We start from the raw sequence: 57,671 nt of genomic DNA, 5'->3' as shown, positions 1-57,671 counted from the left end.
GTGGTGGTATTGGTAGGGGAGGAGGTGGTGGCGCAACAACTGGGATTGGGTTAAGTGCTTGAAGGACTTGAGTTGCACTTTGGAAACGGAGTCCTGGTGTTGGTGACAGCATTTTATCCAAAATCATCCCAAAAGAAGGGGTGATGTTCGCGAACAACCGCCACTGCCAAGTTAGACTTTGTGTATCAATTAATTCTTGTGGTTGTTTGCCTGTTAGTAAAACGAGAATTGTTGCTGCTAAAGCGTACAAATCGCTGTGAGGTTCAACTAAACCTGTCTGCATCTGTTCTGGAGGCGAATACCCAGCTTTACCCAGAAGCGTGGGAGGGACAGGGGATACTACAGCACCTGATTGATAATACTGTGATTCAACAGTTGCAGCCACTTGTTTGACACCACCAAAGTCAATTAAAACTGGCAATTGGTCAATCTGGCGCAGCATTAAATTATCAGGAGAAATATCGCGGTGAATAACTCCTATAGAATGAATGTATTGTAGAACTGGCAAAATTTGCTCTAACAGCAAACGCGTTTCTGCTTCTGAAAATCCCACCCCTTGTTGTTTTTTAGCTTCTAATAGAGAGCTATAAGTTAGCCCTTCTACGTAATCTTGTACGAGAAATAAATATTCTTTACCGTGTATTTTATTGCGGAATAATTCTCGAAACCGGGGTATCTGCGGATGTTGTAACTTATAGAGAACAGTAGCTTCCCGTTGAAAGAGTTCTTCCGCTTTTTGTAAAACATATGGTGTTTGAACTTGAGGCGAAAATTCTTTTAAAACACAAAGCTCATTAAAACGATTACTGTCCTCAGCTAAATACGTGCGCCCAAATCCTCCTTTACCAATTTGACGCACGATAAGATATCGATCGCCCAAAGTCTGTCCCGGTTGAATACCAGCAAAATTTCCCTGGCTATCCAATTTTTCGCCGCAATGAAGACAAAAGCGGCTAGCTATGGGATTTTCATGTCCTTTGGAGCAATAAACCATAATAACGTTGGTGGTTAGTTGTTAGCGATTAGTTGTCAGTGGTTAGTAGAGGGAAACCACTAACGAGTAACAACTAACCACTAACCTCTCTTAGTTTGCAGATTCTAGTTTACTCACTCTATCCGCAGCTATGGCATACCAAATTTGACCGTATGTTTGAGTTTCAAGTTTCTCCTGACCCCGGCGCAACCCTGGAAATAATCTATCAAACTTTTTATTTGTGTCTGTGGTTAGTTGTTCGATACTGTAGTCTCCTAATTGTCCTGATTCTGCTTGTCTCCTCCAATTTTGATAATCTGTACCGGTGTACTTTCCTAGTTTGTTTCTAGCGCTGGTGCTTAGTTCTGCCCTTTCTAACTTATCTAGCAAGTCTTCGGCAATACGATACCAGTTATTTCTTAAAGCAGCGTCTTCTGGCTGGTTTGTCAGAGCACGTCCTCGTGCTTCAGGGTGTTTGGTATAAAAAATTTTATCTATTGTTGGTGTAAAATAGGCGTCTGAAATTCCAAGCTGTTGGCGACGACTCACGATCGCGTTTATCCGATTTCCTTCGTTGTTACTTGAGGGATTGCTAGCTGGTTTGGAACCATCTGGTAATTTTGGTAAAGAAATGCTTGGTATAGTAATAGATGATACCGCAGCAATCACCGCATTGACGAGCGCCCAAGTTCCCGCAAATGTTAAAAGAACAACACTTGTCCCTACAAGGCTGATAGCAAAGGGGCGAAGCCAAGCAGGTAAAGGAAGTGTTTGGGCAATTGCTTGAGTTCTGTTATGAAAGTTAGTAACAAGAGTCCTGATGGGTTTTCGTCCCGGCGCAACAACCATTGTTTTGATTTTGGTCGTTTGATGGGTGCTTGTTGGTTTGGCTGGAGCGTAGAGTTGTAGGTTCTTCAGAACTTCATCCGCTTTTTGGTAGCGATCGCTCGGTTTGTAGGCTAGCATTATTTTTAACACTGCTTCTAGTTTGGGACTGACTTGAATGTCTGTTCCCCAACGCCAATTCCCTTCATAAGTATCGTAAAGTTGCTGCGGTTCTTTTCCTGTTAATAATACGAGAGCAGTCACCGCTAATGAGTATAAGTCACTACAAGGAAATGCTTTACCTTGACGTAACTGTTCTTCTGGCGCATATCCTTTTTTCCCTAAAATAGTGTGATTACCACTGAGTTGAGTAAACCAAAAACCTTTAGACGCTGGTAATTGTTTGACACCACCAAAATCAATCAGCACTGGCATGCGATCGGTACGCCGTAAAATCAAATTATCAGGAGAGATATCTCGGTGAATCACATTGCGAGAATGAATGTAAGATAGTACAGGTAGCAGTTGTTGCAGCAGTTTGACGACTTCTTCTTCACTAAAGCTTTGCCCCTGTTCGTTACGCTCTTGTAAGAGATCCCAATAATTGTCACCTTCTACATAATCTTGCACTAGCAAGAAAAAATCTTTGTTACCCAACTTTACTTGTAGCGATTCGTGAAAACGTGGAATCTGGGGATGCTGTAGTTGTTTCAAAACACTCGCTTCTCTTTCAAAAAGCTCTTTTGCTTTCTGTAAATCTTGCTTTTCTTCAACTTGAGGAGCAAATTCCTTCAGCACGCACTGTTGTGGAGACTGCTTTAAATCCTCAGCTACATAGGTACGCCCAAAACCACCCTGCCCTAAATGACGTATAATTCGATATCGATTGTCCACAACCTGCTCTGGTGCAAGAGGCAATGGTTCTCCGCACTGGGTGCAAAAGCGGTTTCCCTCTTTATTGGCGTGATTTTTGCTGCAATAGACGTGCATGGTGCTGAAGGATGAATCAAAGATTTTTATGAATGGCTACAAGGCGGTTAGCTCCATTTACGCATATTATTCCCTTCTCGCCTCAAGTTTACCTATCTGTAATGAACCGCAAAGACGAGCCAGTGCGTTGCAGGGGTTTCCCCCGTTATTCGCCTACCGCCTCCGCACTTAAGAACTGTAAACCTTGTTGTGCAAATACGCTCGAGAGAGTGGCAATACTCACACAGATAATTTGCTCGTCTTCGCACAAACTCTCTGCTAACATCATCAACGGTCATCCCTGAGCTACCAACATCGCATTTATATGAGTGAAAATCCTGTCCCTCTCTCCAATTTCCTCAAGTTCAATGACTTCTTCAGGAGTCAGTAAATCAGCTTTTTTACGTTCTAAAAGTTTTTCCATCCGTGCTTGCAGTTCATCATTAAATGTAAAGATGTGGAAGTTATCCACCTTTTCCACTTGGATACTGCTAGGTAAGAGTGAGGGTCTGGAGATAACGGTTGTCATACAAAATGCGACTAAATTTGCGAAATGTGCTTCTATTGTAATGGTTGAACCATTCAATCTGTAGCTATACAAAAACCGGGGGAGTGTTGGAAATGAAGGTAGAACAACAGCAACGTGCGATTGCAGCATTTCAAGAGTTTTTAACTACACCATTAGACTCACTCCTACAGCAACATATCAATACGGATGCTTCCGCAGCAGCCATAGCATTATTTCACGATGTGGCTGGTAATGTCCCTGCTTACAAAGATTTCTTGGCACAACACGCAATCAATCCTGATGAGTACCAAACTACAGATGATTTCCAACGGCTTCCAGAACTGACAAAACAAAATTACTTGCAGCATTACTCTTTAGCGAACTTATGCCGTCACGGACAGTTAGAAACATGCGATACGATCGCTGTCTCCTCTGGTTCTACAGGGAAACCTACATTTTGGCCTCGGTTTTTCTCAGATGAAATGCAAATTGCAACGCGTTTTGAGCAGGTATTTCATGATAGTTTTGCCGCCGATACAAAATCCACTCTCGCTGTTATTTGTTTCACTCTAGGAACCTGGGTTGGTGGTATGTTTACAGCTAATTGCTGCCGATATCTTGCAAGCAAAGGTTATCCCATTACTGTGGTAACTCCTGGTAATAATAAAGAAGAAATTTTTCGAGTTGTGCGGGAATTGGGTTCGGCTTTTGAGCAAGTTGTTTTGTTGGGATATCCACCCTTTTTAAAAGATGTTATTGATACTGGTATAGCTCGTGGGATTGAGTGGCAGAGGTATCAGGTAAAGTTGGTGATGGCGGGAGAGGTGTTTAGTGAGGAATGGCGCAGTTTAGTTGGCGATCGCCTCGGTTCCCGGAATTTCTGTTACGATTCGGCGTCTCTCTACGGTACGGCTGATGCAGGGGTGTTGGGGAATGAGACACCTTTAAGTATTTGTATTCGCCGCTTTTTATCAAACAATCCAGAAGCAGCGCGTGCTTTATTTGGTGAATCTCGTTTACCTACACTCGTACAATACGACCCCATCAGTCGCTTTTTTGAAGTGAAAGATGGGGCGTTGTTATTTTCAGGAAACAACGGCATCCCTCTCGTGCGTTATAATATATTGGATAATGGAGGTATAGTTCCTTACAATGCTATGCTTGAGTTTTTAGCAAAATGGGGCTTCGATCCAGTTACAGAATTGCAAACAAATGGTGGAAGAGGAATTCGTTCGCTACCGTTTGTGTATATCTTTGGACGCTCTAACTTTACGGTTTCTTATTTTGGAGCGAATATATATCCAGAAAATGTCACTGTAGGACTCGAGCAACCAGTCATTAGAGAATGGGTGACAGGTAAGTTTGTGTTGCAGGTGAAGGAAGATGCAGATAAAAATCGCTACTTATCTGTAGTGGTGGAATTAGCACCAGGTATAGAAGAAAGTGAGGATAAAACACAAGCGATCGCATCTTCTATTCTCGAACAGCTAAAACGTCTCAATAGTGAATTTGCTAACTATGTACCTTCAGAATACCAGATACCACAAGTCGCTTTAGCACCATTAGGCGACCCTGAGTATTTTCCTATTGGAGTTAAGCATCGATATACGAGAAAATGAGATAAGAAGCAATTGTTTACCTAGCTGCTAAATTGCGATCGCTTGTTTTTCTCTTCACTTTAAACAGAGCGATCGCATTTTCTACTCTCGAACAGTTAAAACGGCTTAATTGTAAACTATCTACAGTTGAGAAAGTTATCAAGTTAAATTCAATTCTTCAGTAATATCCACAAAGAGAATTGTAGAAAAACATATGCTGCGAAGCAGAGTCAGTTAGGTTAGGCTTTTGTCGTAAATATTTTAAACTAAATGTCTGGAAAACTAGTATTTTTCTATACTCAGTAATTAAGCAAGCTCGATCTTTACAAGCTACAGACATTTTTGGATAAAAATTTTTCAGAAGAAAAATATGCCGTCCTCATTGTCTGTTGATAGCACTATTGTGCTTTGGATACCAGACTTTGACTCAATCGTAATTCCAAAACAAAATTCTCATGAAGAAGATTTATATAAAATTGATAGGACAAATAAAGAAGCTTTTAATAAAGCAATATACGTACACGAGCTAATGTGTAAACAAAATGTTGCACATAATTCATTGACTTTAAATCTATTACTAAAATTTACTCCTGATTTTGATACTGCTTGGAAGCTGTATCAAGCACTAGAAAGGGATAAAAGAATAAAAAAAGGTGAAGTTTCATTTTAAATTTTTAATACTTTAATTGGTAAAGCTAATAAAAAGCAAGAGAAAGAAGTTCTAGAAATGGTAGAAGCTAAATATCCAAAACTAGTTAATAAAATGAAAAATAATGATGTAAGAAAAAAGGGTAAAAGTAGCTAAGGCGTATGTTGAAATTTCATATAAAATCTAAGTACAGAAGTGCGATCGCACCAATAATCCCGGTTATAGGAATAACACTTGCATTTTTAATCGCCGGGTGTGAGGAAGCTGTAGAGTATTTACCTCCTCTGCCCAAAATTGAAGTACCATCTGGCAAACCTCAAAAACCTGCTGTTCTTGCCCAAACTTCCGCAACAGCCAATATTGAGGCAGCTGTTAGGCAAGATATTAATCAAGTTCGCCTTAAATATGGCTTAAAACCTTTGCAAAACAATGAAAAGCTAGCAGAAGTAGCCCGAAGGTACAGTCGGCAAATGGCCGAGAAAAACTTTTTTAGCCATACTGGATCTGATGGTAGCACCCTTTCCCAAAGAGCGCGATCGGGAGGAATTATTTACTGGGTGGTTGGTGAAAATTTATTTAAAAGCACAAATATTCCCCGACCCGTACCAGTGGCGGTGGATGGTTGGATGAAAAGCCCCGGACACCGGGAGAATATCCTACGTCCCATTTTTAAAGAGACTGGGGTCGGCGTTTGGAAAATTGGCAGGACTTATTATATTACGCAGTTATTTTTACGAGGTTAACTCACATTTTCTTTCATAACGTGGGACACAGGGAGTTCCCCAACAAACTTGTGCGGGAGGTATGTCGCTAAAAACACTGCTACGAGCACCAATCACAGCATTAGACCCAATTTTAACTCCCGGTCCCACAAAGCAATCTGCAGCTACCCACGCTTCATTGCCAGTAGTCATCCTCGATCAATACACTTCATCATGAGAACCAATGTCAATCAAGAATATTTCCTCTTCTCCAGAGTCTGAATTCTCAACAAAATTAAACACAATACGACAATCATATTCAATAGAACAAGCCCAAGCCCCAAGTAACTTACCTTTAAGCTTATGGGTTTGCAAAATTGGATCGAATGGATTGGTTGCTAAGAGGACTAAGCATTCTTCAATGCGTTCTTGCATTTCCGGTCGTCGTTGTACCAATTTTTTGAAAGCTCGCTTGAACGAAGATGCTAAAACTATCGTTCTCACTTACTGCCTCAACTCAGCAATGATCTGCTCAACTGTTCCTCGAAATACTTTACCTGCTTGATACTCTGCCTGTGCTTGAGCAATATTAGCAGCAATTTCTGAACGTCGCTGTTCAGCCAATCGTCGTTGTACCAAATCGATAAGAGCCTCTTGTTCCTCAATCGATAAAGTCTCAACGCTTTCTAAAACCTGCTCAAACTTTGAAGCTTGTGTCATCAGTAAATTTTCTATTATTGTAAACTTCTTTATTATAAAGAAACAAATTCAGAGGTTGTGAGGACGATAATTGAAGAATTGGCAGGACTTATTATATTACGCAGTTATTTTTACGAGGTTAACTCACATTTTCTTTCATAACGTGGGACACAGGGAGTTCCCCAACAAACTTGTGCGGGAGGTATGTCGCTAAAAACACTGCTACGAGCACCAATCACAGCATTAGACCCAATTTTAACTCCCGGTCCCACAAAGCAATCTGCAGCTATCCACGCTCCATTGCCAACGGTAATACTTGCTGTTTTTAAGCCGAAAGCTGGATCGCGAAGGTCGTGGTTTCCAGTACACAGGTAGCTTTTTTGGGAGATGACGCAGTGTTCTCCTATGTCAATACAATCGAGACTGTAGAAAACTACGTCATCTCCTATCCAACTGTAATCGCCAATAGTGACTTTCCATGGATAGGTGAAACGAGCAGTTGGTCTAATCAGAACCCCTTGACCGATACGAGCACCGAACAAACGCAGCAAAGCACAGCGCAAGCCATTGAAGGGGTGAGGTGTCAGAGGAAAAGCGATCGCTTGTACAAACCACCACAGCAAGATATACCAGCCGGGTCGCCCTCGGTCAAACCAAGATTGGTCGTATTTGCGTAAATCTACAAAAGGTGTGTTATTTGTCATACAAGAAAATTGTTAGTTGTTAGTTGGTTAGTTGTTCGTGGATAAAAATAACTACTAACCACTAACCACTAACCACTAATTTATCTGGGAAAGGCAGAGGGCAGAGGGCAGAGGGCAGAAGGGAGGAATAAGTATTAAAGGTAACAAGTAATCCCTTCTATTCCGTCTGACCTCTGCCAAAGGGGTATAAAACCCCACCGTCTACACGGTGTCTACAATCGGTTGGGGTCAGAATCCCCAACAGAAGTGAGCCTTCTGCCATCTGCCTCCAGCAAGGCTGCCTTCTTCAAATTACTGTGTGCCCAATTTCTTTAGGTAAGGAGGGCGGCTGTACAATGGGTTGAGATGAGGTATTTAAGCGTCCATTATGTTGGCGCAATTCGTAAAGTTTGACACCAATTTGATATTCATATTGACTTAAAAGCCGTCCGTAAATGTACCCCGCTCTGCCATCTAAAAACCCGCGTTGAATAATATAAAATAAAACAAAGCGTAACAATGGTTTAAATGGCAATCGTACCCAAACTTTTTTCAAGAAGCGTTTGCGTTTCACGGCATCTCCAAAGAGACTCGCACCGATAGTACCGTTATCATCTTTGCCTTCGAGCAAATTGTGATAAACACGGGCTTCCCAGTTAGAATAACGGTTGTGCCTCTCTATCCAATGGAAGAGATCGCGGAAATCCTCATGCAACATATCATGTTTGAGGTAGCCTACTTTTCCATCCAAAATAACGTGTTCGTGAACTTCGTTATCGCCTGTATTGGGAATATCTTCAGTATTGAGGTTTTCGTAACGACCTTTTTTGTGTTTGAACAAACGCAAGTTCCAATCAGGATATTTGCCCCCATGACGAATCCATGTTCCTAAGAAATAAACTCGACGGTTGAGGTAATAACCATTGAATTCAGGATTTTCAATAGCTTGGGCAATTTCATCCCACAATTCAGGGGGAATGCGTTCGTCGCAATCAACAATTAGCACCCATTCGTTACGAAAGGGTAGATTTTCTAAAGACCAATTTTTCTTTTTAGGCCAGCGTCCGTTGAAGGAAAATTGTACAACGTTTGCACCATAATTTTGAGAAATTTCAACGCTTTTATCGCTACTTTGAGAATCAACAACAAAAACTTCATCTGCTCTTTGAACGCTTGTCAGACAAGCAGGTAAATTAGCTTGTTCGTTTTTTGCTGGAATAAGTACAGAAACTGGTATTTTGGAAGACATAATCAATAAGCTTTATTTGTTATCTTTTTTGGATGTGAGTAAAAGACCCTTAATAGCAGCGTTTAAATAACCAATTTGACCATAAGCATAAACAAGTTTGTCAAAGCGTTCTGCTGGGTCTGAAAAATGCTGCAACGATTTGTACAGCCCGCGTAAGAATCGCTCGCCGCCACGCAGCAATTGACTTATACCAGCTTTGCCAACCAGTTCTTCTCGGTAACAATCACTGATCCCTTGCCACCAGCCCCGATTGAGGAACCAAGAGCGTTGAAGGCGTTCGGGAGCAACGTTATGAGCTACAAGAGCTTCTGGAAGGTAAGCAACCTGCATCCCCCGATCGAGAGCAAGTTCGGTCATTTGCAGTTCTTCATGAGAGAGTAACTTAGTACCAACTCGACCAAGATTTGTATCAAAACCTCCTATTTCTTTAAGGAAACTATGGCGTATGGAGTAATTCAAGCCCCTAGGGGTCATTCCTGGGTCTTGGATGTAGACTAAGCTGTTACCTAAATCGTATGCTCCTAAGTTAGCTGCTAATCCGGTAGATAGCCAACTTGGGGATTGCATTCCTTGAGGCCACAGTAGGGTAACTTTGCCACCAGCAATTGCTAGCTTGGGGTTGTCCTGATACGCTGAGTACAAAACTTGCAGCCAGCGCGAGCTCGCTTCTGCATCGTCGTCTAGGTAGGCTAAAATTTCCCCACTAGCTACTTGAGCGCCAGTGTTGCGGGCAACGGAAAGTCCCAATACTGGTTCAAAAATATACTTAAGCCGTAGGTCGTGGTTTCTTTGTTCCGTAATTTCACGAGTGCGATCGCTCGACCCATTATCCACAACTATCACTTCAAAGTCTCCAGCAAAATCTTGTGCCAAAAGACTATCGATGGCAGCCCCTAAGTATTTTTCGCGGTTGTGAGTACAAATAATGGCAGAAATTGGTATTTGTGGCATATTTAGTCATCGTTATCAGTTATCAGCTGTGGGTTATCAGTTATCAGTTATGACTAATAACTTTTCACTGATTACTGTTTTAGCCTACTCTGGAGCTAATCTATACCAAAGATTTACATCTCACCAACCGAGTTTTTTCGGAGAAATCGAAAGAATTCTTTATTTTTCTGGTATTTTCTTTTAGACACGGATGGGCAAGAAAACTATTTCTCTCATGCAATAAGTATTCTTGCTTATTTGGTAAACAAAAGGGAGACGTCCGCCCCACACGAGTGAGTCTTACTGGGGCGGTGGAAGTTTGGGAATTATAAGTTACTGTGCTTGAATGTGACCGTGCAAAATCACAAGAGTTTCTGCAAGTTGTGCAAGACGGGTTTCTAAATACTGCTTGCGCCCCAAGAGCTGGCGCAGCTTTTGGTAACGAGCGATCGCTACACTGACACTAGCAACTTGCTCCTGCGGACACGGACGCGACCAGACTCGACCTGAGGCATCCAAACCACACAAACGATACCCAGCACGAGGTGACTGACAGGCAACATTACTGTCAGATGTACAAATTTCTTCTACATAATCCATAAGGCGATCGACTTCTGCGTGTCGCAGTGTTGCGGTTCCTCCTGGCTGTGATTCGCGTTCGCGAGATTCCAACCAACCATTGACAATTGGTCCCTCTAAATAAATATCTTGAATTTGCTTAACAATTGTTTGTAATTCTGTTTGCCAAGAAGCAACTGTTTCTTGGATTTCTAGCAATATATTCATTGCCAATCCTGGATTAGCTGCATTGCGATGGCTGGAAAAGTTAGGAGTTTTCAATTTTGGGAGACTGGGTGTTTTGCAACCGTTTTCTTGCGCGGGAAAAGTCTGCACGGAATTATCGTGAGGGGGTAAATCCTGCTCTAGTTGCGTAGTTAACTCACTTTCAGTTGGTATTTCAGTACTAGAAGATGCCTCTGATGTCCCAAGACTAATCCGAAATGATAAAGCTTTCTTGGTCGAAGTCTCTGGTTCGGTGGAAGCAGTGTTGCGAGTCCCCAAATCGTGTAAAGTTGCTTCTATGCGTTTTACTCCTGTTCTCATATAAATATCTCTAGTAAGGATGAAGGATTGAGGATAAAGTATGAAGGATAACGGATGTAAAATAAATTACACTTATTTACTCTACACTTTATCCTTCAAATCCTGCCAGTCATTATATTTAAAGTTATTAGGCTACAAAATGCCAGCCTCGAGATGAAAAAATTTGGTAAATAGCTTTGAGTAAAATTATCTTGGTGACCGGACCAACACGTTCTGGGAAAAGTGAATGGGCAGAAACCTTGGCAGCACAGTCAAGCAAAGCAGTTGTTTATATAGCAACAGCAACTCTTGATTCAGATGATGAAGAGTGGATGCAACGAGTTCAACAACACCAACAAAGACGTCCCCAAAATTGGATGACGTTGGAGGTGCCGTATGAATTGTCAGCAGCGCTAGCTGAAGCTAAACCAAATACCTGCCTTTTGATAGATGCTTTGGGAACTTGGATTGCCAATCTTTTAGAACAAGATGATTGGAACTGGCAAAATACCGTTCAAGAGTTTTTAGACACCGTGCAACTTGTGGCGGCTGATATGATTTTTGTTGCTGAGGAGACAGGTTGGGGTGTCGTACCTGCTTATTCTACCGGGAGAACGTTTCGCGATCGCTTGGGTTCTTTGGTGCGTCAGTTAGGTGGAATTGCCGATACCGTTTATTTGGTGACTGGAGGTTATGCTCTTAATCTCAGCGTCCTCGGTTCTCCGCTACGCGATCGAGGAATACAAGGGATTCAGGAAAATGATTGACTAATAACCAATGACAGATGATTCATAACTCATGAATCATTTCTAATTAATTAGAAACTATTCTTAATTCTTTATTCAAGATTCGCAACTGAAAAGTCCAGAGACAAACTATAAAATTGTAATATGGCATCAACAAAAGACGTTAAACGGTATCTAGCTTACTGGTTTCAGCTAGGCAAAAGGGTTGTTATCGACAACGGCGCTGCAACCTTGCAGCTAAAGGAAGTTGTTAAGGGCAATCGGTATAGTGACGAATTTGAAGCGTGTTGGGAGCAGATTACTTCTCCTGAGGGGGGTGATTGTTATCTAGAAGGTACTCACGAAACAATAGCGGAGTTGCTGTCGCCTTCTTGGGATGTGACTCCTTGCGCTCGTTGCAATATGCCAATACCTGCAAGAAATATGGGTATGCCTCCTTTGCTGTGCCCTTGCTTTGATGTAGCTGGATGGCCTAATACTGAGTTACCCCCACCTCGATGTCCGGTTGATAGCCAACAAGAATTAAAAGCGATTCGCGATCGGCTTGTAAGCGGTCTATCTTCAATAGGGAAGTAGTAGATTAGATAGTCGTAGTTCTCGATAAAATCAAATAGATTCAATCATAGGGGTGCAAAGTATTGCGCCCCTACATTTTTTATATGTATTTTTAGGAAATAGATAGTTTCGTAATTCGACAAAATTTTCTTCTGAACTAGGTAATAAAGTTAGCAGAAAATGTAAATGATATCTGAAGTATGCCTTGATATCTTATCAATATAAGCAAGAAGTTGAAAGACCAAAAAAGAAATCAACAATTTGCTTATACTAAAACAATTTCAATACAAAATCAGGAGAAAACCTATGCAAGCTCACACCCAGGAAGAACTATTTACTGACATTACATCTGATGAATCTGCTAGTGTTAGTGGAGGTGTATTTATTGGTGGTTTTAGCCTCGATAAATATCTTTTTGGACTAGGTGCCGCAGCAGTATTTGGTAATGGTGTACCCTTTGTACCCACTGTAGCAGAAATTCAATTTGCTTGGGAAAACTCACTTTATGGATCTGACCCAGCATTAGCACCTTTTGGTAAGTACTAAAACATTTCATATCTTTCATCAACTTGCAAAAAGGGATACGCCCTAGTTCATTAATCTCAAAAACCCGGTTCTTCAGTATAGGCGCACCATGGAGCGTCTATACGCTAACAAAAATTAAGCTTTGCAACATAGAGAAACCGGGTTTTTCCATGTTGAGTATTGAAGCGAAGTTCTGAAATTCTTTTTAAGGAGCCGGAGATGGAAATAACTGAAAACCAATCACTTTTTACGGGATTAACAATGGAAGAATCAGCTGCAATTGCAGGTGGACTGATGGTTCTGAGAGCTAAATATGACTCTCAAACTAAAAGCTTCAAGGTAGAAACCAAAAAGATAGAACTTGGTGAAGACTTACTTGAGTTATTTGACACCTACTATATCTTTAACGGCTTATTTGGAGGCTATGGTTTTTACAAGAATTATGGAAGTTTATGGGTTTAACTAGCAAAGCCGAAATTGGCTTAAGGTAATAAACTATAACTTTCATATTCATTTTATTTTGAATGCTCTTCGGTTGTCAGGTAGTTCGCCATTGTATCTATTTATCATCTGCAAGCGATGGAAGATGAAAAAAACCCGCTTTTTACAGAATTAAATTCTGAAGAATCTGCTGCCGTCAGTGGAGGAGCATCTCGGGTTGGTTTTGACATAAATACTTACTTGTTTATTTTGGGGGCTGGTGTATTATTTGGCAACCCTGGGCTAACGTCAGAAGAAATTCAGTTTGCTTGGGAGCAATCGTTTGTTTCTAACAAACCCTCGAAGTCTCGCCGAAGAAAACGTTTTTTCTGGTGGTAAATGCACGAGAAATCAAGACAAGCATACTGGGTTTATTATGAAATATACTCACGTTTTACAACATAGTGAAGAAGATTGTGGTGCAGCTTGTCTTGCTGCGATCGCCAAACATTATGGACGTACTTTTACCCTGAATCATATTCGTGAGGTAGTAGGAACTGGACAACTCGGAACAACTTTACTAGGGCTTAAACGGGGAGCGGAAACACTGGGTTTTAATGCTCGCCCAGTCAAAACTTCACCAGAACTTTTAGATCGACTGCATGAAGCACCTCTACCAGCTATTATTCACTGGAAAGGAAATCACTGGGTTATTTTACATGGCAAGAAAGGTAAACAATGCGTTGTTGCCGATCCTGCTGTAGGTATCCGCTATCTTTCCAAACAAGATTTGGTGGAAGGTTGGGGAGATTGGTTGATGCTCTTATTAGAGCCAGATCCAATACGCTTTTTTGACCAAAAAAATGAGAATATTTCAGGTTTTTGGCGCTTCTTAAAGCGTATTTGGATTTATCGAACTATTTTAGCGCAAGCTCTACCCTTAAACTTCTTTTTAGGAATATTATCTTTATCTTCGCCATTTTTACTACAAATCTTAACTGATGACGTTTTAGTTAGAGGTGATACAAAATTGCTAACAACTGTGGCGATCGCAGTTGTTGTCATGAACTTTATTAGCACCAGTCTTACCTGGGTACAATCCAACCTTATTGCTCATTTCGCCCAACGTCTGCAATTGGGATTAGTCCTAGAATTTGGACGACAAATGCTGCATCTACCTCTTGCTTATTACGAAGCCCGTCGTAGTGGAGAAATTGTCAGCCGACTGCGAGATATCGACCAAATCAATCAGCTAGTTGCTCAAGTCGTAGTGAGTTTACCCAGTCAATTTTTTATTTCCTTAGTTTCTTTAGGCTTCATGATTTTTTATAGTTGGAAACTCACTGCTGTAGCTTTATTCATTGCTATCTTAATGACATTATCTACAGTGATTTTTCAGCCTACTTTACAACAAAAAACTCGTGAGGTTTTAGTCACAGAAGCTGAAAATCAAGGTGTTTTAGTAGAAACCTTTAAAGGTTCACTTACTTTAAAAACAACGACAGCAGCACCTCAGTTTTGGGATGAATTCCAAAGCCGATTTGGCCGTCTTTCTAATGTAACATTGCGGACAATTCAAATTGGCATTATCAATAGTACTTTTTCTAGCTTTGTTTCTGCTACAGGTAGCGTTGTTTTGCTTTGGTTTGGTGGCAATTTGGTAGTTAATCCAATTGAACATTTGAGTATAGGGCAACTACTTGCCTTTAACTCTATGAATCATAACTTTCTAGGATTCATTGGTACTATTATCACCTTTATAGACGAATTTACTCGTGCTAAGACTGCAACGCAACGTTTAACAGAAGTTATCGATGCTACACCAGAAAATGAGGGCGATGGTAGAAAGCCTTTTGCCAAAATTCTTAGCGACGCTGACATTGTTTGTACAAATGTTAATTTTCACTATGCTGGTCGAGTTGAGCTATTAGAAGACTTTTCTTTAACCATTCCTGGCGGTAAAGTGACTGCTCTCATAGGTCAGTCTGGATGTGGGAAAAGCACTTTAGCAAAATTAATTGCAGGGTTGTATCAGATCCAGTCTGGGAATATTCGTATTGGAATTTACAACCTCAATGACCTTGCTCTTGATTGTTTGCGCCAACAGGTAGTTCTCGTACCACAAGATGCTCACTTTTGGAGCCGTTCTATTATTGAAAACTTTCGCATGGGAGCACCTTACGTAAGCTTTGAACAAATAGTAAAAGCTTGTCAAATTGCTGATGCTGATGATTTTATTAGCAAACTCCCTGACAAATATCAAACTATTTTAGGGGAATTTGGTGCAAATATTTCTGGTGGTCAACGCCAAAGACTTGCGCTAGCAAGGGCGATTGTTTCCGAACCAGCAGTTCTGATTTTAGATGAATCAACTTCTGGACTCGATCCAGTCGGTGAATCAAAGGTTTTGAATAAATTGCTACAACATCGTCGTGGAAAAACCACAATTTTAATTACCCATCGCCCTCAAGTTATAAACAGAGCGGATTGGATTGTTTTGTTAGATCGTGGAAAGTTGAAAATACAAGGTTATCTAGAAGAATTGCAAGCTATGCAAGGCGAACATTTAGATTTTCTAATTCCCGATCTGAAGACTCGTCATTAATCAAGGGTTTTATTAAAAAAACAATTTTCTAGCAATCATTAGGTGCTAATTATGCTCTATACCCACACTCAAAAATTTCTTCCCTCTTCTTACTACGATGAGTTTCTACCTCCAGTGAGTCGTTGGACTTCTTTAGCTGGAATATCTTTAATGGGGACTGTGGGTACTGCGATCGCTCTCTCCTCATATATCAAATACAATGTTACTGTAAAAACTGGGGCTACTGTACGTCCTACAGGTGATATTCGTTTAGTACAACCAGAAATAGAAGGTACTATTAAAAGTATTTTTGTTAAAGAAAATCAAACAGTCAAACAAGGTGACATTATTGCTCGACTTGACGATCTAGAAATACATATTAAAAACAATCAATTGCAAGCAAATTTACAAGAGAACAAATTACAATTGATTCAAATTGATGCTCAAGTCAATGCTTTGGATAATCAAATAGAAGCTGAGAAAAAAGTGATAGAATGGACAGTGGCTTCTGCAAAAGCTGAGTTAACACGCAGTCAAAGGGAGTATAACGACCAACAAGTTAAAACCCAAAGTGAATGGCAAGCATCGCAAGCCAACCTCCAAAAATCAGAAGCAAATTTACAAAAAGCTAAAGCCGATTTAGATTTTGCTCAATTGGATCGCGATCGCTATCAGCAACTTGCAGAAATTGGAGCCGTCAGCAAGCGAGAATTCGAGCAAAGAAAATTAGCTGTCGAACAAGCAAAAGCCGTCGTTGATTCCGAACAGAGAGCGATTGATATTGCTAAAGCTAACCTACAATCCGCTCGAGCTGCAATTAATCCTAGTGCAGCGATCGTAGCAATAGCCAAACAGAAAATCGCTCAAGAAACAGTCAGAGGAAAATCAACTATTGCAGCATTTCTTCGCGAAAAAAATGCTTTGATTCAAAAAAGAATTGAGATGAACAATCAAATAAAACAAGCAAAGAAAGAACTCGAAAAAAACCAGCTTCAACTTCAAAATACCTTAATTCGTGCTACCAGTGACGGTACTATCCTTAAGTTAAATCTACGAAATCCCGGTCAAGTTGTACGTCCCTCAGAATCTGTTGCTGAAATCGTACCTCACAATACCCCTCTAGTCATAAAAGCAATAATTCCTGCGTCTGATATCAAAAATGTTGAAGTTGGTCAAAATGTTCAGTTGCGAGTTGATGCTTGTCCCTATCCCGATTACGGGACTCTCCATGGGGTTGTCACGGCTGTTTCACCAGACGCCATAGTTCCTCAAAATAACAATTCCTCCACTTCCTCCCCTGCTGCTACAACTCCTATAACCAGTTATTTTGAAGCAACAATCAAACCAAAAACTATCTCTTTTGGAAATAACAATCATCATTGCTCAATTCAAGCTGGAATGGATGCAAAAGCTGACATTATTTCTAAAGAAGAAACTGCACTAGAATTTATGTTGAGAAAAGCCAGATTAATAACAGATATTTAAAATATATTTTCTATTAGTGAGGCTGAAATTGTGTACGATCGTTATATTTTCAATCATCTACTGCCTTACCCTCATTAGGTTTATTGCATCTTACCAAAAGACCCAAGAAGCATTACACTGGTGGTCTTACAGACAATCCATCAAACTTTTTTTAGAAGCAGAAACTATTCGAGATAATTTTTTACAGGAAACTTTTGCGATCCGTCGCAATTTAGAAATGTTATCAGGAGATGATTGGGAGCTATCAGCGTATAGAACTCAAGAATGTTTAACAAAAGTTGAGAATTTACATCAATCTCTTGCTCAATTAAGCGAACGTTTATTTCCAGCCTATTTTCAAGGTAGCTTACCTTTAGCTATTCAAGGTGTACTAGAATCTTGGACTATGTCTCATCCACTTATATCTTTTAATGTCAGTTTACCAAAAACTTGGCAATATGAAACTATCGAACACAGCTTGATAGTAGTTTGGTCTTTGGAAGAGTTATTAAAAATTGCCGTACCAGACATTTTAACGCCCATTTTAATTTACATAAATTTAGAACAACGAAAAAATAGAGCGAAATTAGTGGTGGAAATAACTTATCCCGATATATCTATATTAACATTGTATTGCAGTCAATTAGAATTTGACTGTTTAAGTGAAAGTTTTAGATTCTTAACCTCAGGAAAATGTTTATATTTCTACAGGAACTTAAATATAAATTGGCATTTCTCTTGGTGATGTTTTTCACTTATAGAGCAATCTTGTTCAGTTGATGAAATACACGTTGGGGAGTCACACTCGTGGGGGAGTTTTCTGCGTTTAGAGGAGTATATCTACCAACATAAGGCTTTTTGAAAGCATTTCCGACCTAACAGTACTTAGAATTTGTAACAAATAGTTTAGGATTACTATAATAGCAATTCAATTTACTTTTTTCAGTGTATCTATGGTAAGCATTGCGTGCTTTCTAGTACTTAACCTTTTTCATACATAGTGTTAAATTGTCTCCATTCAGAAAGTTAAGAATTATATACTAGTATCCTGAATTTGTTTCACCAATACGAATAGTAGATTACTTACATACCTTGCTTGTAGCCTGTTAAACTTTACATAATTTATTAATTTATACCCCGTTCCTTATAGTATTTTAACGGAGGTAAAATATGACACAAGTAACATCAGATAAAGCTTTGATAAATATTTTGGTTATTGATGACCACGAATCAGTTTTAAGCGGAACTATAGATATATTACAAAAACAATATCCAGAGGCTAAATTTAGTACTTCTCTCACGTCTAAAAACGCTCTCGATCGAGTGAGAATATTAAACCCAGATCTTGTGGTTATGGATTTATCTATTCCTGATAGCCCAGGGATGTCACCACGCCCCGAGACGGGTGTTCAACTTCTAAAAACTTTGATGAAAGAATTCCCCAATTTAAATCTTGTTGTCCAAAGCGCTCATGCTAGAACACTCGTAAGAATCAGACCTGACATTGATACTCATAAAGGGGGATTTACTGTGGCTGATAAAAGTCTTTCTAGCAAAGAAATGTTAATTAGAGTTGATTGGGCTTTACAGGGGTTAACTCATACAAAAGATATTAAAGGAATTCATGCTGGGTTGGAGATTAAACCTGAGTGGTTGAAAGTCCTAAGTTTGGCTTTTGAGCAAGGATTACAAGATAAAGCGATCGCCGAACAAATGTGCGTATCAGAACGCATGGTGCGACATTACTGGAATAAGCTACAAGATGCTTTAAATGTTTATCCTGAAGAGGGAAAAAATATTCGGATTCAAACGGAGATGAGAGCTAGAGAAGAAGGATTAATCGATTAGTATAGGGACTCAGTCAGAAAAATTGAAAATTATTGGCTCCCCTTTGTAGCAGTGCTTGGGCACACATATAGTAACTACAAACTTCTAACAGCATCAATTTATGCCGCCAGAATTTTGGAAAAGGATCGAAGAAGAAATTACCATTTGGCGTGTAGGTGCATTACCAGGAATTTTAGTGATTGGACTGGTAATCGCTACCCGTCTCGTCGGTTCCATGCAATCTTTAGAATGGTTGGTTTTTGATAATTTCCTTCGTCTGCGTCCTCAAGAACCTGTTGATGAACGCATTATTATTATAGGTATTAACGAAGAAGATATTCGTAGTCTGGGAACTTATCCCATACCAGATAAAGATATTGCTAGTTTGTTAAGAAAATTGCATTCTTTGAATCCTCGAGCAATTGGTCTCGATCTCTTTAGAGATCTTCCTGTAGAACCCGGTCATGGCAAACTGAGCGTAGCATTTCAAGAGCTTAAAAATGTCATTGCTATAGAGAAAGTTTTACCAGAACGAGTCCCTCCACCAATAGAATTACCTGAAGAACAAGTGGGTTTTGCCGATCAAATTATTGATACTGATGGAAAGTTGAGACGCAGCTTGCTAGCAACACCTACAATTAAAGGCTATAAGTTATCGTTATCTTTAAAATTGGCAACAGCTTATTTAAATCAAGATGGCTTCTATCTAGAAAATGGTATTGATGATGAAAATACCGTAAGATTTGATAAGACCGAAATACCTAGGTTTTTATCTAACTCCGGAGGCTATATTCAAGCTGACGATGGTGGGGTGCAAGTATTACTGAATTTTCGGAGTGGTGAAAAACGATTTAGAACTTTATCACTTCAGGATATTAAAACAGGAAATTTTAAGCCAGAATGGCTACGCGATCGCATTGTTATTATTGGTGTCGTTGCTTCTAGCGTCAAAGATTGGTTAACAACTTCCGCTATTGCATCAACAAAACCTGCACCAGGACGAATCTATGGAGTGGAGCTTCTCGCACACACGACTTCTCAAATTATCAGTTCCGTGCTTGACAGAAGAGCGCTTTTACAAACATGGTCTGAAGGACAAGAATATCTGTGGATTGTGTGTTGGGGTTTGTTGGGAATTCTTTTTGCTAGACTGACAAAATTGCCTTTCATCAATCTTCTAGCTGTTGTCTTTGCAAGTCTTCATCTTGTTTTTGCTAGTTATATACTCCTGATCGTATGGGGTTTTTGGGTTCCGATAGTACCGACAATACTTGTTTTGGTTTTGAATGGTGTGGGTATGACAGCCTTATATCAGTATGACCAAGCTCTACGCACTAGAATAAATGCTCATCTCACTCTGATTGAACGGACGTTTGAAACAATCCATAACGGACCATTACAAACTTTAGCAAAAACTTTAAAGTTGATCGGAGACAGAGACTTACCACCAAACGAATTAGTTTTCCAAATAGAAACCGAACTGGAAAAGTTAAATTACGAGCTAAGAGGCATTTATGAATTTTTACAACAAGAACCTATAACTCAAGATAGTTGTCTTTATTTAAAAAAAGGATTATTGCTGAATTTACAAGAACCAATTCACGAAGTTTTGTATCAAGTTTATAGCTCTACTTTAGAACGAGATTTTCCCTGTTTTAAAACACTTAGAGTGAAAATCAGGAGTTTTGACCCTATCAGCGATCGCTGCTTAAGTATAGAGCAAAAGTTAGGACTTTGCCGCTTCTTAGAAGAAGCATTATGCAACGTTGGCAAACACGCTAGAGGTGTTACCCGTCTTGAGGTTACTTGTACTAGCCACGAAGGTTGGTGTACTTTAAGTATCGTGGATAATGGCTTGGGAATTAACTCATCTAAAGAGGGTCGGGGAACTCAGCAGTTTAGAAACTTGGCTAAACAATTAAAAGGGAAATATCGACGTTGTCCTTGTTTTCCAAAAGGAACTCTTTGCGAGTTATCTTGGCCTGTAACAAAGTTTTGCTGCTGGTAGTCAATTTAGATAAAAATTATAGTTAAGAATATAAGTTAGTTCGCTAATCTCCTACTAAAATGAGTATATATATCAAACAAAATTTTTAAAAGATTACCTTTCCTCAGTGAAATACCGGGGAGGATGTGAATATGGATCGTAGGAAATGGTTTTTTCACAAGCTGTTAAATACTCAATTTTTAACAACTGGTATTTTGACAGCTATGCTTTTGTTAACTCAAGTTGTAGCGGAATACCGACCCCCAGGCAATCAAAAACCACCAAGAACCAATACAGACTCATCAGGTACGAGATTTTTCGAGCAATTTCCAAACGTACTTAGTTATACTCTAAATGCTCCTATCCTCTAATTCCAGCAGAGGTGCCTTCGTTTTCACAAACTTCCCATAGAATTGCCGTCAGTTAAGTGCGACCAGTGTCAATATATAGATATTGGTGCTAAATTCAGCAAGAGGAAGGCAAAATAAGGCTGTGCAGATAACATTTCTAGGGACCAGTTCAGGTGTACCCACACGAGCGCGTAATGTTTCCAGTGTTGCTTTAAGACTACCGCAACGAGCGCAGTTGTGGTTATTCGACTGTGGCGAAGGAACCCAACATCAAATTTTGCGGAGTGACCTAAAAGTCAGCCAACTGTCCCGAATTTTTATCACCCACATGCACGGCGACCATATTTTTGGTTTAATGGGTCTGCTTGCAAGCTGTGGTTTGGCTGGTAGTGTGGAACGCGTTGACATATATGGTCCACCAGGATTAAATGACTATCTACAACTAGCTTCGCGACACTCCCACACCCACTTTTCCTTCCCTATCAAAGTTCATGCTGTCCGTCCCGGAATTGTTTACGAAGATGATGAATTTATCGTGACTTGCAACCCCTTACATCATCGGGTCACCACCTTTGGTTACCGAGTCACGGAAAAAGACCGTCCCGGACGTTTTGATGTTGAAAAAGCCAAAGAGTTGCAAATTCCACCCGGACGCATTTACGGACAACTCAAACGTGGTGAAACAGTCACTCTTGCAGATGGGCGAGTCATCAATGGCAAAGAATTGTGCGGACCTACAGAAATTGGGCGCAAAATTGCCTACTGTACAGACACAATTTACTGTGACAATGCAGTGGAGTTGGCACAGGATGCTGACGTTTTAATTCATGAAGCCACTTTTGCCCATCAAGATTCAGAGTTAGCTTTTCAGCGCTTGCATTCCACAACCACAATGGCAGCGCAAACAGCCTTAGGAGCTAAAGCTCATCGGTTGATTATGACACATTTCAGTCCTCGTTATGCTCCCGGAAATTCCATAGAGTTGAAGGATTTACTTGAAGAAGCTCGTGCTATTTTTCCCAAAACAGATATGGCTTATGATTTTATGACCTATGAAGTACCCAGACGGCGAGAGAAAGGAGAAAAATCATTTTCTAATTCATGATTCGTAAAGACCTACTTTTTCAGAGCGGCTTAGGCGTTCCTTCTAGAGTTGGAGAAAGATGGAGCCTTTGCAAGGGATGAAATCTCCAAACTACCGTTGAGGTTGCGTAAGCCCTGCTTTTGAAGAAGGGGGGATTGAGTCTTATCTGAACCGTATTGGTATATGATGAGGCCAAAAACTGAACATTTCATATAAATAGTGTTTCTAATTACTCTTAAAGGTAGGTTTCCCGCTTTCAAAACTTGACGATCCGCAAATCTTTAAAACTTTTTACAAAAACTTTAATTTCCAAAATTTATCAATTTAATATTTTTGAGATTTTCATTGTATTTCAAGTATGAAAATACACCTTTTACTATGTGTAGCTTACTTGGAAATATATATTTATCTGTATGATTGGCTGTCTAAATAGGTTTTTTAGTAACAACAAAGCAATACAAGAAAGATTATCAACAATATTATAAAGATTAAAAGAAAGAGTTGACGATTGAGATATTTTAACTTAGGTTGAAATGAAAAAGAAAAATGTTAGAGGTTGGATATTGCACGTGTTATTAGCTATATCGACAATAATTCTTTATTGAAGATCCAACTCACTTACGCCTCATTTCTTCAGTAAGGAATTATAGTTCAGTCAAAAAACTGACAGATATTGTTCTCCCTACAGTGTAAAAAATCATTTTGATATTAGAGGAACTTGATAGTGACTGATATTGGTTTGGAACGTGGGAAGATAGTTTTAGTATCCCAAAAAAGTACGGTTGAAGTCAAAAAGCTCTCTAAACTTCTACTGCGTCGGCGCAGACAGATTTTCAGTGTTTATTGCATAGTCATGTCTTTGACAAGCGTTTTGGCTTTTATGACAAAACCAACGTATCAAAGTTCTATGCAAATAATGGTTAGTTCTCGCTCTTCTGAGGGAGGACGGTCCAATTCCCTTCAAGAAGGAGTAGAAAACAAAGCTGTCGATCCTACTTTTGAAGTTATCGATCGCACTTCTCAGTTAAAGCTGATGCTGAGTTCTAGACTGCTACAAAAGGTTGTAGACTCCCTGCGATCGGATTATCCGGATCTTACAGTAGAAGATATCCGAGGAAACGCAGGTAAACAGGGACGTTTAAGTGTGACGAAAGTAGAAGGGAATACAGAAAATAATAAACTATTGACTGAAATCTTTGAGATTTCTTATAAAGATAACGATCCAGTTAAAGCACAAAAAGTTCTTGTAGCTATACAGAAAGTCTATCAAAATTCTAAAATAGAACAGCAAAAAGAACGTATTTCCAGATGGATTGCCTTTTTAAACGAGCGCTTACCCAAAGTTAAAAAGGAAATTGTTCAAGCTGAGACTCAATTAGAAAAATTTCGGAAAAAACATAACTTACTTGACCCGGAAATACAAGGCAAAATCCTTTTAGAATCTCTTGCTGATGTCAGAAAACAGCTACGATTGACTCGCGCCCAACTTCAAGATGCACAAGCGCGTTACAGCAATCTTAAAAAAGAAATAAATTCTTACCCTCTTCAGGAGATCGTCTCTTTTCGCCTGAGTCAATCGCCGCGCTATCAAACACTCGTCCAACAAATTCAAAAGACAGACTTGACTTTAGCTCAAGAACGACTGCGCTATACAGAAAACTCTCCTACTGTGCAAAAATTAATTCAGCAGCGCCAAAACCAAGTTGCTCTTTTACAACAAGAGATGGAGCAAACACTGGGAGAGAAAACTGAAGCACTCTCTGATACTTTACTGAAACAAAAGCAGTTGTTTGCTCCTGAATCTATCACTATAGAAGCACCTCTAGCCATGAAAGGTCAAAGAGTAGGGATGGATTCAAAACTGGTGGAAGAGCTTGTAGAAGTGCAGACAACTGTACTGGGACTCAGTGCTAATGAAAAGAGCTTGACTGAATCAGAATCTCAAATTCAGTTGGAACTTAACAAATATCCCGGTCTAATTGCAGAATACAACCGTCTGTTACCAGAAGTAGAAACTCATCGCAAAATCCTCGAGCATCTAATGACAACACAACAATCTTTAGGATTGATAGTCGATCGAGGAGGATATGAATTGCAGGTCTTAGAAGAACCCCAGCGAGGAGCTTACCTGGGTAGCAATAGATTTCTTATCGTACTTATAGGGGCGCTAGTTGCTCCCATTTTAGGGATTGGAACTGCTGTACTCTCGGAAACTTTAAGTGATACCATCTCTTCTCCACAAGATTTACAAAATTTGTCCCATCTTCGTTTATTGGGAACAGTTCCAAAGCTATCATTATTGAGCATAGAGAAGAAACAATTCAGCCTGCCTTCTATTGTACAGAGAATATTGACTGGTTCGTCAACAAAAGCAGTGCTTGAAGAAGATTCCCTTCTTTGTTTTCAATCCCATGAAACCCTTGATATGACGTATCAAAATATTCAGTTAGGGTTTTCTTCTCCTTGCAAGTCTTTAATGGTAACTTCAGCAATATCAGGAGAAGGTAAATCAACTTTAGCCTTGGGGCTTGCAGTCAGCGCCGCCCGCATGCATCGACGGGTGTTACTGATTGATGCTAATCTGCGCGAACCCAATCTGCACAAAATGTTAGCGCTCTCGAATGATTGGGGATTATCCTTATTATTAGTTGAAGAAACAAACGCTTCTGCCAAACAATATGTTCAACCCGTCCACCCCTCCATTGATGTTTTGACCGCCGGACCGATACCAGAAGACTCGGTTAAATTATTAAGTTCTACACGGATGAAAGAATTATTACAGTTTTTTGAGCAAAATTATGACATGGTGCTGGTAGATGCTCCTTCTATTCTTGGAACAGTTAATACCAGACTTATGGCTTCCTACTGCAAAGGAGTTGCGCTCGTAGGACGCCTCGGTCAGGTAACTTCTACCGAACTGGTTGAAGCCACGGAAGTTTTAAGTAACTTCAATTTAATTGGCATTATTGCCAATGGAGTTAATAGCTCAGTATATTAATTTATCTCTCTTCGGTATATAGTTTTGTCAAGCGGTTCCACTCACTCACAAATAACCCTCTTTTTCTGCAAATTTTCGCATGCGAGGAAGACATTGCCTTTGATAAAAACTGCTTAATGTAGAAACTGACAAGCCAAATTCTATTGAGAGTTCTTTCCAACCAACTTCTGGTGGTAAGCGTTTCAAAATTAACACTTGACAAGTCACATCAGAACGACCTTGAATGTGACTGCGGCTCAACTCTCCATCAGGATCGGTCTCGACCCATAACTTGATTTCTTCTAAAATGGGAGGAACATCAGGTTCAGCGGCTAGGTTATCTACAGGATCGAGGATTTCAATATCCTCACCCGAGCGGGATTGGCTGAAATTTGCAGAAACTGTTCTAGCTTGTTGTCGTTGCTGATTGCGATAAAAGTCTTGCAATCTGCGTCTCAAGTAAACATTCAGCCAAGTCACAATACTACCTAGCTCGGGGTCGTAAGCTTGACCCGTTGTACTTTCACAAAGATTTCGACAAAAGTACAACCACGTTTGTTGCAGTGCGTCTTGGTAGAAGGGAGTGGTTTCTCTCCAGAGTTTACCGGATGTCAAGCGAATAATCTGTGTCAGCCGTTTTTGGCGTTCTTGGCTTCCTGGGGGGTGTCCGCAGGCTTCCTCAACTAATCGGCGTATGAGTTCCTCCAATCGATCCATAGCAATTTTTTGCAAAGGGAGCAATTTTTAGTATGGATCACAAAGGTATTTTATAGTACTACCCCCTGTCGCGATATTGGCAAGAAAATGGGTAAGAAAAAAGCCTCTCTTAACAAGAGAGGCTTTCTTCAAGTAAGCGGAGACAAACTTTTCATTTAAGCAACAGCAACAGCTCCTGCAATTGCGGAAAACGCGGCTGAGACGAGTGCTGTTGTAAACAACCACCAAGCTGCAGATGCGGCTGCTTTTCTGGTTTCTTCTGCTTGGCGTTGCGCTTGGCGTTTCACTTCTTCTAAGCGGTGCTGTGCTTCTTGCTGGATGCGTTCTGCTCTTTGCAAGACGCTGTTTCTTGCCCGTTCAATTTGGTCTACAATGCGGTTGGCATCTGCTTCTGAAATATCTTCACGGGAACTGAGTATTGCGACTATTGTATCGCGATTGAATGACCCCAAACGATCGCGCAAAGCTTCAAATCCTGCTTGGGGATCGTCGAACAATTTGCGAACATCGCGTTTAATGCTGTCGTAGTTTAATTCCGGGCGATCTAGGGAGTTGAGGTAATTGCGAATGCGAGCAAAAATTCCATCAATCACATCTTGAATGCGCCGTTGAATTCCCCGCACTTGTTCGACAAACTGGTCGCGCACGGAAATCATGGTATCTGCAATTCGCGCTGCTTCCTCATCGCTCAAGTCTTCTCGCAATTTCAACAAAGTAATGATGGTGGAACGGTCAAATTTGGAAAGGCGATCGCTAAAGCTTTCCAACCCCACACCAGGATCGTGTAGCAGGAGTTGTAAATCGCGCTTGATAGCTTCAGGATTCAGTTCTTCCTTACCACTGAGGCGCAAATACTCTTCCAAATAAGTTTGGAAATTTTGCATCCGTTGTTGAGTGCGGGTCGCCAGACGACGGGGCGCACGCACTATATCGCGAATGGATGTTTGTACGGAATCGATGACTTGATTGACTTGCTCTTCACTCAAGTCTTGGCGCTGGCTCAACAACTTCACCAGTGTATCTCTATCTACTTGAGACAAACGACGGCGCAGTGCTATAGCTCCTTCTCTGGGGTTTTGCAACAGTCTATTTAAATCTCGTTGAATTCCTTCAGGGTTGAGCTCGTCTTTACCAGTGTTTCGCAGGTAATCTGCAATTGTTGTTGTGACAGAATCGTATTGTGCCTGAGCTTTATCTGCTACAGTTTTTGGTGCATGGCGAACGCTAGTCCAAGAATGTTCAACAGTATCTAAGATACGGTTTGCTTGGTCTTCGTTCAAATCTTGCCGTTGAGCCAGTAATTTGACTAAGGTATCGCGGTCAAAACGAGATAAGCGTGCTCTAATTGCAGAAACCCCTGTTTGTGGATCGTCCAGCAATCTCTTGAGGTCGACGCGGATAGCATCAGGATTGAGTTCATCTTTGCCAGTGTTCCGCAGGTAAGACTTCAAATTCAACCACAGTGTTTCTGCTTGATATCTCGCTTGTTCTGCCACTCCTTGGGATTCGATTAAAACTTGGTCTCTCTGTTTTTCTAACTGGTCAAGAATTGTATCTGCTTCTTCTGGGTAAATGTCATTCCGCTCTAACAGGGTTTCCCGCAATTCCTGACGGTCAAATTGAGCGAGTCGTCGAGCGAGAGTTTCATGGTCTGCGTCTGGGTCTTCGAGCAGAGCTTTGAAATCCCTCTGAATGCTTTCTGCAGTTAACTCTGACTTGGGAGTGACGAGGAGATAGCTTTCGACGCGACGTTGCAAGTCTTGTACTATCTCTCTTTCTTCTTCCGCAGTCACTGCAACGATCGTTTCCTGGCGGACTGCTTCTAAGCGATCGCAAATACGCTGAATTTCTGCTTGAGTCAGCAGACCTCGCTGTTGCAGGATGTTAACGAAATCGCTTCTTTGAATTTGCTCCAACTCTCGCCGCACCGTTCCCGGATCGGCAGCTGCATCGTAAATAACTTCACGAAACTCTTGGGCGACTCGATCCGAACTCAGTTGCCAAGTATAAGTGTTATGGAGGTAATTTTCTATATCAGCACGAATGGGGCTATACGGCTGCTTTGGTGTGGGCAGCCCTAATTTATCTGCTTGTTCTGATACTTTATCTTTAGCAGTGGTAAGAGCACCTAGAATTTTTTCTACATCTAAGTCAGATAAATCTGCACGTCCCATAACAACACCAGTCAGTGCCGTTATTGCTTGCTGTATTGTCCTCTGAATCGGACCGGGGGCAGTTTCTTGAGTCGCCCTTTGGTTTGCATCTTTTGTGGAACGCATTTCTTCCATCAACCGATCCAGCTTGGCATTGAGTTCATCAGTCCTGCTGTGTCCCGGTGGAAGGGATTTAAGATAATCAGCCAACTCACCAAAACGATCTTGTAGCGGTTGTTGCTGACCTACGACCTGTTGCCAAACACCGTACAATGTGTCAGCAATACGGTTAACATCCCGTTTGGACAAGTCAGTACGGCTGCTAACCAATTCGACAAATTTTTGACGGTCAATGTTGCGGAGCGCTGCACCACCTGCTGCTGTACCACCTGCGATCGCAAGTAGTTGCGGGTCTCTCAGTAGATTTTCAAATTCCCCTCTAATCCGAGACAAATCTAGTTCTGGTGGGCGCACCATATCTAAATAGTCTTCCACTCTATCGCGCAAAGTGGCGGGGTCAATAGCGTTACCCAACTCCCGACGCACAGCCGCCGCCGCCGCTTCAGCAGTTGAGACCACTTGCTGATTGACAGCCTTCGCTCCCAAAGCAGCAGTTGCAGTCCCCATAATTGACTGTAAGCCGGAAGTCGCCGCATTAACCAAAGAGCCCACTAAGGAACCAACTGTCGTTGAACTCACCCATACCAGCAGTAAAAAGTACGCTCCCCAAATAACCAAACCCAGAATTGCGCCCAATCCTGGAGTTAAATCCAAAAGACTGAGCTTCACTGCTAAGAAACAAGCAATAGCAAGAGCAATGGTGACAGAAATTACTGTCCACAGGCCCACTGCTGTGCCAATTTTGCGGATGGTACCACCTACACTTCCTACCTCGTTGTGGTCTTTATCTCCATCTGAGTCTGAGGAACGACCTAAGTAGGAGATACCAGCTGCAACAGAAAGGTTTGTTAAAACCAGTTGCAGGGCAAAAGCTAGGATCACACCAGAAACCAACGCGAAAAAAAAGCGCGGTCCAAAGGTGATATCTGGCTGGTTAACAACTGGCTCTTGCGCCACCCAAAAGAATGACTTATATAGTGCCAGTACTACGTGCGTACTATGAAACATTCTAATTCCTTCCTCGTATCGCTCACGTCAGTGGGATTAATAAAATTAACACTATGTTGTAATACCCAACTCTTTATGCTTAGAATCCTGGAATTTAGGTGTTTCAAGCATCCCTCCAAAGTTTGAAAACTGACTCCAGCGAGAGGTAGAATTTATTCATCTAATGGGCGATCGACATCCAGTAACTGATTAAATTACCTACTTTCAAGTATAAGAATTTAAAGAATGAATCTATTTCTTTGTTTTTCAAGAAATTATGATGAAAGTCGCTTGTATGTGGCTGGAAATCCATAAAAATCCCTTGTTATTAATTCAGTCAATTTCTAAATGGCTAAATCATCAAAATTTTTATATTTTCAAAGAGGATTTGCAGACAATAATTTGACATCCTGTCATCTATGTTACATTTATTTACATTTACTTTTTTTGCACTCCCTGTAGGTGGATTTCACTAAAAAATACAGCCAATATAATCGTCCGTGAGAGATGGGCGTAGTTTGTTCCCATTGGCAGAAAGCAGGAAAGTTTTAAGTAGCTACATTAAAGTCACACGGAACGATAAAAGAAAATTAAAGGGAGTCACAAAATGGAAACTCGTCCTGCTACCGATTTACCACCAGTTGCTACAGAATACAACGGCGTTGACCGTAATGCTTTCCTTTTTGGTTGGAACCCTCAAGCTGAGTTATGGAATGGTCGCTTGGCTATGATTGGTTTCTTAGCTTACTTGCTTTGGGATTTAGCTGGCTTTAGCGTCCTGCGCGACGTCTTGCACATTATTGGTTATTAGTTAGCAGTTAGTGATTAGTTGTTATTGGTGCATCCTCTACTAACAACTAATCACTAAGTCATACAATTTTTTGGAGGAAAACACAATGGAAGCTCGTGAAACTCGTCCTGCTACCGATTTACCACCAGTTGCTACAGAATACAACGGCGTTGACCGTAATGCTTTCCTTTTTGGTTGGAACCCTCAAGCTGAGTTATGGAATGGTCGCTTGGCTATGATTGGTTTCTTAGCTTACTTGCTTTGGGATTTAGCTGGCTTTAGCGTCCTGCGCGACGTCTTGCATATTATTGGTTATTAGTTAGCAGTTAGTGGTTAGTTGTTATTGGTGCATCCTCTACTAATAACTAACCACTCACTTAAGCATAAACTGTCGGTTTTGGTAAGCGGAACCAAAAGCGGGAACCTCGATTAGAACGGGGTAAATAACCAATAGTTCCTCCCCAACGTTCTACTGTAATACGACAAAAATAAAGTCCAATTCCAATCCTTCCACGATTCGTGTTTCCTTGAGAAAATTTTTGGAACAAACTTTCGACATTTTCTGGTGGAACACCAAATCCTTCATCATCAACGATAAATAAAATATATTCTCTTTCCTGTTGCAAACTTACTGTTACTGTAGATGCTGGTGGGCTGTGTCGAAAAGCATTTTCTATTAAGTTTGTCAGTACCCTATCCAAACGTGATTTATCCCCAATGACTCTCCAGTCAATGGTTGTGTTGGTATTGACAGCTAATTCTAATTGCATTTCGTTGAGCACAAAAGAAGGGGTAAAGAGTTCTATCACTTCCCTTACACAAGCTAATGCGTCTGGTGCATTGGCAACATCAGATGTAAAAGATTCTAAAGACTTGATTTCAGCAGAGAAGGCATCTAATATCTGTCGAATCAGCATTTCTTGTTTTTGCGATTGCTTCTTACCAATTTCTAATCGTTCTTTTCCCTTGGGTGTTAAGTTTTCAAACTCTAAAAGAGCCAAACAGCAATTGATACCGCTTAATTGTCCTGCTATATCGTGGATCACGCAATGTATTAAAACTTCTTTTTTTTGAGTTTCTTTAAAAAGATGATGATACTCTAATTTATTTTCTCGAGCTTTTTGTATAATTGATTGCTTTTCTATAAATAAATCTTCTTTTAATTCTATTAAAAGAAATGGACGTTGCTCTACACATATTGCTAAAGCTTCAAAATGATATTCTTTTCCAGAAGCGTCTGCTTGATACCACAACCCTGATTTTAATATTTTATCGCCATTAATTTGCCATAGGTCTTCAGCATCAATTAAAAATGTTTCTAAAAAAGGAAACATATCTCGCAGGACTAATATATCTGTTTCTAAATTGATTTGTGGATGAAAAAATCCCCTTAACCAATCCGGTACAAAACCAATAATTTTAAAGTTATTCTGCTCTAAACGCTCTAATATTAAAGTTTTTAATGTAGCAAAAATTTTTTCTGTAATAGATGTAAATTCGCTCATATTAGCTACTCGTTTATATTAAAAATTTCTATGTATTAAGTTAGAATGATTAATTTGTTGTTGAATAATCCCTATATGCATCTCATCCCAGGTCGCATCTAATAGTAATACCCAATCTCCTTCTTTTGAAGGAAATAAATGGACATCTGCACAGATTCCAGAAGTTATTTTCACACAAGGAAAGAATAAGGGTACTCCTTCTAGCGGTAAAAGTCCTTCTAGAAAAAAAATTTGTTTTTCTGCTTTTTCACCTTGTTGCAAGTTTAGGAGTCCATAGGCAGATAATTGACCTCCCCAAGTTGATAGACAGCCATCTTGATTAACTAAAAGATAGGCTAGAGAACGTTCCTCTTTGAAAAAAGAGAGAAGATAATCAGTCACGCAAGTGGGAATATCAAACATTTATTCCTCCAAAATTTTGGAAGCAAGACTTTGAAAAACTTCTTCTATATTTAAACCAGTTTTAGCACTTGTTTTTATAACAACCAAACCTTGCTGGATGAGTTGTTCAACTTCATTATTTTCTATTTCCCATTCATCTGCTAAATCCCATTTATTTAAAACTAAAATACACGGAACTTTATCGATAGTTTCTTCTACTCTTTGTCTGAGATTTAAAGCTTTATCTAAGGTATGATGTCTGGTTCCATCTGCCACTAGTAAATAACCAGACGAACCTCTTAAATAAGACATTCTTACTCTTTGAAATTCGTCTTCTCCATAAAGATCCCAAAGAATCAGGTTTAACTCTTTTCCTTTTAAGTTAATTGTTTTTTTATCAATTTTGACGCCTACGGTTGTTTGATATTTTTCTGAAAAAATACTGTAAACATATCGAGAAACTAAACTGGTTTTACCTGTAGCAAAGGCACCGACCATACAAATCTTTTTCTGAAGCATAAAACACTTCCTATCTTACAGTACCAGATAAGAATATCCTAAAGGAAACTTTACGGCTATACTTTCCACCTTTTTCTCTCAATTCCATATTTGGGGGTTCGCGATCGCCAGCACCCATGGCATTAAAATAACTGGTATTGATTCCTCTAGCCGCTAGAGAATAGAGAATTGTACTAGCACGAGATTGTCTGAGTACTATGTTTCTTTGTTCGCTTCCAGTGCTATCCGTATAGCCTGTAATTTGAATGCTGAGTTTTTTCCCAAGATATTGAGCAATGCTAGAGACTTTTTTGATATCTGATACCAATTCTTGTATTTTTTTCTCTTCCCCTGATACCAACTCTGTCGTTCCTTCAATAAATAACAAGTTTTTTCTTTCAATTTGTTTTTTGTAAATTTCTAACTGAATAAGTTCATCCTCAATTAATTTTTGATCGTTATATTGAGACACTCCAGGAATATTTTTCCACACTTTTCGTGTCTCTAAAATCCATTGAAAAGGCGCAGAGCCAGTAGCGTTAAGAATTCCATTATCATCTACTTGAAATAATACAGTTGATGGTGAATTGAGTAGTTTTGCTGCTCTTTTTTCAATAAGTTTAGGTTCAAACGAAAGGTATCTTTCCCATCGAGTTATAACTTCCTTAGAAGAGAAATGGAATTGTTTCATCACCATATTAGGCTCTACAGCTAAAGAATCTCTCATCCCGGAAATAAAATACTTTCCAGCACGAGTTTCTGCTTTAATAATAACAATTCCAGGTTGAGAGTCCAAGTCTTCTATAAAAGCGTTCCAACGCATTTGGTTTCTAATAGCAAAAAAGCTATAAATTCCCAGACTTAGACCTAGAGTACCTAAGAATGCTAATGCATAAGGAAACTTCTTTTTACTCCGCTCTTTGTATTGAGATGTCAAACAAGCTTGGAGAAAAGGTATACTATCAGCAAATGGTTCTGTTTCTCCGTCAAAGGCAATCAATTCTCTATATAGCTTGTGATGAATTTTTTCTATTGCATCTTGAAAAACTAATCTTAATTCATGAGGAGTATTGCCTCTAATGATACCTGCTAGAACTGCTTGGGGTCCCTCTTCAATCCAAATTGTTAGTTCTCCATAGTATAAACTATAAAGAGTATCTTCTTTTTTTGTATTAAAAGAGTCTTTGACAAAATCCTGGATGGCTGTTAGCATTGCTGAGACCAAATCAGGGTCTTGAATCGTTACCTGTGGTGCGACAACATGTTGCAACAGCAATCCATTTTTTTTATGAATCAGGAAAACCTGTTCCACTCGATACACCAATGTCCGAAGCAGCACGATCTGGGCAAATGTTTTCCCAGTCACAAGTGCTTCTATTCTCCACTTTAAACTCTTTGGCGAGAAGCCAGATTCCAAAGTTTTATCTAAAGATTGAATCATCTCTTGGACAGCTGCGATCGCCGCTTTACGGGTAGCTGGTCCTACAATAGGAAAAATGGCAGTTGCAAGAACATCTTGATCTTTTTGAACAGAGGCTTGAATGGCTTGCTCTACGGTGGGAACCAGGGCGTCGCTGAGTTCTTTCTCCTCTGCTCGTTGTGTTGCTTCTGGTAGCAATCGACTGAGATCTTCTGCTGTGATCTCTGGGTTATCTAATCTTTCGTATATTTTCTCTAATTTTTGTGGTTCAACCCCAAAAAGTAAAGTACGAAGTTCATTTAATTCATTTGTCATTTGTCATTGGTTACAGAGCGCTAGTTTTAATGTTGAGAATTTAAGCGAATGGCTAGTTCTGAGAAAAGATTAGCTAGGGCGTTACGGTCAGTTTTCTCAATCCGGAGTTCTTGAGTTTCTCGTTGTAATAAAGCCGTAATTTCTTCATATTTTTGCCTGATATCATCTTGTAGGTTTTTGGATTGATTGAGAATTTGCTCGCGAATTTCACGGTGGTTATTATTAGTTTTTTCTTCTATTTGGTTAATTTTTTTATCTAAAGATGTAGTTAAATTTCTATTCTCTTCAGCCATTGATTTTAAAGCTTCACCACGTTCTCCCTGCTCGTTTTTGACACGTTCTGACAAAGATTCAATCTCATTTTTAATATAAATTTCTAGAGTGTCTAGACGTTTTTTTGTTTCTTCTCTAAGGTCAGCATATTCCTTCTCCAAACGCTCTTCCAAACGGGCAAATCTTTTTTCTACGTCCCGCATTTGATTGCCGAAAAGAATATCTCTGACCTTAGCCAAATTGTTACCTTCTGCAATCTCAGTGCCACCCAATAAAGATTTATTTATATTGTGGTTTAACCCAGATAGATCTGATTCCGTCCTATAATTGTTATTCTGTTCTGATTCAGAGGGATTCATAGATGACATCCTTTCATTAATCTGTGGCTGAGTTGACTCTTTGTTGTTTTAACATACTGAGCCCGTGCTAGGTATTTCCTTGGTACTTAGCTATGTGTCTACTCCGTAGCCTAACATCTTTGCATGAGTCGTGCTCTGCGTGGAATTAGTATTTTATAAAGAAAGTTAACAGGCTTAAAGAATTTTTGAGATTTATTATTTTTTTTAAATTTTTTTAGCTCGCTAAATTAAAAAAGAGCGTTAGATACGCTCTTTTGTCTGCTGATGCTGATTTTTACAGAAGAAAACGGAATAGCATATACAAGGCAGAAGCTGTAAGTTGTAACAACATCACTGGCAAACCGTAATGTAGAAAAGATTGGAATGATATGCGACGCCCGTGTTGTTCGGCAATTCCTGCAGCAACTATGTTGGCGGATGCGCCAACTAAAGTCCCATTTCCTCCCAAAGTCGCGCCAAACATCATTGCATAAAAAAGTGGCAGAACTTCAGGAGGAAATTGTCCCTGAAAATTTTGTGCTAAAACTTCAGTTGGTGCCAATCCGACATTAACAAGGTACTGTTTGAGTAATGGTACCATTGCGACAACAAGTGGAATATTGGGAACAACGCTAGAAAGCAACCCAATGAAAAAGACAAGACATAAAGAACCAACAAGAATGTTTTTTCCTAAAATAGCTGCTAAAACTCCAGATAAACTGTTGATAACACCAGTTTTTTCCAAGCCACCAATAAGTACAAAAATACTCATAAAGAATATTAAAGTACTCCAATCCACATCTCTTAATATATTATTGACTGTGTCAATTTTGCTTTGATGGGATAAAAGCATTGCTAAAGCAGCTCCTAACAAAGCGACAGCAGCTGGTGAAACAGGAACTGGTAAATATTCTCCCGCAATAAAAAAGATTAATACGAAAGCAACTATGAATCCGCCTATGATTAAAACTCGTGGATGGTTGATTTGAGGATGCGGTAGTTGTTCGAGGTTTTCTAGCTTGGTTTTCCAGATTTTACGAAAGAGGAAAGGTAAGATTGCTATTATAGTAATGATGGCGATCGCCCCTCCGAGACTCAAGCGCCACAAGTAATCTATAAAACTAATATTGATTGCATCACCAACAATAAATGTAGCCGGATCTCCAACGATAGTTAGCAATCCTGCACTATTTGCTACAAATACCATAAGCATAAGTAACGGTACAAAATTCACTCCAACTTCCTCTGCAATTGGTGGAATTAAAGGTGCTAATAACATAACTGTAGTAGCATTTGGCAAAACAGCACAAATAGGAGTCGTAATTCCTACAATTCCTAGCAATAGACGATTCCCCTTACCTTTTGCAAGGATAACTATTTGAGTTGCAAGATATTCAAAAATCTTAGTAGGTTCAAATGCTCTGACAAGTACCATGACTCCAAAGAACAAACCCAATGTTCCGTGGCTGTTACCGATATAACTAACAGCATCTCCTAAAGTCATGACATTAGTAAAAACCAATAACAACGCTCCTAATAACGCAGCAATTGTCAAATTTACCCACTCTGTCATGATTAAGATTATGACGCTTATAAATGTGAGAATACTAATAAGTGCTTGCCAGTTTTCCATTATTGGTTAATAGTTAGTCTTTGGTTATAGAATACTAGAATTATAAGCATATTCTCGAAGTTTTCAAAAGGCAACAATTGAAAGGTAAACCATTTTTTAATTGTTTTAGTATATTTATGTTCGTAATGCACTCCTAAAGAATTAGAAACCCGACTTCTAAAAAAAAGTCGGGTTTCTAAATGTGGTAATTACAAAATTTTCGCCTCTAAATGTATTTATTTTGAATTGAATTTGGAATCCCTAATACCGAACACGGGAATTGAGAACCAAGATTTTGTACGATTGGATGACGGATTGAGTTACAGCCAAGGAATAAGATATCAGCTGATTCTGAAACAACAACTTTTTTAAGTTCTGTTGCAACACAACCAAACCGTAAATGAGCTTTGAAAGAACTTTTCCATTCAGCCGCCAAACTGCTGGCTTGTCTCAAAATACGTTCTGCTTGCGCGAATCTATCTACAGATTTTTCTTCCTGTATTGGGTGTGTTGAGTTATTTTGCCATCTTGTTTGAGTTACAATCCCCGTATTCAATTCTTCTTCTTCGGAGTCTGTTAAAAAATGTTGTATTACTTGTCGATCGGATCTGCGACTGCTTCCCACGTCATCTGCTGGCAAAACTTCTGCACCACCAGACATTAAACGATCTTCCATGACATAGACAACTTGAACTGTTACTTGAGCTTTCGTAGCCAAACGTGTTTGGTGAGCTGTTAACAAAGCAATATCTAGCGCAGTATGACTGTTCGGAGAACTGTTATAGCCAACAATTAAATTTATTGATGTTGACGCTTGGATTTCTTCAGAAATAGACATTTTTGGTGTTGGAAGCAGTACCATTTGCTCAATCAAATCATCTCTTCCAATAGCATTTTGCAGACGCACTAATAATGGCTTAATATTCACAGTCTTCTTCTCTCAGCACGAAACTACTTAATAAGGAGAAGCGGGTTATCTAAAGGATAAAGTGTGAAGTTGAGCTAACTTAAGACAACTTTTCATCTTTTATCCTGTCTAAGGAATCCCCAATGGAAACTGTTATTACAGCCAAATGTTGGGGTTCCTTCCATTGCCTACGGAGTTAGCTGACGGGCTAAGACTGGAAGGTGTCTCTCTTGAAATCGGAAGTATGAAGAATGAACTAAGAAAACGCAGTTTCTCATTTATCCTTTATCCTTTTACAAGATAAGCCCCAAAAATTGGTTCCTCCGCTTCAAATTTCGGAAATTTAAATTAGGCTACCCACTTTAACAGCGATCGACGACTAGTTCTCAGTTAACAATTATTTAGTTATTACTGGTTACTAGTCGCCGATCGCTGTTGCTGGTAATTACTCATCTTGAGTAAAGTACTTATCTAGGAAATTCAAGGCGTGATTGCGAAGTTCAAAATATTCTTTAGAGTTTCGCATTGCTCCGCGATCGCGTGGATGAGGAAAGGGTACTTCCAAGATTTCTCCAATCTTAGCAGAGGGTCCATTAGTCATGAGAACAATACGATCTGACATATAAATTGCCTCATCCACGTCATGAGTGACCATCATCACAGCCTGACGATGGTTTTCCCAAATATCCAATACTTGCCGCTGTAATTTCCCCCGAGTCAATGCATCTAATGCCCCGAACGGTTCATCCATCAACAACATTTTTGGACGAATAGCTAAGGCTCTTGCGATCCCCACACGCTGCTTCATTCCACCAGAAATTTCATCGGGGTATTTGTCAGCTGCCGCATTTAAGTTTACCATTGCCAAGTGTTCATTAACAATGCTGATTTTTTCAGATCTTGAGGCATCTTTGAGCACTTCATCCACCGCTAGTCGGATATTCTCCCGTACAGTCAACCAAGGTAGCAGGGAGTAGTGTTGAAACACCATCATGCGTTCAGCACCGGGTTTGCGAATTTCTTTGCCATCCAATCTTACGGAACCAGAGGTCGCTTTTTCTAAACCAGCAACAATCTTCAAAAGAGTGGACTTACCGCAACCAGAGTGACCGATGACAGAAATATACTCATCTTCACCTATGGTTAGATTGACATTATCCAGAACGACAAATTGCTCACCATCAGGTTTTGGATAGGATTTGGTGACACTGTCAATTTCCAGAAACGGAGTAGCGCCCATAGTGCGCGAATTGCTATCGTTTGTCAATGGAGTTGATTTTGTCATGGTAGCTTTAAGAGAGAGTAAAGATTTGTGGAGAGAGTTGTAAGCAATATCCCTATGGAGTTAGGACATATAAAACCGAGTAGGGGCGTTGGCTCTAATTTCAAAACTGTTGAGATAGCCTACAGGATCGCTGGGATCGAAACCTTTGTTGTCTATGAAAACTTCAGGGGACTCGACCTTGAAATCTTCTTTGGGCGACTTAATACCCATTTCTGCAGCAATTTCACGATATAAATCTGTTCTCCAACCTTGTGCAGCTAGTTTCTCTGCATCTTTGGGAAATTTCTTGATTTGACCCCAACGTGCTGCTTGAGTCATCATCCAAATACTTCTGGATCTCCATAAAAATGTAGAGTGTTCGTCAGGGCTTTTAGGAATGTTGTCAGGAATGTCGAAGAAAATTGTCGTATCAGCAGCTTTTATCGTGCGATCCTTACCATCAAACCCACCATAGTTATAGTTGCCCAAAATAGCGGGACCAGTAAATTTAGTTGTTGGCGCACCTTTTTTTCTAGGTTTTGCACCAGTAAACGAACGATCTGTTATCAGTTCGGCAACTTCTTGACGGTTTTCAGGTTTGCTGCAATACTGACAAGCCTCAATCATCGCCTTGACCAGAGAGCGATAGGTTTTGGGATAATTGACGATAAATGATTCCATCACCCCCAAAAGTCTATCTGGATGTCCCAACCAGACTTCTTTGCCTTGAGCAAAGGTAAAACCTACACCTTCATTACCAGTAATTGCACGAGTATTCCAAGGTTCTGCCACCATATAGGCTTGCATTGCGCCAATACGCACGTTCGTCACCATTTGTGGTGGGGGAACAATAATGACCCGAAACTCTTTAAATGGATCGACTCCTGCAGCAGCTGATATATAGCGGATAAAGTACTCGTAAATGGCAGAACTAAGAACAACTGCCCAAACTTTACTTTCCGCTGGCTGTTTTTCAAAAAAATCTCGAAAATCCCGACCAAACTCTTCCAAAGCTCGATCGCCATATTGTGCTTTGTACTGATACCACGGGCGCAACCCAAAATCCCACATGGCTTTATTCATCGTCATGGCATTTCCATGACGGTGAATTGTCATGGCTGCACATAAAGGGGCGTGACGAGCACCTTCAGCGCCGATTCTGGCATTGGTTACAGCACCAGACACAACGGGTGAGGCATCAAGGCGACCAAAGATAATTCCATCACGAGATGTTGCCCAGCTTGCTTCTCGATTGAGTTTGACGTTCAACCCATATTTGCGGAAAAAACCTTTTTTCCAAGCAATAGCAAAGGGCGCACAATCGTTGACAGGGACATAACCAACAGTGAGATTCGGTTTTTCTAACGTTTTGGAATCAACAACAGGTTGAACGGCAGCAGCTTCTTCTGTTAGCCCTTTAGCACTGCGGTCTCCGGAGATAGCACATGAAGATAAAGCCATTCCCGCTGCTGTTGCCCCTACTCCTACCAAAAACTCCCGTCGATGCAAAAGATTTTTCTTATCGGCGTTGTTCATAAATGATTGTTAGTTATTAGTTGTTAATTGTTAGTGGTTCTACTAACTACTGTGCGGGCGCAATGCCTTGCGCCCCTACTAACCACTATCCTTTAGTTAACTTGCGGTTTTTCCCGGACGACGAGTGACTAACTCTTGAATTTGGCCTACTGCAAAATCAAGCAATAGCCCAGTTAAGCCAATGACCAATACGGCTAAGAATACCGAGCTCAAGTTGAGACGGCTCCACTCATCCCACACAAAAAAGCCGATTCCGATACCACCAGTTAGCATTTCTACAGCAACGATCACCAGCCAAGCAATTCCCAAGCTGATCCGCAAGCCAGTGAAGATATATGGTAGACTTGCGGGCCAAATAATTTTTGTAATTCGCCGCCAACGTGGCATTTCTAAGACTCTTGCTACATCTATATAGTCTTTGGAAACACTTGACACGCCCAGTGCAGTATTGATGATTGTAGGCCACAAGGAGGTGATGAAAATAACAAATATGGCTGATGGATCTGCCAAATTGAAGATAGCTAGGGCAATTGGTAGCCAAGCCAAAGGTGACACAGGTTTAAAAATTTGAATGACTGGGTTGAGAGCAAGCATTGCCGTTTTGGACATTCCAATCAAAAACCCTAAGGGAATTGCAACTACAGCACCCAATAAAAAACCTAACAATACCCGCCGCAAGCTTGCGATTAACAACCATCCAATTCCTAAATTGCCCGGTCCTCTCTGATAAAATGGGTTCAGGATGTAGTCCAAGTTGGCAACCAGCGCTTCTGGTGGGGTTGGCATTAATTCATGATTAGCAAGAGCAATAACCCACCACAGTAGAATAATTCCTAAAAATCCAAGCACTGGCAGTATAAAGGTTTCTTTCACCAGTACGGGTTTTGTTCTTTTCCAGGCTGCTTGTCCAGCAACTGCAATAATTGCAGCTATGTTTAATTGAAACACTCTGCTTCACCTCACCAGACTTAAATGCGGGTACAAAAAACCGAGCAGTACCAGCCAGGGATACTGATGAGATTCAATAAAGACTATTGTCTCTTCAGTCTCCTCTCAGTGCCTACGAAGTTAGCTGACGGGCTAGAGTTGAGAGATACTCTCCCTGAGAAGGATTAAGTATAAAGTGTAAAGGATGAAGTTACTACTGCCCCCTCTTTTTATCCCCATACCCTTTATATTTGACCCTTTCTCAGGATACGCCCCTTTGAATGGTTCCTCCGCTCTAACTAATGCAAACTTGCCATTAGCCAGATTAGGCTGACTTACTCTTAAATTTTAGATAAATGTAACACTGCTACACAGTAGCGTCAAGGTATCCAGAGATAGAGGATTTTCATTTTACCATCTATTATTATTTATCCTGTTAAGATCTTTCTCCATCTTCTGGTGTAAATATTTAAGAAGAATTATGTATTGAGTATAATTTACATAATGTTTGCTTTAGATAATCATAATATTAAAAACTATTTTTACTCATTACCCACATAGAAATTTTAGAATATTCATGAAAAATTTGAAATACTATATTTTAGGCATTGCCTACTAAATCATAATTTTAGCAGGTAATCCCAGGCATACGGATGTTTCCCAAATCAAATAAGATTGCTATAGTTAAATATTGTTCATCTGCACGCAATGAAAGATTTTAGTCAACTGCTACAAAATAAAACTCAAACAATTGTAGAAGAGTGGGTGAAAGCTGTTCGAGAAGACAAAAAAATTCCCATCACCAAAAATCTCTCACGCTCAGCTATCAAAAATCATCTCACTGATGTCCTCTCAGCACTAGCAGATGTTCTGGCTAAAAGTCCACAAGATGATGAAATGAAACAGATCGTTCAAGAAAGTTTGCATCATGGAACTCTTAGAGCTGAACAGGGTTATGATGCAGCAGAAATTGCACGAGAATACCGTGTACTGCGAGAGATTATATTTAAGACAATTGAACCGGAATTTTTACAAGCATCTGTAGGGGAAGTGATGCGAGCTGTACGACTCATTGATATAGTTTTAGATGAAGCGATCGCATCTTGTTTTCAAAGCTACACAGAACAGCGCTTGACAGAACTACAGCAGCTACAAAACCAGTTAAGCCTTAACAATCAGGAACTTACCCGCTTATTAAGGTCAAATCAAGATCATATATCTTATCTAGCACACGAACTTAAAAGCCCTTTAACTTCCATCATTGGGTACTCAGATTTATTTTTACGCCTGCAAAGAAAGCATTCTGAGGAAAAAGAGGAAAAAGATACTTTTACCAATTTAGAACACATAGAAAAAGTTTTACGCAGTGGCAGACAATTACTCCGAATTATTAATGACGCTTTGGAAATCTCTCGTTATGATGCAGGGGAAATGAAATTGCACCCTGAATTCATTAATCCATGTGAATCGATTGAACATGTTTGTGAAATGTTAGAGTCTTTAGCAGCTAACAAAGAGTTAGAAATGCTTGTTGAGCTTGACAAAGCACCAGAACAAGTCTTTACAGATCCGTTACGATTACAACAAATTTTAACAAATCTTATAAGTAATGCCATTCGTTATACCGATCGCGGAACTATTAAAATAAACTGTGAAATTTTAAGCGACGATCGGTGGGCGATCGTAGTTTCCGATACAGGAGTGGGGATTGAGCTAGAAGACCAAGCGCAAATTTTTCAACCTTACTTTCGCATTGGTATTGGCGGTCAATATTCTTACCTTCCCGATAGCACTGGTTTGGGTTTGGCAATAGTATTACGGTTAGTGAAACTCCTAGAAGGAGAAATCAATGTCGCCTCACAGGTAGGGATTGGTTCAACCTTTACAGTTACTCTTCCATTAGAAATGATCTGAAGGATAAAACCTTAATTATTGTTTACATACATAACTTTTTGTATTCGTAAACTCCCATAGAAAAAATATTTCCAACAATTTCTAAAATTTTTCAGATTTTCCTCTTTTTTTTAGGTTAAAAATGAAAATTTTTAAGCTTACATTAGGAAGAACAATGCCAACTCTTTTAAGATTATTTTACTAAGTATCGCCCATCCTATATGTAGTTCAAAAATTACAAAAAAATTTAGGCAAGCTTCAAAACTATCTACAGCCTTTTCTGTAAAAAGAAATTCTACTTTCTGTATATCCTAAGTTGGATAGCTTCCGGGTTAACAACATATTAATAATTGAATAAAAAATAGTAAAATCATTAAAAATATGACTTTTGAATAAGAGTCGGAATACCTCTATTGGAAGATGAATGAGGAAAAGGTATAACTCCATATTTAAAAGTCGAGGCAAGCCAAATCATTACTATCGAGAGAAAAGCCATTCTTATTTTTGCTAATCTAATCGTTTTTTTAAGGCAAAAAAACTGTGAAAAAAGGCGGTATTTTTGTTTAACAAAAGAAAAGAATGAGCCAACATCATAATTTTGGAAGACATAGATAGCAGAAACAGATTTGTAATTAGTAATTCCTGTTGTTTTTTAAAGAGGCAATCTAATGTCTAAGTTTTCACGGAGACAACTACTGGCTTTTTTTGGAGCAAGTACTGGTGCAACAGTATTATCTCCGATGTTAGGAGACCGATTTTTTGGCAACAGCCCTAGCGTTGCTGCTGATGGTGGTGTACCTTTGAAATTTACCCCACTCCGTTTGCCCCATCCCTTACCAATTTATACCCAGCAAAAAAGCTACTTATCAACAGGAATTGAGCAAGGAAGTATTTTAGAACCTTCTGCTAATACAGCGTTAAGTCATTACACTGTTATTGATGACGTTGTAGTACCACCAGAATATGAACGGTATGTAATTGTGGCGTGGGGCGATCGCGTTTTCCCCAATCAAGAAGAATACTTTGGCTACAACAGCGACTACACGGGCTTTGTTCCTATTAATAGTAGAAACTTCAATGATGGCTATCTGTGGAACAATCACGAGTACGTATCTTACCCTATTACCGCTACCGTACCCGGTTTTACAAGCGATAGCGACCTTATAGGATTTCCTACAACATATTCCCTAGTTATTGGAAGAGATTTACCTGAAGACAGAACAAATCTCCAAGTCTTGGGTGAATTTATGTATAACATAGGCGGTTCCGTTGTCAGAATCGCCCGACAAGACCGCAACGAACGCTTTGCTGTAGTGCGCGATTCTAAAAACCGACGTATTCATGGACTCTCTGGTTTGGGAATCAACAGCCAACGTACTGACAAATATAAAGAAGTCACTTCATGGGGTTCCAGAAGCTACCAAAAAGGAGACGAGAATTATCTCATTGGGACCGGATTAGCAGCTACTCAGGTCTTTAATCTCAGTTCTGATGGACTTGGTAACAAAATCATTGGTACTGGCTTCAACTGTTCTGGAGGTACAAGCCCTTGGGGGACCATTTTATCTGCTGAAGAGAACTTCCAAGCCAGTACAAGTTCTTTTGTTGGTGTTCAGGAAAATGTCAACCCCAACGGTACACAAACGAGCTATATCGAAGGTAGTACTGGAAATGCATTTGGTTTAGTCGGTGAAAAATATGGTTGGATAGTAGAACTCGATCCAGCCGATCCAAATTTCCGCCCTCGCAAACACACTGCTCTTGGTCGCTTCCGTCATGAGAATATTGCGTTGCGAGTGGAAGCAGGAAGACCATTAGTAGGTTACTTAGGTGACGATCGCCGGGGAGGTCATACTTGGAAATTTGTGAGTTCTGGTACAGTCACTTCTCCAACCGATAAAAACAACAGCCGCTTATTTGAAGACGGTACTTTATATGTAGCTCGTTATAACGCTAACGGTACGGGCGAGTGGATTCCCTTAAATTTAAACACTCCTACAAATCCCATTCCTCCCTCAACTCTTGCATCAGTAGAAGTTGCAGCGTTAGGTAGAGCATCAAATGGTGGCAATACCCGTTTACCAAGACGCAGGGGTATTTTGGGTGAAACTTCAGAAGGTGGGTCAATAACTGTCACAATAACACAAGTTACAAATCAAACAACTGGAGCGATTACTTCTTACGGTGAAGCTGAAGCTTTACCTGCCTATCAAGGTAAGAAGCTATCCGATTTTTATACCAGTCAGGGTGCAGTGTTAGTTGATGCTTTTTTAGCTGCTAACCTCATTGGAGCCACTCCCACTGCTCGTCCCGAAGATCTTGAAATCAACCCTAGAAATCCTAGAGAAGTCTTTATCGCTTATACGGACGGTGCGCCATCGGGAGATGGATATCCCGATTCTCGAATTTTTATCGTATCCAAGTATAGTGCTGACATCACTGCCGCACAGCCTTCAGGTGAACTTTTTAAAATTATCGAAGATAGCGCTGATAGCACCGGTACAACCTTCCATTGGGAACGATTTGCCAAAGGTGGAGAAGCAAGCGCAGAACCTGGAGATGGTTTTGCTAACGTAGATAACTTAGTATTTGACAGCCAAGGTAATATTTGGGGTTGCACTGATATGTCTACTGAAGCTCATAATGGCTTTACTACGGGTGCAAACCCAGAGCCATTACGAGTAGACCACAGGGTTGTAGGGGCTAATTCACCTAGTACTGATGATTCTAATTTCAATGTCAGGACTTCTGACCTAATTGGAGTGTTTGGAAATAATTTCCTCTTCTTTATCCCCACAAGTGGACCCGACGCAGGGGAGGTTGTACCTTTTGCTTATGGACCGCCACGTTGCGAATTCACAGGACCTACCTTTGTTGGGGATACACTGATTATTTCCGTACAGCATCCTAGTGAAGATGTTCCATTTACTCCACGGCAAACCCTCAGCAGAGAAATTGAGATTTTGAACTTGGATGGTACGCTGTTTACCCAACAACGCAATATACCTCGTGGTAGCAATTGGCCCAGCAATATAGAGGGCAATATTGAAGGACCCCCACGTCCGGGAGTCATCGGCATTCGACGCAAGCAGTCCAGGGGTCGCTTTGTTTAACACCTGACCTGCTAATTGCGATCGCACTTGATACTGAAAAAGCATTAATTGCGATCGCAATTCCATGAGGGAGCACATCGATCAAGCAATGTGTTTAAAATCCAACAACACTTCAGAGGCGGATTGATAGCGATCGCTAAAATGATACCGCACCATCTTATCTAAAATCGCTGCTAAATTTTCGCTAATTTGTGCGCGATGTCGCCACATTACACAACCAGTATCCGGGTCGGGCTGAAGTTCGTGGGGTAACAATCCCGTTACTGCTTGAATGCCAATCATACCGACAGCATAAACATCGCTACACAAACGGGGATGACCTGCAAATTGTTCTGGTGGTGCGTAACCTCGCGTTCCAATAGCAACTGTTGCTAATTCTGTTTGTTCGTTGCTAGATGGTTGCATCATTTTAACTGCACCAAAGTCAATTAACACCAAGCGATTATCTAAGCTACGTCTGAGAATATTATTCGGTTTAATATCTCGATGAATAACGCGATGGTCGTGAACAAATACCAAAATTTCTAATATTTCTTTCAGTAAACTAATAACATAAAATTCATTTTGTATTCCCCTTACGGGTGGTAATTCGTCACTCAAGGAATGTCCTTGAATATATTCTTGTACTAAATAAAATTCACGATTGTCCTCAAAATAAGCTAGCAATTGAGGGATTTGAGAATGTTGACCTAAAGCTTCTAAAATTTCGGCTTCAGCATCAAATAGCCTTCTAGCAACTTGCAAAAATTTTGTGTCTCGACGGGCGGGCATCAATTGCTTGACTACGCAGACAGGATGACCGGGACGTTGCATATCTCCTGCTAAATACGTGCAACCAAATCCACCCGATCCTAAAACTTTTGTCACTTTATAGCGTCCACTTAGTATGGAGTCACCACTAGTTTTTTCGAGTGTGTCGGCTTTTGGAGTGTGAAGGTGTTTGTCTTTTATTTCTGTCGTTTCTTTCAAAAGAGTGTGTAATTGTTCAATTGCTTCTTTTTGTTTTTCTACTTGTAGAAGAATTATCTTAGTTTGTTGTTGATTTTGGTATGTCATATAAATGACAACAACAATACTACTAGTTATGAATGCGATCGCAGGTGGTACGACTGGTATCCATCCTGCTTGTAAAAACACACTCGTACAAATAACTATTAACCCAATGAGAGTTGTACCACCTACGACAATCAACAATAAAGGATGCCGCACCCGCCAAGCCAAAGTAGCACCTGCAAGTGACCAAATCCATATCCATAACACTTCTGCCCATTCTGGAAAATACCAGATTAAAGGACGCCCATCTAGCACTGCACTTATTAGCTGGCTGGTTGTCTGTGCGTGAATTAAAGCAGGCGACATTCTTGCGGGTTGGTCTGGTAATGCACTATAAGGGGTATAAAAACCAGAATGAAGGCTGGGGGTTTTCGTACCAATAATCACCAGACGGTCTTTGAATAACTTGGGATCTACAGATCCGGTTAATACTTGTGTAAGAGTAACTTCTGGTGCAAGGCGATCCGGATGGCGGTAATTTAGCATAATTTGATAGCCACCCGCATCTATCTTTTTATAACCACCTGCATCACTTGTTAAAGATTTAAAATGTGCTTTTAACGTGCGATTTTTGGTATGGCTCAATATCATGTTTTGTTTATCTGGAAAATCAGGTTCGACACCCTCTTTTTCCAGATAACTCATTGCCAGTACTGTAGCAAATGATGTGGCTGTTGTACATTTTTTGTCGTATTCAGAATGAGCAAATAGCAAACTTCGACGAACAATCCCATCATCATCTGTTACTAAATCCGTAAATCCTACGTTATTTATAGATAAATTTTGAGGAGGCGCAATTTCCTGAGTTCCTACACTGCTGAATGCACAAACACTAATAATATTATCTCGCCGTTTTAAACCTGATGCAAAATTTTCTTGTTCCGATCTGTATAAATTTACTCCAATAATGCGCGGTTGATATGATTGTAGCTTTGCCAATAACTCGTTAAGCGTGTTATCTGATAAAGGCCATTTTTGTTTCCGAACGTCATCTTCAGTGACTGTCACTAGCACCAAACGCGAATCCATTGGTTCTGGAGAACGCAACCGTAACATTTGGTCATACGCCTTCAGTTCTACTGATTGCAATAATTTCAGTTCTCTCACTCCCATTAATAAAGATGTGACTCCTACACTACTTATAAGAATCGGGAGCAACCAGTTAAAGGGGGTGTTGTTGCGACGGTCATCTCTGATGACCTCAAGAGGTGCCTCAGTCAAAGCAAAGTCCTGTGTCTTGCGATCGACAAACGTATCACTATGGCGATTTTGACTTTGTAGAAGAAATGGGGACGTTCTACGAGTCAAACGAACCCAATCTTTTGCTAAAGTGGCACGTAGTTTTTCAAAGAGTCCAGTCATCACAGGAGTGCGGCAGCAGCCAGAATTTGGTGAGATAATCTCATGCTATACTGTTGACCACAGTTAGCGTGAGTGTCTTAGTATCGCTACTAAGATTCTCTAGGTATATAGTAGGACTTACTTATTTTAATGGTTCTACCCCATTTTCTGTTTTAACTTAGGTAGATGACTGTTGCCCGTTGCAAGTACGCGATCGCGGTTCAATCCAACTTTACTCGATATTTAATACTTTTTATACAAAATACACGGGGATTGGGTTGAGCAGTCACAAAACTCAACAAAATCCCCATATCCAAATGACACTATTAACAAATCCTTGCATTACCTGCAATGCTATGCGATACTGTTAAAACATTTAAATCTACTGCTAACAAGTAAATTTACCGTAGATTAAAACAGAGCAACTTTAGTGACACTGAGATATTTGTCACTCTTTACCAGTGATATCTTCTCAACCAAAATCTGAAATCCAAAATCCAAAATCCCATGACATATATCTTGGCAATTTCAGGGAGCCCTTCTCACCCCTCCAGAACACACGGTCTTCTGGAATACGCAAGTAAAATTTTACAGCAAGAAAGTTATCACACAGATATTATTTCAGTTCGTGATATACCACCAGACGTTTTGGCATATGGACGCTATGACAGCCCCAACTTAGAGGAACCAAAGGCACTTTTAGAACGAGCTAGTGGGGTGATCGTAGCCACTCCAGTTTATAAAGCCGCGTATACAGGAGTTCTGAAAGCTTTTTTAGATTTATTACCTCAACGGGCTTTATCGGGTAAAGTCGTGCTACCTATTGCCACTGGTGGAACTCTTGCTCATTTGTTATCTATTGATTATGCCCTCAAACCCGTACTCTCTGAGTTAAAAGCAAGGTACATTCTGGGTGGTGTTTATGCAGTAGACAAGCAGATTCAAGTACAGCCAGATGGTAGCCTTCAGATTGAAGAGGAAATTGAGCAGCGACTCCAAGAAGCTTTACAAGAGTTTGCGGAAACTGTAAGCAAATTTCAACCAATTGCTAAAGAGTTGACGCACGCAAGTTAGTCCATTACCTTTCTTCCTACTTGCCCGTAGCAGATGAAGAACTGCCAGTTCATCTGCTACTTTTTTATAGGAGAACTCAATTTAGGAGAATTCAAACGCCCCAATATCGGCTCTACCATTTAGGATACGAGGGAACCAACGTTGGTCGGTTATGGGATCGGTATCCAGCAGGTTTGGATCTGCGGAATCAATAGCTGGACTATCAAGAAGTAGGGCTACTGTCTGTGTGGAACCACCATTAAAATCCAAAGAAGCTAGGCGAGGATCGAGCGGGTGGTCACTTGTGCCTGTTATATCTCCTGTGACTCCAAATCCAGAACTACCAGTGCTGTCACCAATGAGGTTATAGCCAAAGCTTACGAAACTACCAGCCACGTCGGAGTTAACACCGTTTGTATTCAAGTGGTTGGCAGCGATAATGGTGTTCCGTGCGCTAGCGAAGCCATTAGTATTATTGAACACACCTCCACCATTAGTGGCTAGATTTTGGGTAATTGTACTAAATACTAGAGTCAGCGTACCATTATTATTGATACCCCCACCTTGGCTGCTTGTTCTGTTGTTACTAATGGTGCTGTTGCTCACCGTTAGAACACCATTATTATTGTTATAGATGCCGCCGCCACCACTCCCTAAAAACCCACTGCCACTGGCATTGTTACTGATAGTGCTGTTGCTCACCGTTAGGGTGCCACTATTAAAGATGCCGCCACCAGAACCAGTGAAGCTACCGCCAATGGAAGTATTGTCATTGATAGTGCTGTTACTTACAGTCAGAGTGCCATCGTTAAAGATGCCACCACCACTGTCAGCCAAGCCGCTAGTTAACCTGTTGCTACTCACAGTAGAGTACAAGAGTGTCACGTTACCGCTAGCATTGTTGTAGATACCGCCGCCACTAGCACCCCTACCTCCTGACGAATTGCCATTGAGGATACTATTGTTGAGTGTCACGGTACCACCAACGTTATAGATACCGCCACCTCTACCCTCATTACCAGATGCAAAAGAACGGTTATCATTAATGGTACTATAGTTTACTATAAAAGTACCGCCAGCGTTGTAAATGCCACCGCCACCGTTTCCTCCCAGACCGGATTCTGAGTTATTACTGATAGTACTGTTGTTTACTGTTACGCTCCCTATGTTGTAAATACCACCGCCGCCACCGAGCCCAGTGCCCGAAACGAAGTTATTACTGATAGTACTATTATTTATCGTGATGTTCCCTATGTTGTAAATGCCGCCGCCAGACCCAGCTCGGTGATTGCGAACAACACTGTTGTCTAGGATGAGGGTACCACTGTTATAAATCCCACCACCAAAGCCATTCGGCATATTATCTCTGCCATCGGCAACGATCAATCCATTAAAGGTTACTGTTGCTTCCGCCTCAATCTCAAACACTCGTGAAGCTTGGTTACCGCTTACCGTCAATAAGTTTTCACCTGTCAAAGTATCCCGTGGGGCGATGATGCTCAAGCTTTGAGTAATATCAAGTTCTCCTAAACTCAGGGTAATGGTCTGTGAGCTGGCAAACAATGAGCAGTCAAATACAATTAAGTCTTCATGACTATCGGTATTTGCTTGATTAATTGCTTCTCGTAGAGTTGTCACCCCATCATTACTATCGACCAAATCGGCAATACTGTTGACTGTAATAATAGCACCGGGATTCACCTGTACATGGAGTTGATGGAGTAAATCGTCTGAAAATACAGGTGTAGAAGTTGCGGAAAATGCAGATTCATAATCTGTGGTAGACCCTAGAAAATCCATAGCAAATTTCACTCTCATGATGAATGCTATAGAAATTTTATATAAACTACCACGGAAGTAAAAATTTTTCTAAGAACTCGTTGACTTTTAACAGGGTATCCGGCAATTCTGTATCAACTTCTCTCACCTTCTCAAAAGGAGCGAACCGATAGTAATTATAGTGTAAAAATTTTTATCCTAGTGAGAGCTTATTATAACATAATAAAAAAAATCTAAAAATATCATGAGATACACAAAATTGATTAACATAAGTTTAAGATAGCTAAGAGTGGTAAATACCTCTAAAGAAAGAGTTTACTACTAATTGATAAACTCTATCCGGCATGGTGCTGCTATTTGGACAGGTGTGAAGTCCGATCTGAGTTGTTATAGAAGCCAAAAGTTAGAAGTCAAAAGTAGGAATACTTATTTTTGAGTTAAGTCAGAACTCAAAAGACTAAAGTTTATTTTTGACTGTTTAACTAGAAATTTCGATTTAGGCGTGCCTTTATCTAAATAGTTAGTTGTTATTAGTTAGTCGTTAGTGATTAGTAGAAAAAACAATAACTGCTACCAATAACTGCTAACCCCTAACCATTAAGGAGAATACCATGCTTGCGTATCTTCCACTTTTAAATGACCATAATCTACCGTATCCCGATACAATGCATCCCATCGTTGTCCACTTCGTAATTGCGATGGTGTTGTTTGCCTTCTTGTGCGATGTCATTGGATACTTTACCCGTAACTACCGTCTTTTCGAGGTGAGTTGGTGGAATATGTTTTTCGCTACAATTTCCATCTTCGTCGCCATCATTTTCGGTCAATTTGAAGCAGGTTTGGCAGAACCTTATAATGCAGCCCGCTCGGTCTTGAATGTACATACCATAATTGGTTGGTCGCTTTCTGGAATTCTTGCTGCCGTTACAGCTTGGCGTTATGTGATTCGTGCTCGCACTCCACAAAAGGTGCCAATTTATTATCTAACAGCAGCCTTGCTGTTAACTGTCTTAGTAAGCATACAAGTGTTTTTCGGAGATGAACTGGTTTGGGTTTATGGGCTGCATACTGTACCAGTTGTTGAAGCCATAAAGGAGGGCTTACTGCAATGAATCCTGAAGTTCTTGACCAATTAAAAACCCAACTTGGGGCAAATGGTTTACCCTATGCCATACCCATTCATCCAAACTTAGTCCATCTCACTCTAGGTTTGTTCATCCTTGGGGTTGCCTTTGATATTATTGGTGTGTTATTTCCGCTACAAAAGCCTATCTTCAAATTTTTGGCAATTCCTGTCATCCGTTCCAACTTCTTTGATGCTGGCTGGTACAATATGCTGGCTTCAGCCATCATCACATTTTTTACAGTAGCAGCAGGTTTTTATGAAATCATGCTGGCAGAACCAGCCACCAATGTGAAAAGTGCCTGGGGATTGCAAGCAGTAGACACAATGCTTTGGCATGGTGTCGGTGGCGTTTTTCTTCTCTCATTGATTGTTGGCATGACTATTTGGAGAGGATTTCAGCGCTTCGTTTGGCGCAGGGACGAAAGCCAAGAAGTCCAATGGACATATTTACTCTCCGGGCTGTTCTTGATGTCCCTCATGTACGTTCACGGCACGCTAGGAGCACATTTAGCTGCTGAGTTTGGGGTTCACAACACCGCCGATATGTTATTGAGATTGGGCAAAGACCCTAACTTGCTTCTGAAGTAGCTAATGGCTAATGGCTAATGGCTAATAGCTAATGGTGAGACCAGTGCTGCAGGCGGGTTTCCCGCGCCCTGGCAACTAGCGTATAGCCCTTCGGGCATAGCCTGCAGCATCGCGGAGCGTGCGCTTTGCGCTTAGCGTGTGCCTTGCACATAGCGTCTGTGCTCCTGAGATTCAAGGGAGGGCTAATAGATAATTGAAAATCAACAATTAGCAATTAGCAATTAGCAATTAGCAATTAGCAATTAACATCAACAGCTTTGTCACTATGAAAACCCGAAATATCTTAATCTTGAGCGCGATCGCGATCGCCTTAACTGCTGCTAGTCTTTGGATAGGACAACAGGCATATTCTTGGCTACCTCCTCAAGCCGCAGCAGAATCGCGACTCTTTGATGAATTATTTAGCTTCTTGGTAACATTAGGAGCATTTATCTTCCTTGGAGTCACAGGTACACTGACGTATTCAGTTCTTTTCCATAGAGCTGAGAGGTATGACACGAGTGACGGTCCTCCAATTGAAGGAAATGTAACTTTAGAAGTTATTTGGACGGCAATTCCTGTCTTGTTGGTATTTTGGATTGCTGGATACAGCTACCAAATTTACGAGCAAATGGGAATTCAAGGACCCATGGAAGCTGTTCACGTGCATATGCCAATGGGAATAGAATCAGCATATGCGGCACCTGCCAACAAGAATGCAAAAAATACGAATGCGATACCAGTTGAAGACATTGAAGTCGATGCCAAACAGTGGGCTTGGGTGTTCCGATATCCAGAAACAGGAGTGACCAGCACCGAACTGCACTTACCCGTAAATCATCGTATTCGTTTAGCAATGCGGTCAGAAGATGTTCTCCATGGCTTTTATATTCCTGCTTTTCGAGTCAAGCAAGATATTATTCCTCAACGCAAAATAGATTTTGAATTTACACCTATCCGCCCAGGTAAATACAGCTTGACCGATTCCGAATTTAGCGGTACTTACTTTGCAACCATGCAAGCAGATGTGGTTGTTGAATCCTCAGAAGACTATAAAAAGTGGCTCGCAAAAGCAGCGATGCAAAAACCATCTCCTGCCAGCAACCAAGCAGCTGCGGAGTATGCTCAAGCACTCAAAGAGCCAGTGAGATCGGGTTGGGAAACTGTAGTTCCCGCACAACCCCCTCTAGTTAATTACAGTAATTAGCTAATGGCTAATGACTAAGGGCTAATACAAGAACAATTAGCAATTAGCAATTAGCAATTAGCAACTAGCAATGAGCAATCAACAGGTATACAATGGCAAATATTTCTGTAAACGATATCAGCGTGGTTGGTGAGGTTTCTCACCATGAAGCAGCTGCATCAGATTGGAAGCGATATTTTAGCTTTAGTACTGACCATAAAGTTATTGGAATTCAGTACATTGTCACTGCTTTCTTTCTCTTTTTGATAGGTGGCATATTTGCAATGGTCATTCGTGGGGAATTGATTACTCCAGAATCAGACCTTATTGACCGGACCGTTTATAACGCCATGTTCACCATGCACGGTACGGTAATGCTATTTGGTTGGACATTCCCTGTTTTAGCAGGTTTTGCTAACTATCTTGTTCCCTTGATGATTGGGGCACAAGATATGGCATTTCCAAGACTTAATGCTGTTGCCTTTTGGATGGTACCAGTGGCAGCTATTCTCCTGATGGTAAGTTTTTTAGTTCCAGGCGGACCTGCACAAGCAGGTTGGTGGTCTTATCCTCCTATCAGTTTGCAAAACCCAACCGGTCATCTTATCAATGGTGAATTTATCTGGTTATTGGCAGTAGCCGTATCAGGCGTCTCTTCAATTATGGGGGCGGTGAACTTCGTCACCACTATTTTCAAGATGCGAGCACCAGGGATGACATTTTTCCGCATGCCTGTTTTTGTCTGGGCAGTATTAAGCGCTCAAATTATTCAACTGTTTGGATTGCCTGTATTAACAGCAGGTGCAGTCATGCTCTTATTTGACTTAACAGTTGGAACTAGCTTTTTTAATCCGGTGAAGGGAGGAGATCCCATTCTTTTCCAACACTTCTTCTGGTTTTACTCCCATCCTGCTGTTTATGTCATCATCCTGCCAGTTTTCGGTATTTTTTCAGAAATCTTTCCAACTTTTTCTCGCAAACCTTTATTTGGTTATAAAGTTGTAGCTATTTCATCCCTTGTTATTGCTGGAGTGAGCGGTATAGTTTGGGTACACCATTTGTTTGTCAGTGGAACTCCTGCTTGGATGCGGTTGCTTTTCATGCTAACAACAATGTTTGTGTCTGTACCGACTGGCATTAAAGTGTTCGCTTGGACTGCGACGATTTGGGGCGGTAAACTGCGCTTTGATACGCCAATGCTATTTGCGTTTGGTGCATTAATACTGTTTGTCTTTGCTGGCATTACTGGTATTACCCTTTCTTCAGTTCCAATTGATGTCCATGTCAATAATACGTATTATGTGGTAGGTCATTTCCACTACGTACTGTATGGCACAGTAACCATGGGATTATACGCAGCGATTTATTACTGGTTCCCTAAAATGACCGGACGTATGTACTATGAAGGCTGGGGTAAACTTCACTTCTGGCTTGCCTTCATTGGTACCAATCTCAACTTTTTCCCCATGCATCCATTAGGATTGCAAGGAATGCTGCGTCGAGTTTCTTCTTACGCTCCAGAGTATGAAATGTGGAACATTATTGCTAGTATTGGAGCCTTTCTTTTAGGTATGTCTACTTTACCCTTCATTATCAATATGGTAGCTGCTTGGATGCACGGTCCAAAAGCGCCTAATAATCCTTGGAGAGCAATTGGATTGGAGTGGTTGGTATCTTCACCACCTCCTGTAGAGAATTTTGAAGAACTTCCAATTGTCGTATCTGAACCTTACGGCTACGGTAAATCTGAACCATTAGTTGCAAAACACTAATTGTTAGCAGTTAGTAGTTAGTTATTGGTTGTGAGAAGAAAAATCCCTAACAACTAACTACTAACCATTAATCACTAATATTTGAAGGAGATTTTATTAAATGGATAGTTCCATCATTTCAGAAGAGTTACATCATGTCGCGCACGGGCATACTCACGATGAAGAAGGCAACAAAATGTTTGGCTTCATTGTGTTTTTGATCTCAGAGACTTTTATTTTCCTCAGTTTCTTTGCAGGATATGCTATTTACAAAACAACTGCCATAGACTGGTTACCTCCTGGTGTTCCAGGGTTAGAAATTAAAGAGCCTGCAATTAACACAGTAGTTCTTGTATCCAGTAGCTTTGTCATTTACTTAGCAGAACGTGCTCTTCAACGTCATGATTTGACAAAGTTTCGCATATTTCTTTTGCTAACAATTGCAATGGGATCTTACTTTCTTGTAGGACAAGCAATTGAATGGAGCCATCTCTCCTTTGGTTTTACCACGGGAGTTTTTGGTGGAATGTTCTATCTCTTAACTGGCTTCCACGGTTTGCACGTTTTCACTGGTATTTTATTACAATTGATTGTTCTTGGTCGCTCTTTTCTTCCTGGTAACTACGATTCAGGGCATTTTGGTGTCAATGCCACTTCACTATTTTGGCACTTTGTTGATGTCATTTGGATTGTTTTGTTTATCCTTATTTATCTCTGGCAATAATTCCATTGACTGTAAAGCTGTAAGCTCGCCGACTTCTTGAAAAAGTCGGCGAGCCAAGCGAACTTATTCTATCAAAAATTAATACATTCAAGTACGCTATATCTTTTCCTTTGATTCCTAAAATGCACAAAAGTGTTAACATTTAATTTTTATATTTTTAATAAATATGTATTTTTATTAATAACACGAAAAATATTAATTTATAGCCTGTGTAGTGCCCTTTTCGTTTGTATAGCTACGCCCAACGAGTGTGTAGGTGCAAGATATCATTTAACAAATAACTTAAAGAAAAATAACTCGTCGATTTCTCTTTGGTGTCCGATCTTGTGGATAGTGTGAATGTTAATTCTTCAAGAAGACTTAATGAAAATCAAGAGCGATCGCAAACTCCGATCGGAAATGCCGTAAATTGGGTAGTATCTACTTGAACTATGACCAAGGGTGCATTATGACTGAACAAAATCCACATAGAGGGGGAGACAGAAGAGAGGGAGGAAAACGCTTCCTTCCCGAACAGCCATTAACAGCAACAGAGGTAGCAACTTTTGTAGAACAATTTCAAGCGGCTACTACAGACAAGGAAAAACTTTTAGTTGTCTCCTCGTTACTAGATGCTGTAGCAAAAGATTATTTAGATAGTCCAGAACACCAGGAGTCTGGGAAAGCAATCCATAGTGCTTTTTCTCGTCTTGCTTATCTCATTAAGGAGAACGGTTCATTAAAGTCTGCTTGAGTCCATCAGCAAGTGAATCTATTCATAGTGGTTCTGGATTGACCTCAAACTGAACAGCAACTATTCCCTTGATAGCCAGCAAGTAAACTTTTGCTGGACGGTTGTTACCGTTCAGCAAATATCTTTTGTTTTCCGTGTTTTCCGTCAGTGGATAAGCTAACTTGTCCAAACAAAAACAATACGCCCAAGGATATGGGTAAAAAACCGAGAGAAATTCTGTAAG

Annotated in this window: 52 protein-coding genes, 1 pseudogene and 2 riboswitches (1 of these 55 cut by a window edge); of the genes and pseudogenes, 27 read left to right on the top strand and 26 right to left on the bottom strand. The window is 40.4% G+C overall.

Annotation, left to right across the window (positions count from 1 at the left end):
* From AB0756_RS28250 to AB0756_RS28235, 4 genes are all read right to left on the bottom strand, one after another.
* Positions 1–994: the 5' portion of a serine/threonine-protein kinase gene (locus AB0756_RS28250; protein ID WP_050045669.1), read on the bottom strand. Its footprint begins 1,166 nt before the window's first position; 994 of the gene's 2,160 nt are visible here — the first part of the coding sequence; the start codon lies at positions 992–994; its stop codon lies beyond the left edge, outside the window.
* 90 nt (positions 995–1,084) lie between these two features.
* Complete coding sequence (locus tag AB0756_RS28245) at positions 1,085–2,788, bottom strand: serine/threonine-protein kinase (RefSeq protein ID WP_038082431.1); 1,704 nt, start codon at positions 2,786–2,788, stop codon at positions 1,085–1,087.
* A gap of 145 nt (positions 2,789–2,933) precedes the next feature.
* The gene (locus AB0756_RS28240; RefSeq protein ID WP_272899733.1) at positions 2,934–3,056 is read right to left on the bottom strand and encodes a hypothetical protein; all 123 of its coding nucleotides are present in this window, start codon (positions 3,054–3,056) and stop codon (positions 2,934–2,936) included.
* 6 nt (positions 3,057–3,062) lie between these two features.
* Complete coding sequence (locus tag AB0756_RS28235; protein ID WP_038082470.1) at positions 3,063–3,296, bottom strand: hypothetical protein; 234 nt, start codon at positions 3,294–3,296, stop codon at positions 3,063–3,065.
* A 92-nt stretch (positions 3,297–3,388) separates the two neighbouring features.
* On the opposite strand from AB0756_RS28235, the gene AB0756_RS28230 reads away from it, so the two are divergent.
* Positions 3,389–4,894 (top strand): phenylacetate--CoA ligase family protein, encoded by a 1,506-nt coding sequence (locus tag AB0756_RS28230; RefSeq protein ID WP_038082433.1) that lies wholly within the window; start codon positions 3,389–3,391, stop codon positions 4,892–4,894.
* 16 nt (positions 4,895–4,910) lie between these two features.
* Here AB0756_RS28230 and AB0756_RS28225 read toward each other — a convergent pair whose 3' ends face one another.
* Positions 4,911–5,036, bottom strand: coding sequence for a hypothetical protein (locus AB0756_RS28225; RefSeq protein WP_272899734.1), 126 nt, complete (start codon positions 5,034–5,036; stop codon positions 4,911–4,913).
* Positions 5,037–5,243: 207 nt separating this feature from the next.
* Between AB0756_RS28225 and AB0756_RS28220 the strand changes: the two genes are divergently transcribed.
* A complete protein-coding gene (locus AB0756_RS28220; RefSeq protein WP_038082434.1) occupies positions 5,244–5,543 on the top strand; it encodes a hypothetical protein in 300 nt (99 codons plus the stop codon).
* A gap of 140 nt (positions 5,544–5,683) precedes the next feature.
* A complete protein-coding gene (locus AB0756_RS28215) occupies positions 5,684–6,265 on the top strand; it encodes a CAP domain-containing protein (protein WP_038082436.1) in 582 nt (193 codons plus the stop codon).
* On the opposite strand, the pseudogene AB0756_RS28210 reads toward AB0756_RS28215, so the two are convergent.
* The 7 genes and pseudogenes from AB0756_RS28210 to AB0756_RS28180 form a co-directional block, all read right to left on the bottom strand.
* A pseudogene (locus AB0756_RS28210) lies at positions 6,254–6,427 on the bottom strand (colanic acid biosynthesis acetyltransferase WcaF); the annotation flags it as partial. The gene AB0756_RS28215 and the pseudogene AB0756_RS28210 sit on opposite strands and share 12 nt — an antisense overlap.
* Before the next feature lie 15 nt (positions 6,428–6,442).
* Positions 6,443–6,727, bottom strand: a complete 285-nt coding sequence (locus AB0756_RS28205) for a type II toxin-antitoxin system RelE/ParE family toxin (protein WP_038082438.1) — start codon at positions 6,725–6,727, stop codon at positions 6,443–6,445.
* Positions 6,728–6,943: a hypothetical protein gene (locus tag AB0756_RS28200; protein ID WP_038082440.1), complete on the bottom strand. Its 216-nt coding sequence runs from the start codon at positions 6,941–6,943 to the stop codon at positions 6,728–6,730.
* Between the two features lie 110 nt (positions 6,944–7,053).
* A complete protein-coding gene (gene hpsU, locus AB0756_RS28195) occupies positions 7,054–7,626 on the bottom strand; it encodes a hormogonium polysaccharide biosynthesis acetyltransferase HpsU (RefSeq protein WP_038082441.1) in 573 nt (190 codons plus the stop codon).
* A gap of 286 nt (positions 7,627–7,912) precedes the next feature.
* Positions 7,913–8,854, bottom strand: a complete 942-nt coding sequence (locus AB0756_RS28190; RefSeq protein ID WP_038082442.1) for a glycosyltransferase family 2 protein — start codon at positions 8,852–8,854, stop codon at positions 7,913–7,915.
* Between the two features lie 12 nt (positions 8,855–8,866).
* Complete coding sequence (locus AB0756_RS28185; RefSeq protein ID WP_038082443.1) at positions 8,867–9,805, bottom strand: glycosyltransferase family 2 protein; 939 nt, start codon at positions 9,803–9,805, stop codon at positions 8,867–8,869.
* A gap of 312 nt (positions 9,806–10,117) precedes the next feature.
* The gene (locus AB0756_RS28180) at positions 10,118–10,888 is read right to left on the bottom strand and encodes a hypothetical protein (protein ID WP_038082444.1); all 771 of its coding nucleotides are present in this window, start codon (positions 10,886–10,888) and stop codon (positions 10,118–10,120) included.
* A gap of 176 nt (positions 10,889–11,064) precedes the next feature.
* On the opposite strand from AB0756_RS28180, the gene cobU reads away from it, so the two are divergent.
* The 13 genes from cobU (at position 11,065) to AB0756_RS28115 (ending at position 25,407) form a co-directional block, all read left to right on the top strand.
* Complete coding sequence (gene cobU, locus AB0756_RS28175; RefSeq protein WP_038082445.1) at positions 11,065–11,634, top strand: bifunctional adenosylcobinamide kinase/adenosylcobinamide-phosphate guanylyltransferase; 570 nt, start codon at positions 11,065–11,067, stop codon at positions 11,632–11,634.
* 123 nt (positions 11,635–11,757) lie between these two features.
* A complete protein-coding gene (locus AB0756_RS28170; protein ID WP_038082446.1) occupies positions 11,758–12,189 on the top strand; it encodes a hypothetical protein in 432 nt (143 codons plus the stop codon).
* Positions 12,190–12,474: 285 nt separating this feature from the next.
* The gene (locus AB0756_RS28165; protein ID WP_038082448.1) at positions 12,475–12,714 is read left to right on the top strand and encodes a hypothetical protein; all 240 of its coding nucleotides are present in this window, start codon (positions 12,475–12,477) and stop codon (positions 12,712–12,714) included.
* 198 nt (positions 12,715–12,912) lie between these two features.
* Positions 12,913–13,155: a hypothetical protein gene (locus tag AB0756_RS28160; RefSeq protein ID WP_167844657.1), complete on the top strand. Its 243-nt coding sequence runs from the start codon at positions 12,913–12,915 to the stop codon at positions 13,153–13,155.
* A 117-nt stretch (positions 13,156–13,272) separates the two neighbouring features.
* On the top strand, positions 13,273–13,512 hold the full coding sequence (locus AB0756_RS28155) for a hypothetical protein (protein WP_038082451.1): 240 nt from the start codon (positions 13,273–13,275) through the stop codon (positions 13,510–13,512).
* Between the two features lie 37 nt (positions 13,513–13,549).
* Positions 13,550–15,718 (top strand): peptidase domain-containing ABC transporter, encoded by a 2,169-nt coding sequence (locus AB0756_RS28150; RefSeq protein ID WP_038082453.1) that lies wholly within the window; start codon positions 13,550–13,552, stop codon positions 15,716–15,718.
* A gap of 51 nt (positions 15,719–15,769) precedes the next feature.
* A complete protein-coding gene (locus AB0756_RS28145) occupies positions 15,770–17,182 on the top strand; it encodes an HlyD family secretion protein (RefSeq protein ID WP_038082454.1) in 1,413 nt (470 codons plus the stop codon).
* Positions 17,183–17,198: 16 nt separating this feature from the next.
* Entirely contained in the window at positions 17,199–17,906 is a 708-nt protein-coding gene (locus AB0756_RS28140) for a hypothetical protein (RefSeq protein WP_082051687.1), read from the top strand.
* A gap of 425 nt (positions 17,907–18,331) precedes the next feature.
* The gene (locus AB0756_RS28135) at positions 18,332–19,009 is read left to right on the top strand and encodes a response regulator transcription factor (protein WP_038082456.1); all 678 of its coding nucleotides are present in this window, start codon (positions 18,332–18,334) and stop codon (positions 19,007–19,009) included.
* A gap of 100 nt (positions 19,010–19,109) precedes the next feature.
* On the top strand, positions 19,110–20,996 hold the full coding sequence (locus AB0756_RS28130; RefSeq protein WP_038082458.1) for a sensor histidine kinase: 1,887 nt from the start codon (positions 19,110–19,112) through the stop codon (positions 20,994–20,996).
* Positions 20,997–21,127: 131 nt separating this feature from the next.
* The gene (locus AB0756_RS28125) at positions 21,128–21,346 is read left to right on the top strand and encodes a hypothetical protein (protein WP_050045671.1); all 219 of its coding nucleotides are present in this window, start codon (positions 21,128–21,130) and stop codon (positions 21,344–21,346) included.
* A gap of 121 nt (positions 21,347–21,467) precedes the next feature.
* Positions 21,468–22,430: a ribonuclease Z gene (locus tag AB0756_RS28120; RefSeq protein ID WP_038082459.1), complete on the top strand. Its 963-nt coding sequence runs from the start codon at positions 21,468–21,470 to the stop codon at positions 22,428–22,430.
* Positions 22,431–23,133: 703 nt separating this feature from the next.
* The gene (locus AB0756_RS28115) at positions 23,134–25,407 is read left to right on the top strand and encodes a GumC family protein (RefSeq protein WP_202048604.1); all 2,274 of its coding nucleotides are present in this window, start codon (positions 23,134–23,136) and stop codon (positions 25,405–25,407) included.
* Positions 25,408–25,452: 45 nt separating this feature from the next.
* On the opposite strand, the gene AB0756_RS28110 is transcribed toward AB0756_RS28115, so the two are convergent.
* Both AB0756_RS28110 and AB0756_RS28105 read right to left on the bottom strand, forming a co-directional pair.
* Entirely contained in the window at positions 25,453–26,103 is a 651-nt protein-coding gene (locus tag AB0756_RS28110; RefSeq protein WP_038082461.1) for a hypothetical protein, read from the bottom strand.
* Positions 26,104–26,258: 155 nt separating this feature from the next.
* Positions 26,259–29,384: a hypothetical protein gene (locus AB0756_RS28105; protein ID WP_038082462.1), complete on the bottom strand. Its 3,126-nt coding sequence runs from the start codon at positions 29,382–29,384 to the stop codon at positions 26,259–26,261.
* A 586-nt stretch (positions 29,385–29,970) separates the two neighbouring features.
* Between AB0756_RS28105 and AB0756_RS28100 the strand changes: the two genes are divergently transcribed.
* Both AB0756_RS28100 and AB0756_RS28095 read left to right on the top strand, forming a co-directional pair.
* Entirely contained in the window at positions 29,971–30,174 is a 204-nt protein-coding gene (locus tag AB0756_RS28100) for a chlorophyll a/b-binding protein (protein WP_038082463.1), read from the top strand.
* Between the two features lie 85 nt (positions 30,175–30,259).
* Positions 30,260–30,472: a chlorophyll a/b-binding protein gene (locus AB0756_RS28095; protein WP_408019875.1), complete on the top strand. Its 213-nt coding sequence runs from the start codon at positions 30,260–30,262 to the stop codon at positions 30,470–30,472.
* A gap of 58 nt (positions 30,473–30,530) precedes the next feature.
* On the opposite strand, the gene AB0756_RS28090 is transcribed toward AB0756_RS28095, so the two are convergent.
* The 10 genes from AB0756_RS28090 to ntrB form a co-directional block, all read right to left on the bottom strand.
* Complete coding sequence (locus tag AB0756_RS28090) at positions 30,531–31,658, bottom strand: sensor histidine kinase (RefSeq protein ID WP_038082464.1); 1,128 nt, start codon at positions 31,656–31,658, stop codon at positions 30,531–30,533.
* An 18-nt stretch (positions 31,659–31,676) separates the two neighbouring features.
* Positions 31,677–32,060, bottom strand: a complete 384-nt coding sequence (locus AB0756_RS28085; protein ID WP_038082465.1) for a hypothetical protein — start codon at positions 32,058–32,060, stop codon at positions 31,677–31,679.
* On the bottom strand, positions 32,061–32,558 hold the full coding sequence (locus AB0756_RS28080) for a GTP-binding protein (protein WP_038082466.1): 498 nt from the start codon (positions 32,556–32,558) through the stop codon (positions 32,061–32,063).
* 10 nt (positions 32,559–32,568) lie between these two features.
* Positions 32,569–34,272: an OmpA family protein gene (locus AB0756_RS28075; protein ID WP_167844658.1), complete on the bottom strand. Its 1,704-nt coding sequence runs from the start codon at positions 34,270–34,272 to the stop codon at positions 32,569–32,571.
* Positions 34,273–34,298: 26 nt separating this feature from the next.
* Positions 34,299–34,904 (bottom strand): hypothetical protein, encoded by a 606-nt coding sequence (locus AB0756_RS28070; RefSeq protein WP_038082467.1) that lies wholly within the window; start codon positions 34,902–34,904, stop codon positions 34,299–34,301.
* A 274-nt stretch (positions 34,905–35,178) separates the two neighbouring features.
* Positions 35,179–36,516 carry an ArsB/NhaD family transporter gene (locus tag AB0756_RS28065; RefSeq protein WP_038082468.1) on the bottom strand — a complete coding sequence of 446 codons (1,338 nt, stop codon included), beginning with the start codon at positions 36,514–36,516 and terminating at the stop codon, positions 35,179–35,181.
* A 205-nt stretch (positions 36,517–36,721) separates the two neighbouring features.
* Positions 36,722–37,423, bottom strand: a complete 702-nt coding sequence (locus AB0756_RS28060) for a hypothetical protein (protein ID WP_038082469.1) — start codon at positions 37,421–37,423, stop codon at positions 36,722–36,724.
* A gap of 149 nt (positions 37,424–37,572) precedes the next feature.
* Positions 37,573–37,767: riboswitch (cyclic di-AMP (ydaO/yuaA leader) on the bottom strand.
* A gap of 80 nt (positions 37,768–37,847) precedes the next feature.
* The gene (locus AB0756_RS28055; RefSeq protein ID WP_050045673.1) at positions 37,848–38,687 is read right to left on the bottom strand and encodes an ABC transporter ATP-binding protein; all 840 of its coding nucleotides are present in this window, start codon (positions 38,685–38,687) and stop codon (positions 37,848–37,850) included.
* A 60-nt stretch (positions 38,688–38,747) separates the two neighbouring features.
* Positions 38,748–40,202: an ABC transporter substrate-binding protein gene (locus AB0756_RS28050; RefSeq protein ID WP_038093898.1), complete on the bottom strand. Its 1,455-nt coding sequence runs from the start codon at positions 40,200–40,202 to the stop codon at positions 38,748–38,750.
* Positions 40,203–40,298: 96 nt separating this feature from the next.
* Complete coding sequence (gene ntrB, locus AB0756_RS28045; RefSeq protein WP_038093895.1) at positions 40,299–41,150, bottom strand: nitrate ABC transporter permease; 852 nt, start codon at positions 41,148–41,150, stop codon at positions 40,299–40,301.
* Positions 41,151–41,244: 94 nt separating this feature from the next.
* Positions 41,245–41,471: riboswitch (cyclic di-AMP (ydaO/yuaA leader) on the bottom strand.
* A 366-nt stretch (positions 41,472–41,837) separates the two neighbouring features.
* On the opposite strand from ntrB, the gene AB0756_RS28040 reads away from it, so the two are divergent.
* Positions 41,838–43,043, top strand: coding sequence for a sensor histidine kinase (locus AB0756_RS28040; RefSeq protein ID WP_038093892.1), 1,206 nt, complete (start codon positions 41,838–41,840; stop codon positions 43,041–43,043).
* A gap of 647 nt (positions 43,044–43,690) precedes the next feature.
* Positions 43,691–46,135 carry a PhoX family protein gene (locus AB0756_RS28035; protein ID WP_038093889.1) on the top strand — a complete coding sequence of 815 codons (2,445 nt, stop codon included), beginning with the start codon at positions 43,691–43,693 and terminating at the stop codon, positions 46,133–46,135.
* Positions 46,136–46,216: 81 nt separating this feature from the next.
* Here the strand turns inward: AB0756_RS28035 and AB0756_RS28030 are convergent, their stop codons facing one another.
* Positions 46,217–48,550 (bottom strand): CHASE2 domain-containing protein, encoded by a 2,334-nt coding sequence (locus AB0756_RS28030; protein WP_408019874.1) that lies wholly within the window; start codon positions 48,548–48,550, stop codon positions 46,217–46,219.
* Positions 48,551–49,036: 486 nt separating this feature from the next.
* Between AB0756_RS28030 and ssuE the strand changes: the two genes are divergently transcribed.
* Positions 49,037–49,603, top strand: coding sequence for an NADPH-dependent FMN reductase (gene ssuE, locus AB0756_RS28025; protein WP_038072509.1), 567 nt, complete (start codon positions 49,037–49,039; stop codon positions 49,601–49,603).
* 81 nt (positions 49,604–49,684) lie between these two features.
* Here the strand turns inward: ssuE and AB0756_RS28020 are convergent, their stop codons facing one another.
* Positions 49,685–51,400 carry a choice-of-anchor Q domain-containing protein gene (locus tag AB0756_RS28020; protein WP_038072511.1) on the bottom strand — a complete coding sequence of 572 codons (1,716 nt, stop codon included), beginning with the start codon at positions 51,398–51,400 and terminating at the stop codon, positions 49,685–49,687.
* Positions 51,401–51,972: 572 nt separating this feature from the next.
* Between AB0756_RS28020 and AB0756_RS28015 the strand changes: the two genes are divergently transcribed.
* The 6 genes from AB0756_RS28015 to AB0756_RS27990 all read left to right on the top strand — a co-directional run bounded on the left by AB0756_RS28015 (position 51,973) and on the right by AB0756_RS27990 (position 57,448).
* The gene (locus tag AB0756_RS28015) at positions 51,973–52,473 is read left to right on the top strand and encodes a DUF2231 domain-containing protein (RefSeq protein WP_038072513.1); all 501 of its coding nucleotides are present in this window, start codon (positions 51,973–51,975) and stop codon (positions 52,471–52,473) included.
* Entirely contained in the window at positions 52,470–53,075 is a 606-nt protein-coding gene (locus tag AB0756_RS28010) for a DUF2231 domain-containing protein (RefSeq protein ID WP_038072515.1), read from the top strand. Before AB0756_RS28015 ends, AB0756_RS28010 begins: the two co-directional genes overlap by 4 nt.
* Positions 53,076–53,340: 265 nt before the next feature.
* On the top strand, positions 53,341–54,261 hold the full coding sequence (locus AB0756_RS28005) for a cytochrome c oxidase subunit II (RefSeq protein ID WP_038072516.1): 921 nt from the start codon (positions 53,341–53,343) through the stop codon (positions 54,259–54,261).
* 92 nt (positions 54,262–54,353) lie between these two features.
* A complete protein-coding gene (gene ctaD, locus AB0756_RS28000) occupies positions 54,354–56,012 on the top strand; it encodes a cytochrome c oxidase subunit I (protein WP_038072518.1) in 1,659 nt (552 codons plus the stop codon).
* 100 nt (positions 56,013–56,112) lie between these two features.
* The gene (locus AB0756_RS27995) at positions 56,113–56,715 is read left to right on the top strand and encodes a cytochrome c oxidase subunit 3 (protein ID WP_038072520.1); all 603 of its coding nucleotides are present in this window, start codon (positions 56,113–56,115) and stop codon (positions 56,713–56,715) included.
* A 448-nt stretch (positions 56,716–57,163) separates the two neighbouring features.
* Positions 57,164–57,448, top strand: coding sequence for a hypothetical protein (locus tag AB0756_RS27990; protein WP_050045675.1), 285 nt, complete (start codon positions 57,164–57,166; stop codon positions 57,446–57,448).
* Positions 57,449–57,671: the final 223 nt, after the last annotated feature.

The sequence above is a fragment of the Tolypothrix campylonemoides VB511288_2 genome (assembly GCF_045999855.1).
GTDB classification, from domain to species: Bacteria; Cyanobacteriota; Cyanobacteriia; order Cyanobacteriales; family Nostocaceae; genus Scytonema; species Scytonema bouteillei_A.
This window is presented reverse-complemented; position numbering and strand designations above follow the sequence as displayed.

Excerpts from the sequence above, each read along its gene's own strand:
- AB0756_RS27995 (WP_038072520.1), top strand. The coding sequence starts at position 56,113 with ATGGATAGTTCCATCATTTCAGAAGAGTTACATCATGTCGCGCACGGG.
- AB0756_RS28215 (WP_038082436.1), top strand. The coding sequence starts at position 5,684 with ATGTTGAAATTTCATATAAAATCTAAGTACAGAAGTGCGATCGCACCA.
- AB0756_RS28030 (WP_408019874.1), bottom strand. The coding sequence starts at position 48,550 with ATGACTGGACTCTTTGAAAAACTACGTGCCACTTTAGCAAAAGATTGG.
- ssuE (WP_038072509.1), top strand. The coding sequence starts at position 49,037 with ATGACATATATCTTGGCAATTTCAGGGAGCCCTTCTCACCCCTCCAGA.
- AB0756_RS28230 (WP_038082433.1), top strand. The coding sequence starts at position 3,389 with ATGAAGGTAGAACAACAGCAACGTGCGATTGCAGCATTTCAAGAGTTT.
- AB0756_RS28235 (WP_038082470.1), bottom strand. The coding sequence starts at position 3,296 with ATGACAACCGTTATCTCCAGACCCTCACTCTTACCTAGCAGTATCCAA.
- AB0756_RS28150 (WP_038082453.1), top strand. The coding sequence starts at position 13,550 with ATGAAATATACTCACGTTTTACAACATAGTGAAGAAGATTGTGGTGCA.
- AB0756_RS27990 (WP_050045675.1), top strand. The coding sequence starts at position 57,164 with ATGACTGAACAAAATCCACATAGAGGGGGAGACAGAAGAGAGGGAGGA.
- hpsU (WP_038082441.1), bottom strand. The coding sequence starts at position 7,626 with ATGACAAATAACACACCTTTTGTAGATTTACGCAAATACGACCAATCT.
- AB0756_RS28110 (WP_038082461.1), bottom strand. The coding sequence starts at position 26,103 with ATGGATCGATTGGAGGAACTCATACGCCGATTAGTTGAGGAAGCCTGC.
- AB0756_RS28050 (WP_038093898.1), bottom strand. The coding sequence starts at position 40,202 with ATGAACAACGCCGATAAGAAAAATCTTTTGCATCGACGGGAGTTTTTG.
- AB0756_RS28170 (WP_038082446.1), top strand. The coding sequence starts at position 11,758 with ATGGCATCAACAAAAGACGTTAAACGGTATCTAGCTTACTGGTTTCAG.
- AB0756_RS28035 (WP_038093889.1), top strand. The coding sequence starts at position 43,691 with ATGTCTAAGTTTTCACGGAGACAACTACTGGCTTTTTTTGGAGCAAGT.
- AB0756_RS28145 (WP_038082454.1), top strand. The coding sequence starts at position 15,770 with ATGCTCTATACCCACACTCAAAAATTTCTTCCCTCTTCTTACTACGAT.
- AB0756_RS28160 (WP_167844657.1), top strand. The coding sequence starts at position 12,913 with ATGGAAATAACTGAAAACCAATCACTTTTTACGGGATTAACAATGGAA.
- AB0756_RS28245 (WP_038082431.1), bottom strand. The coding sequence starts at position 2,788 with ATGCACGTCTATTGCAGCAAAAATCACGCCAATAAAGAGGGAAACCGC.
- AB0756_RS28105 (WP_038082462.1), bottom strand. The coding sequence starts at position 29,384 with ATGTTTCATAGTACGCACGTAGTACTGGCACTATATAAGTCATTCTTT.
- AB0756_RS28070 (WP_038082467.1), bottom strand. The coding sequence starts at position 34,904 with ATGAATCCCTCTGAATCAGAACAGAATAACAATTATAGGACGGAATCA.
- AB0756_RS28185 (WP_038082443.1), bottom strand. The coding sequence starts at position 9,805 with ATGCCACAAATACCAATTTCTGCCATTATTTGTACTCACAACCGCGAA.
- AB0756_RS28200 (WP_038082440.1), bottom strand. The coding sequence starts at position 6,943 with ATGACACAAGCTTCAAAGTTTGAGCAGGTTTTAGAAAGCGTTGAGACT.
- ctaD (WP_038072518.1), top strand. The coding sequence starts at position 54,354 with ATGGCAAATATTTCTGTAAACGATATCAGCGTGGTTGGTGAGGTTTCT.
- AB0756_RS28130 (WP_038082458.1), top strand. The coding sequence starts at position 19,110 with ATGCCGCCAGAATTTTGGAAAAGGATCGAAGAAGAAATTACCATTTGG.
- AB0756_RS28100 (WP_038082463.1), top strand. The coding sequence starts at position 29,971 with ATGGAAACTCGTCCTGCTACCGATTTACCACCAGTTGCTACAGAATAC.
- AB0756_RS28040 (WP_038093892.1), top strand. The coding sequence starts at position 41,838 with ATGAAAGATTTTAGTCAACTGCTACAAAATAAAACTCAAACAATTGTA.
- AB0756_RS28165 (WP_038082448.1), top strand. The coding sequence starts at position 12,475 with ATGCAAGCTCACACCCAGGAAGAACTATTTACTGACATTACATCTGAT.
- AB0756_RS28095 (WP_408019875.1), top strand. The coding sequence starts at position 30,260 with ATGGAAGCTCGTGAAACTCGTCCTGCTACCGATTTACCACCAGTTGCT.
- AB0756_RS28055 (WP_050045673.1), bottom strand. The coding sequence starts at position 38,687 with ATGACAAAATCAACTCCATTGACAAACGATAGCAATTCGCGCACTATG.
- AB0756_RS28155 (WP_038082451.1), top strand. The coding sequence starts at position 13,273 with ATGGAAGATGAAAAAAACCCGCTTTTTACAGAATTAAATTCTGAAGAA.
- AB0756_RS28190 (WP_038082442.1), bottom strand. The coding sequence starts at position 8,854 with ATGTCTTCCAAAATACCAGTTTCTGTACTTATTCCAGCAAAAAACGAA.
- AB0756_RS28125 (WP_050045671.1), top strand. The coding sequence starts at position 21,128 with ATGGATCGTAGGAAATGGTTTTTTCACAAGCTGTTAAATACTCAATTT.
- AB0756_RS28135 (WP_038082456.1), top strand. The coding sequence starts at position 18,332 with ATGACACAAGTAACATCAGATAAAGCTTTGATAAATATTTTGGTTATT.
- AB0756_RS28015 (WP_038072513.1), top strand. The coding sequence starts at position 51,973 with ATGCTTGCGTATCTTCCACTTTTAAATGACCATAATCTACCGTATCCC.
- AB0756_RS28065 (WP_038082468.1), bottom strand. The coding sequence starts at position 36,516 with ATGGAAAACTGGCAAGCACTTATTAGTATTCTCACATTTATAAGCGTC.
- AB0756_RS28020 (WP_038072511.1), bottom strand. The coding sequence starts at position 51,400 with ATGAGAGTGAAATTTGCTATGGATTTTCTAGGGTCTACCACAGATTAT.
- AB0756_RS28085 (WP_038082465.1), bottom strand. The coding sequence starts at position 32,060 with ATGTTTGATATTCCCACTTGCGTGACTGATTATCTTCTCTCTTTTTTC.
- AB0756_RS28080 (WP_038082466.1), bottom strand. The coding sequence starts at position 32,558 with ATGCTTCAGAAAAAGATTTGTATGGTCGGTGCCTTTGCTACAGGTAAA.
- AB0756_RS28220 (WP_038082434.1), top strand. The coding sequence starts at position 5,244 with ATGCCGTCCTCATTGTCTGTTGATAGCACTATTGTGCTTTGGATACCA.
- AB0756_RS28075 (WP_167844658.1), bottom strand. The coding sequence starts at position 34,272 with ATGACAAATGAATTAAATGAACTTCGTACTTTACTTTTTGGGGTTGAA.
- AB0756_RS28240 (WP_272899733.1), bottom strand. The coding sequence starts at position 3,056 with ATGATGTTAGCAGAGAGTTTGTGCGAAGACGAGCAAATTATCTGTGTG.
- AB0756_RS28180 (WP_038082444.1), bottom strand. The coding sequence starts at position 10,888 with ATGAGAACAGGAGTAAAACGCATAGAAGCAACTTTACACGATTTGGGG.
- AB0756_RS28010 (WP_038072515.1), top strand. The coding sequence starts at position 52,470 with ATGAATCCTGAAGTTCTTGACCAATTAAAAACCCAACTTGGGGCAAAT.
- AB0756_RS28005 (WP_038072516.1), top strand. The coding sequence starts at position 53,341 with ATGAAAACCCGAAATATCTTAATCTTGAGCGCGATCGCGATCGCCTTA.
- AB0756_RS28090 (WP_038082464.1), bottom strand. The coding sequence starts at position 31,658 with ATGAGCGAATTTACATCTATTACAGAAAAAATTTTTGCTACATTAAAA.